This window comes from Microbacterium salitolerans (assembly GCF_019720895.1).
In the GTDB taxonomy this organism is placed as follows: Bacteria; Actinomycetota; Actinomycetes; order Actinomycetales; family Microbacteriaceae; genus Microbacterium.
Genome location: NZ_JAHKSH010000002.1, coordinates 568,410 through 626,080, shown reverse-complemented (window position 1 = coordinate 626,080; position 57,671 = coordinate 568,410). Strand labels below are relative to the sequence as shown.

General features: G+C 69.5%; 52 protein-coding genes and 1 tRNA gene (2 of these 53 cut by a window edge). 48 read left to right on the top strand and 5 right to left on the bottom strand.

Annotation, left to right across the window (positions count from 1 at the left end):
* From ruvA to KOL93_RS06145, 6 genes are all read left to right on the top strand, one after another.
* Positions 1 to 184: the final stretch of a Holliday junction branch migration protein RuvA gene (gene ruvA / locus KOL93_RS06170; protein ID WP_221584433.1), read on the top strand. 434 nt of this gene lie to the left of the window's left edge; the window shows 184 of its 618 coding nt (coding positions 435-618); its start codon lies beyond the left edge, outside the window; its stop codon occupies positions 182 to 184.
* On the top strand, positions 177 to 1,208 hold the full coding sequence (gene ruvB, locus KOL93_RS06165; RefSeq protein WP_221584432.1) for a Holliday junction branch migration DNA helicase RuvB: 1,032 nt from the start codon (positions 177 to 179) through the stop codon (positions 1,206 to 1,208). Before ruvA ends, ruvB begins: the two co-directional genes overlap by 8 nt.
* A gap of 94 nt (positions 1,209 to 1,302) precedes the next feature.
* The gene (locus KOL93_RS06160; RefSeq protein WP_221584431.1) at positions 1,303 to 1,713 is read left to right on the top strand and encodes a preprotein translocase subunit YajC; all 411 of its coding nucleotides are present in this window, start codon (positions 1,303 to 1,305) and stop codon (positions 1,711 to 1,713) included.
* Between the two features lie 68 nt (positions 1,714 to 1,781).
* Entirely contained in the window at positions 1,782 to 3,494 is a 1,713-nt protein-coding gene (secD, locus tag KOL93_RS06155; protein ID WP_221584430.1) for a protein translocase subunit SecD, read from the top strand.
* Positions 3,494 to 4,486: a protein translocase subunit SecF gene (gene secF / locus KOL93_RS06150; protein ID WP_221584429.1), complete on the top strand. Its 993-nt coding sequence runs from the start codon at positions 3,494 to 3,496 to the stop codon at positions 4,484 to 4,486. Before secD ends, secF begins: the two co-directional genes overlap by 1 nt.
* Positions 4,487 to 4,543: 57 nt before the next feature.
* The gene (locus tag KOL93_RS06145) at positions 4,544 to 6,793 is read left to right on the top strand and encodes a RelA/SpoT family protein (RefSeq protein WP_221584428.1); all 2,250 of its coding nucleotides are present in this window, start codon (positions 4,544 to 4,546) and stop codon (positions 6,791 to 6,793) included.
* Here the strand turns inward: KOL93_RS06145 and KOL93_RS06140 are convergent.
* From KOL93_RS06140 to KOL93_RS06130, 3 genes are all read right to left on the bottom strand, one after another.
* A complete protein-coding gene (locus KOL93_RS06140; protein WP_221584427.1) occupies positions 6,785 to 7,330 on the bottom strand; it encodes an SAM-dependent methyltransferase in 546 nt (181 codons plus the stop codon). The two genes, KOL93_RS06145 and KOL93_RS06140, sit on opposite strands and share 9 nt — an antisense overlap.
* A gap of 97 nt (positions 7,331 to 7,427) precedes the next feature.
* Entirely contained in the window at positions 7,428 to 8,816 is a 1,389-nt protein-coding gene (locus tag KOL93_RS06135; protein ID WP_221584426.1) for a DUF349 domain-containing protein, read from the bottom strand.
* Positions 8,817 to 8,904: 88 nt separating this feature from the next.
* Positions 8,905 to 9,210 (bottom strand): dioxygenase, encoded by a 306-nt coding sequence (locus tag KOL93_RS06130; RefSeq protein WP_221584425.1) that lies wholly within the window; start codon positions 9,208 to 9,210, stop codon positions 8,905 to 8,907.
* Positions 9,211 to 9,326: 116 nt separating this feature from the next.
* Between KOL93_RS06130 and KOL93_RS06125 the strand changes: the two genes are divergently transcribed.
* The 25 genes from KOL93_RS06125 (at position 9,327) to KOL93_RS06005 (ending at position 36,912) form a co-directional block, all read left to right on the top strand.
* Complete coding sequence (locus tag KOL93_RS06125) at positions 9,327 to 10,655, top strand: replication-associated recombination protein A (protein WP_221584424.1); 1,329 nt, start codon at positions 9,327 to 9,329, stop codon at positions 10,653 to 10,655.
* 160 nt (positions 10,656 to 10,815) lie between these two features.
* Positions 10,816 to 11,445, top strand: a complete 630-nt coding sequence (rpsD, locus tag KOL93_RS06120) for a 30S ribosomal protein S4 (protein WP_221584423.1) — start codon at positions 10,816 to 10,818, stop codon at positions 11,443 to 11,445.
* 123 nt (positions 11,446 to 11,568) lie between these two features.
* A complete protein-coding gene (locus tag KOL93_RS06115; RefSeq protein ID WP_221584422.1) occupies positions 11,569 to 11,748 on the top strand; it encodes a hypothetical protein in 180 nt (59 codons plus the stop codon).
* 86 nt (positions 11,749 to 11,834) lie between these two features.
* Positions 11,835 to 14,495 carry an alanine--tRNA ligase gene (alaS, locus tag KOL93_RS06110; protein ID WP_221584421.1) on the top strand — a complete coding sequence of 887 codons (2,661 nt, stop codon included), beginning with the start codon at positions 11,835 to 11,837 and terminating at the stop codon, positions 14,493 to 14,495.
* 4 nt (positions 14,496 to 14,499) lie between these two features.
* On the top strand, positions 14,500 to 14,970 hold the full coding sequence (gene ruvX, locus KOL93_RS06105; RefSeq protein WP_221584420.1) for a Holliday junction resolvase RuvX: 471 nt from the start codon (positions 14,500 to 14,502) through the stop codon (positions 14,968 to 14,970).
* 57 nt (positions 14,971 to 15,027) lie between these two features.
* Positions 15,028 to 16,431 (top strand): endolytic transglycosylase MltG, encoded by a 1,404-nt coding sequence (gene mltG / locus KOL93_RS06100; protein WP_221584419.1) that lies wholly within the window; start codon positions 15,028 to 15,030, stop codon positions 16,429 to 16,431.
* Complete coding sequence (locus tag KOL93_RS06095; RefSeq protein ID WP_221584418.1) at positions 16,431 to 17,285, top strand: shikimate dehydrogenase family protein; 855 nt, start codon at positions 16,431 to 16,433, stop codon at positions 17,283 to 17,285. Before mltG ends, KOL93_RS06095 begins: the two co-directional genes overlap by 1 nt.
* A gap of 50 nt (positions 17,286 to 17,335) precedes the next feature.
* On the top strand, positions 17,336 to 18,544 hold the full coding sequence (aroC, locus tag KOL93_RS06090; protein WP_221584417.1) for a chorismate synthase: 1,209 nt from the start codon (positions 17,336 to 17,338) through the stop codon (positions 18,542 to 18,544).
* Positions 18,537 to 19,100 (top strand): shikimate kinase, encoded by a 564-nt coding sequence (locus KOL93_RS06085; protein ID WP_221584416.1) that lies wholly within the window; start codon positions 18,537 to 18,539, stop codon positions 19,098 to 19,100. The genes aroC and KOL93_RS06085 overlap by 8 nt, the downstream gene beginning before the upstream one ends.
* Positions 19,093 to 20,214: a 3-dehydroquinate synthase gene (gene aroB / locus KOL93_RS06080; protein ID WP_221584415.1), complete on the top strand. Its 1,122-nt coding sequence runs from the start codon at positions 19,093 to 19,095 to the stop codon at positions 20,212 to 20,214. The genes KOL93_RS06085 and aroB overlap by 8 nt, the downstream gene beginning before the upstream one ends.
* Positions 20,215 to 20,278: 64 nt before the next feature.
* Positions 20,279 to 20,842, top strand: a complete 564-nt coding sequence (efp, locus tag KOL93_RS06075; protein WP_221584414.1) for an elongation factor P — start codon at positions 20,279 to 20,281, stop codon at positions 20,840 to 20,842.
* Between the two features lie 2 nt (positions 20,843 to 20,844).
* Entirely contained in the window at positions 20,845 to 21,255 is a 411-nt protein-coding gene (nusB, locus tag KOL93_RS06070; protein ID WP_221584413.1) for a transcription antitermination factor NusB, read from the top strand.
* Positions 21,256 to 21,315: 60 nt separating this feature from the next.
* Positions 21,316 to 21,861: a bifunctional pyr operon transcriptional regulator/uracil phosphoribosyltransferase PyrR gene (pyrR, locus tag KOL93_RS06065; RefSeq protein WP_221584412.1), complete on the top strand. Its 546-nt coding sequence runs from the start codon at positions 21,316 to 21,318 to the stop codon at positions 21,859 to 21,861.
* Positions 21,861 to 22,832, top strand: a complete 972-nt coding sequence (locus tag KOL93_RS06060) for an aspartate carbamoyltransferase catalytic subunit (protein WP_221584543.1) — start codon at positions 21,861 to 21,863, stop codon at positions 22,830 to 22,832. Before pyrR ends, KOL93_RS06060 begins: the two co-directional genes overlap by 1 nt.
* Positions 22,829 to 24,139, top strand: a complete 1,311-nt coding sequence (locus tag KOL93_RS06055; protein ID WP_221584411.1) for a dihydroorotase — start codon at positions 22,829 to 22,831, stop codon at positions 24,137 to 24,139. The genes KOL93_RS06060 and KOL93_RS06055 overlap by 4 nt, the downstream gene beginning before the upstream one ends.
* Positions 24,136 to 24,639, top strand: coding sequence for a PH-like domain-containing protein (locus KOL93_RS06050; RefSeq protein WP_221584410.1), 504 nt, complete (start codon positions 24,136 to 24,138; stop codon positions 24,637 to 24,639). The genes KOL93_RS06055 and KOL93_RS06050 overlap by 4 nt, the downstream gene beginning before the upstream one ends.
* Positions 24,636 to 25,817, top strand: coding sequence for a glutamine-hydrolyzing carbamoyl-phosphate synthase small subunit (gene carA, locus KOL93_RS06045; protein WP_221584409.1), 1,182 nt, complete (start codon positions 24,636 to 24,638; stop codon positions 25,815 to 25,817). Before KOL93_RS06050 ends, carA begins: the two co-directional genes overlap by 4 nt.
* Entirely contained in the window at positions 25,810 to 29,091 is a 3,282-nt protein-coding gene (gene carB / locus KOL93_RS06040; RefSeq protein ID WP_221584408.1) for a carbamoyl-phosphate synthase large subunit, read from the top strand. Before carA ends, carB begins: the two co-directional genes overlap by 8 nt.
* Positions 29,088 to 29,966 carry an orotidine-5'-phosphate decarboxylase gene (gene pyrF, locus KOL93_RS06035; protein ID WP_221584407.1) on the top strand — a complete coding sequence of 293 codons (879 nt, stop codon included), beginning with the start codon at positions 29,088 to 29,090 and terminating at the stop codon, positions 29,964 to 29,966. Before carB ends, pyrF begins: the two co-directional genes overlap by 4 nt.
* Positions 29,959 to 30,867, top strand: a complete 909-nt coding sequence (gmk, locus tag KOL93_RS06030; RefSeq protein ID WP_221584406.1) for a guanylate kinase — start codon at positions 29,959 to 29,961, stop codon at positions 30,865 to 30,867. The genes pyrF and gmk overlap by 8 nt, the downstream gene beginning before the upstream one ends.
* Positions 30,868 to 30,937: 70 nt before the next feature.
* Positions 30,938 to 31,195 (top strand): DNA-directed RNA polymerase subunit omega, encoded by a 258-nt coding sequence (rpoZ, locus tag KOL93_RS06025; RefSeq protein ID WP_221584405.1) that lies wholly within the window; start codon positions 30,938 to 30,940, stop codon positions 31,193 to 31,195.
* Positions 31,196 to 31,297: 102 nt separating this feature from the next.
* Complete coding sequence (gene metK / locus KOL93_RS06020; protein WP_221584404.1) at positions 31,298 to 32,488, top strand: methionine adenosyltransferase; 1,191 nt, start codon at positions 31,298 to 31,300, stop codon at positions 32,486 to 32,488.
* A gap of 8 nt (positions 32,489 to 32,496) precedes the next feature.
* On the top strand, positions 32,497 to 34,512 hold the full coding sequence (locus KOL93_RS06015) for a primosomal protein N' family DNA-binding protein (protein WP_308291552.1): 2,016 nt from the start codon (positions 32,497 to 32,499) through the stop codon (positions 34,510 to 34,512).
* A 37-nt stretch (positions 34,513 to 34,549) separates the two neighbouring features.
* Entirely contained in the window at positions 34,550 to 35,491 is a 942-nt protein-coding gene (gene fmt / locus KOL93_RS06010) for a methionyl-tRNA formyltransferase (RefSeq protein ID WP_221584403.1), read from the top strand.
* Positions 35,488 to 36,912, top strand: coding sequence for an RsmB/NOP family class I SAM-dependent RNA methyltransferase (locus tag KOL93_RS06005; protein WP_221584402.1), 1,425 nt, complete (start codon positions 35,488 to 35,490; stop codon positions 36,910 to 36,912). Before fmt ends, KOL93_RS06005 begins: the two co-directional genes overlap by 4 nt.
* Here the strand turns inward: KOL93_RS06005 and KOL93_RS06000 are convergent, their stop codons facing one another.
* Positions 36,913 to 38,505 (bottom strand): hypothetical protein, encoded by a 1,593-nt coding sequence (locus tag KOL93_RS06000; protein ID WP_260405943.1) that lies wholly within the window; start codon positions 38,503 to 38,505, stop codon positions 36,913 to 36,915.
* Positions 38,506 to 38,565: 60 nt separating this feature from the next.
* Here KOL93_RS06000 and rpe point away from each other — a divergent pair, with 60 nt between their 5' ends.
* From rpe to KOL93_RS05920, 16 genes are all read left to right on the top strand, one after another.
* Positions 38,566 to 39,240, top strand: coding sequence for a ribulose-phosphate 3-epimerase (gene rpe, locus KOL93_RS05995; protein WP_308291551.1), 675 nt, complete (start codon positions 38,566 to 38,568; stop codon positions 39,238 to 39,240).
* A 17-nt stretch (positions 39,241 to 39,257) separates the two neighbouring features.
* The gene (locus KOL93_RS05990) at positions 39,258 to 39,521 is read left to right on the top strand and encodes a phosphoribosyl-ATP diphosphatase (protein WP_221584399.1); all 264 of its coding nucleotides are present in this window, start codon (positions 39,258 to 39,260) and stop codon (positions 39,519 to 39,521) included.
* Positions 39,522 to 39,570: 49 nt separating this feature from the next.
* A complete protein-coding gene (gene hisG, locus KOL93_RS05985; protein WP_221584398.1) occupies positions 39,571 to 40,413 on the top strand; it encodes an ATP phosphoribosyltransferase in 843 nt (280 codons plus the stop codon).
* A complete protein-coding gene (hisF, locus tag KOL93_RS05980; protein WP_221584397.1) occupies positions 40,400 to 41,212 on the top strand; it encodes an imidazole glycerol phosphate synthase subunit HisF in 813 nt (270 codons plus the stop codon). Before hisG ends, hisF begins: the two co-directional genes overlap by 14 nt.
* Positions 41,209 to 41,637: a phosphoribosyl-AMP cyclohydrolase gene (gene hisI / locus KOL93_RS05975; protein ID WP_221584396.1), complete on the top strand. Its 429-nt coding sequence runs from the start codon at positions 41,209 to 41,211 to the stop codon at positions 41,635 to 41,637. Before hisF ends, hisI begins: the two co-directional genes overlap by 4 nt.
* On the top strand, positions 41,634 to 42,308 hold the full coding sequence (locus KOL93_RS05970) for a Trp biosynthesis-associated membrane protein (protein WP_221584554.1): 675 nt from the start codon (positions 41,634 to 41,636) through the stop codon (positions 42,306 to 42,308). Before hisI ends, KOL93_RS05970 begins: the two co-directional genes overlap by 4 nt.
* 55 nt (positions 42,309 to 42,363) lie before the next feature.
* Positions 42,364 to 42,594, top strand: a complete 231-nt coding sequence (locus KOL93_RS05965) for an HGxxPAAW family protein (RefSeq protein WP_221584395.1) — start codon at positions 42,364 to 42,366, stop codon at positions 42,592 to 42,594.
* A complete protein-coding gene (gene trpC / locus KOL93_RS05960; RefSeq protein ID WP_221584394.1) occupies positions 42,594 to 43,382 on the top strand; it encodes an indole-3-glycerol phosphate synthase TrpC in 789 nt (262 codons plus the stop codon). Before KOL93_RS05965 ends, trpC begins: the two co-directional genes overlap by 1 nt.
* Complete coding sequence (gene trpB, locus KOL93_RS05955) at positions 43,382 to 44,590, top strand: tryptophan synthase subunit beta (RefSeq protein WP_221584393.1); 1,209 nt, start codon at positions 43,382 to 43,384, stop codon at positions 44,588 to 44,590. Before trpC ends, trpB begins: the two co-directional genes overlap by 1 nt.
* Positions 44,587 to 45,375: a tryptophan synthase subunit alpha gene (gene trpA, locus KOL93_RS05950; RefSeq protein ID WP_221584392.1), complete on the top strand. Its 789-nt coding sequence runs from the start codon at positions 44,587 to 44,589 to the stop codon at positions 45,373 to 45,375. The genes trpB and trpA overlap by 4 nt, the downstream gene beginning before the upstream one ends.
* 46 nt (positions 45,376 to 45,421) lie before the next feature.
* A complete protein-coding gene (gene lgt, locus KOL93_RS05945) occupies positions 45,422 to 46,447 on the top strand; it encodes a prolipoprotein diacylglyceryl transferase (RefSeq protein ID WP_221584391.1) in 1,026 nt (341 codons plus the stop codon).
* A 117-nt stretch (positions 46,448 to 46,564) separates the two neighbouring features.
* Positions 46,565 to 51,139: a glutamate synthase large subunit gene (gltB, locus tag KOL93_RS05940; protein ID WP_221584390.1), complete on the top strand. Its 4,575-nt coding sequence runs from the start codon at positions 46,565 to 46,567 to the stop codon at positions 51,137 to 51,139.
* Entirely contained in the window at positions 51,132 to 52,589 is a 1,458-nt protein-coding gene (locus KOL93_RS05935) for a glutamate synthase subunit beta (RefSeq protein ID WP_221584389.1), read from the top strand. The genes gltB and KOL93_RS05935 overlap by 8 nt, the downstream gene beginning before the upstream one ends.
* A 171-nt stretch (positions 52,590 to 52,760) precedes the next feature.
* Positions 52,761 to 54,203, top strand: coding sequence for a pyruvate kinase (gene pyk, locus KOL93_RS05930; RefSeq protein WP_221584388.1), 1,443 nt, complete (start codon positions 52,761 to 52,763; stop codon positions 54,201 to 54,203).
* A 39-nt stretch (positions 54,204 to 54,242) separates the two neighbouring features.
* Positions 54,243 to 54,325: transfer RNA gene (locus tag KOL93_RS05925), tRNA-Leu, on the top strand.
* Positions 54,326 to 54,399: 74 nt separating this feature from the next.
* Positions 54,400 to 55,023: an ANTAR domain-containing response regulator gene (locus KOL93_RS05920; RefSeq protein WP_221584387.1), complete on the top strand. Its 624-nt coding sequence runs from the start codon at positions 54,400 to 54,402 to the stop codon at positions 55,021 to 55,023.
* Between the two features lie 76 nt (positions 55,024 to 55,099).
* Here KOL93_RS05920 and KOL93_RS05915 read toward each other — a convergent pair whose 3' ends face one another.
* A complete protein-coding gene (locus KOL93_RS05915) occupies positions 55,100 to 55,525 on the bottom strand; it encodes a PaaI family thioesterase (RefSeq protein ID WP_221584386.1) in 426 nt (141 codons plus the stop codon).
* Positions 55,526 to 55,583: 58 nt separating this feature from the next.
* On the opposite strand from KOL93_RS05915, the gene polA reads away from it, so the two are divergent.
* Positions 55,584 to 57,671, top strand: partial view of a DNA polymerase I gene (gene polA, locus KOL93_RS05910; protein ID WP_221584385.1) — the 5' portion only. 537 nt of this gene lie beyond the right edge of the window; the window shows 2,088 of its 2,625 coding nt (coding positions 1-2,088); its start codon is at positions 55,584 to 55,586; its stop codon lies beyond the right edge, outside the window.

Below are 57,671 nucleotides of genomic sequence, written 5' to 3'. Positions count from 1 at the left end.
GCTCGTCGTGGACCAGGTTGTGCAGGCGCTGGCGGGTCTCGGTTGGCCCGATCGCGTGGCCTCTGACACGGTCGCCCGTGTGTCCGAGACAGCCTCGGCCTCGGACCGCGACTCCGTGCAGGCGCTTCTGCGCCTGACCCTCGCCGCGCTCGGACCCGCGCAGCCGGGAGGCGCCCGTGGCTGACGAGGACGTCATCTCGGCCGAGCCGCAGGGTGACGCGGAGCTCGCCGTTGAGGGCGCGCTGCGCCCGCAGAGCCTCGACGAGTTCGTCGGGCAGCACAAGGTGCGCGGCCAGCTCCAGCTCCTGCTGGAGGCGGCGCGGATCCAGGACCGCTCGGCGGATCACATTCTCCTCGCCGGGCCGCCCGGCCTCGGGAAGACCACGCTCGCGATGATCGTCGCCCACGAGGCCGGGCGTCCGCTGCGCATGTCGAGCGGCCCCGCGATTCAGCACGCCGGCGATCTCGCGGCGCTCCTGTCGAGTCTCACGCCGGGCGAGGTGCTCTTCATCGACGAGATCCATCGCATGGCCCGATCCGCCGAGGAGATGCTCTATCTCGCGATGGAGGACTTCCGGATCGACATCATGGTGGGCAAGGGGGCGGGCGCGACGAGCATCCCCCTCGAGCTCGCGCCGTTCACCCTCGTCGGGGCGACGACACGATCGGGTCTGCTGCCGAATCCGCTGCGCGACCGCTTCGGGTTCACCGCGCACCTCGAGTATTACGAGGCGAACGAGCTCGAGGACGTGCTCGCCCGGTCGTCGTCGGTTCTCGGGGTCGGCCTCGAGCCGGACCATCGCGCGGAGATCGCTCGCCGCTCGCGCGGGACGCCCCGCATATCGAACCGGCTGCTGCGCCGTGTGCGCGACTGGACTCTCGTCCACGGAGGAGGAGAAGCGGTCACTCTCTCCGGCGTGCGTGCCGCACTGGATCTCTACGACGTCGACGCGATCGGCCTCGACCGACTGGACCGCGCTGTTCTCGATGCGCTCGTGCGTCGATTCCGCGGCGGCCCTGTGGGGCTCTCGACGCTCGCCGTCTCGGTGGGGGAAGAAGCCGACACCGTCGAAAGCGTCGTCGAGCCGTATCTCGTGCGCATCGGCTTCATGGCACGGACGCCGCGTGGTCGCATCGCGACCCCGGAGGCATACGCGCACCTCGGGATCCCTCATCCGGCGGAGTTCGGCTCCGCCGATGACCTATAATCGGTGAGATGCGCCGGGAGATCCGGCGTTTCGTCTCGTTGCGGCTCCTCATCGTCGAGCGACGTCCCCCACTACGAAAGGCTCCACCCGAACTATGGATCCGAACATCCTGCTTCTCGTCATCGCGGGCGCTCTCCTCGTCTTCATGTTCTGGAGCTCGAGCCGTCGCCGGAAGAAGATGCAGGCGGAGGAGCAGCGCCGTCAGCAGCTCCTGGTTCCGGGTGCCGCCGTCATGACGCGCGCCGGCCTCTACGGCACGCTCGTCTCGTTCGACGCCGACGACCTCACGCAGCACGCCGTGATCCAGATCGCGCCCGGCGTCGAGGTCGAGGTGCACGCGCAGACCGTCACGCTCGACCCGGAGGCCGAGCAGGAAGACGTCTACGACGAAGACGACGAGGTCGAGGACGACGTCGACGAGATCGTGGAGCCCGAGATCGCGATCGAGGGCGTCGACGAGCCGGCGGAGACTCGCCGCGACGAGGACGACACCAAGAAGGACTGAGCCGTTCGCGGTCGTCCCTCGGCCGCATCGGGTCCCATCCACCCACGACAACGAAGGCGACCTCAGCCGTGGCGACACCCTCACCCACGCGCCGTGCTTGGCGCGCTCTCATCGGCCTGTTCGCGCTCACGGCCGTTCTGTTCGGCCTGAACGCCTTCGGCGTCTACGGCCTCAAGGAGGGCACGTGGGTTCCTGAGCTCGCGCTCGACCTTCAGGGCGGCACCCAGATCGTTCTGGAGGCCGACACAGGGGGCGAGGTGCCCACTGCCGAGCAGATGGACCAGGCCGTCGAGATCATCCGTCAGCGTGTCGATGCCTCCGGCGTCGCCGAAGCGCAGGTGACGACGCAGGGGTCGTCGAACATCGTCGTCCAGATCCCGGGCAACGCCGACCAGGAGACGCGCGACCGCATCGAGGCGAGCGCGCAGATGCAGCTGCGTCCGGTGCTCGTCGCCACGGATCCCGCGACGAGCTTCGTCGGCGAAGACGACGAGGAGACGCCGTATCCGACGCCGGATCCGTCTCTCGCAGCGACGCCGACGGCGGAGCCGACCGACGGGAGCGATCTCGCGTGGGTGACGCCGAAGCTGCAGGCGGAGCTGCTCGCATACGACTGCGCCGATGAGAGCAACGACCCGGCGCACAGCCCGGCCGACGAGCCGCTCATCACATGCGACGCCAACGGCACCGCGAAGTACATCCTCGGTCCGGTCGAACTCGACGGATCCGCGATCGACGACGCCCAGGCCGTGCTCACGCAGCAGGGCGCGTGGGCCGTGCAGGTTTCCTTCGACTCGCACGGCACGGATGTCTTCGGCGACGTCAGCCAGCGCCTGTACAACCTGCAGGGCGCACAGAATCAGTTCGCGTTCGTTCTCGATGGGCAGGTGATCTCCGCCCCGACGATGAACGCCGTCATCACGAACGGCTCCCCGCAGATCTCCGGACAGGGGATCAACGAGGACTCCGCGAAGGTGCTCGCCGATCAGCTCCGCTTCGGCGCGCTGCCCATGAGCTTCGAGGTCGTCTCGAGCGAGACGATCTCGGCGACGCTCGGGTCGCAGCAGCTGCAGATCGGCCTCATCGCCGGTCTCATCGGCCTCGCGCTCGTCGCGCTGTGGGTTCTGCTCGTGAGCTATCGCTCGCTCGGCTTCGTGATCATCGCGTCGCTGGGTGTCATGGCGGTGCTGACCTATGTCCTGCTGTGCCTGCTCTCGTGGCGCATCGACTATCGCCTGTCGCTCGCCGGCGTCGCGGGTCTGATCGTGACGATCGGGTTCACGGCCGACTCGTTCATCGTCTACTTCGAGCGCATCCGCGACGAGCTCCGTGCCGGAAAGTCGGCGACGGCGGCAGTCGAGGACGGCTGGTCGCGCGCGAAGCGGACGATCTACATCGCGAAGTCGATCAACGTGCTCGCGGCCGTCGTTCTCTACGTCCTCGCGGACGCGACCGTGAAGGGCTTCGCCTTCACGCTGGGCCTCACGACGCTGCTCGACGTGCTCATCTTCGTGATGTTCACGCATCCCGTCATGCAGCTCCTCGTGCGCACGCGCTTCTTCGGCGGAGGACACCCTCTCTCGGGGCTCGACCCCGAGTCGCTCGGCGCCGTGTACCGCGGACGCGCGCGCTTCCGCGAGCCGGTTGCGACGGCCCCGCGCAACTCCCGCTCGCAGCGGGAGGCGGCGCGCCGGCAGACGATCGCGGAGCGCAAGCTCGCCGAGCAGCGCGCCGGCACCGCAGACGATATGAAGTCCACGAGCGGAGAGGGTGACGACTGATGCGCTCCATCAACGAGCTCGGAAACGATCTCTACACGGGCAAGACGTCCATTCCCTTCGTGGGACGCCGTCGACTCTGGTTCATCATCGCGATCGTGCTCGTGGTGATCTCGGCGATCGCTCCATTCGCGCGCGGGGTCGAGTTCTCGATCGAGTTCACGGGCGGATCCCAGTTCACCGTCTCGAACCCGTCGTCGACGGATCAGGCGATCGCCACAGATGCGGTCGCCGATGTCGCCCCCGAGGCGGAGTCGACCGTCACCGTCGTGGGCGGCGACGACATCCGCGTGCAGACCACGTCTCTCGAGAACGACGTCTCGCGTGAGGTCGCTGCGGCACTCGCCGACGCGTACGGCGTCTCGCCCGACGAGGTGACAGATTCGTTCATCGGTCCGACGTGGGGTCAGCAGGTGACGAACCAGTCGCTGCTCGGACTCGTGATCTTCCTCGCACTCACCTTCCTCATCCTGGCGATCTACTTCCGCACCTGGAAGATGTCGGTCGCCGCGATCATCGGACTCGTCGACGTCCTCATCGTCACGATCGGGATCTACTCGCTCGCGGGCTTCCAGATCTCACCGTCGGCGGTGATCGGCTTCCTCACGATCCTCGCGTACTCCCTGTACGACACCACCGTCGTGTTCGACAAGATCCGGGAGAACACACGCGAGGAGCACGCCGATCGCACCTTCGGCGAGGCCGTCAACCTCGCCGTCAACCAGACGCTCATCCGCTCCATCAACACGTCGGTGGTCGCGGCACTCCCCGTCGCCGCGATCCTCTTCATCGGCGTGTTCGGAATGGGTGCCGAGACGCTCAGCGACATCTCGCTGTCGATCTTCGTGGGCATCATCGTCGCGACGTACTCCACGCTGTTCGTCGCCGCGCCGCTCTACTCGTATCTGCGTGAGCGCGAACCTCAGGTGCGCCAGCGCGATGAGCGGATCCTCGAGCAGCGTGCTGCGGCAGCAGCCGACGCCGCGTCCGTCTGAGCGGGCATAGGATGAGCGCCATGATCGCGGTCTCTGCTCGCACAGGGGAGGGGCGCCGTGGCTGACACGCTCTCGACGCCGCCCTCCGGGCCGAGCCTGCGCTGGCTGGTGCCCCGCATCTTCACGCGCGCGAAGCCGAACGCCGACGTCCAGAAGTTGATCGACACCGTGCGCGGCAACCATCCGCGCGGAGATATCGCGGTCATCGAGAAGGCGTATCGCGTCGCTGACGAGAAGCACGCCGGGCAGAAGCGCCGGAGCGGTGAGCCGTACATCACGCATCCGCTCGCCGTCGCGCAGATCCTGGCAGATCTCGGCCTCGGTCCCCGCGCGATCGCCGCGGCGCTCCTGCACGACACGGTCGAGGACACGGGGTACCCGCTCGACGAGCTCACCGCCGAGTTCGGCGACGAGGTCGCGCTCCTCGTCGACGGCGTGACCAAGCTCGACAAGGTCAAATACGGCGAGAGCGCCCAGGCCGAGACGGTGCGCAAGATGATCGTCGCGATGTCGAAGGACGTGCGCGTCCTCGTCATCAAGCTCGCCGATCGCCTCCACAACGCCCGCACCTGGGGCTTCGTCCCGCCCGAGAAGGCGAAGAAGAAGGCCACGGAGACGCTCGAGATCTATGCGCCGCTGGCGCACCGGCTCGGCATCGCCGCGATCAAGAGCGAGCTCGAGGACCTCTCGTTCGCGGTGCTGTACCCCAAGATCTACAACGAGATCGACAGCCTCGTGAAGCAGCGCACACCGCAGCGCGAGCAGTACGTCCAGAAGGTGATCGACGAGGTCAATCGCGACCTCGGCGATCTGCGGATACGCGGCTCCGTGTCGGGGCGTCCCAAGCAGCTGTACTCCGTGTATCAGAAGATGGTCGTCCGCGGTCGTGAGTTCGACGACATCTACGATCTTCTCGGGATCCGCGTTATCGTGCAGTCCGTGCGCGACTGCTACGCCGTGCTCGGATCCATTCACGCACGCTGGACGCCGCTCCCCGGGCGCTTCAAGGACTACATCGCGACGCCGAAGTTCAACCTCTACCGCTCCCTGCACACGACCGTCATCGGGCCCGGGGGCCGTACGGTCGAGATCCAGATCCGCACGCAGGAGATGCACCAGCAGGCCGAGTACGGCGTTGCGGCGCACTGGATGTACAAGGAACGGATGCAGGCGACGGGCGGCCGCCCCGATGAGCGCGCATCCGGCCAGGACATGGCGTGGATTGCCCGGCTGAGCGATTGGCAGGCCGAAACCAAGGATCCCGGGGAGTTCCTCGATTCCCTGCGCTTCGAGATCGGCGCCAAGGAGGTCTACGTCTTCACGCCGAAGGGTCGCGTGATCGGGCTTCCCACAGGCGCGACGCCCGTCGACTTCGCCTTCGCTGTGCACACCGAAATCGGATATCGCACCATGGGTGCCAAGGTCAACGGCCGTCTCGTGCCGCTCGAGACGGAGCTGCACTCCGGGGACGTCGTCGAGGTGTTCACGTCGAAGAATCCGGATGCGGGTCCCAGCCAGGACTGGCTGTCCTTCGTCAAGAGCACCCGAGCTCGAAACAAGATCCGCGGCTGGTTCACGAAGGAGCGCCGCGAGGAGGCGATCGAGCAGGGCAAGGAAGGCATCGTGCGAGCGATGCGCCGTCACAACGTGCCGCTCGCGCGTCTCAAGGACGCACTGCCTGAGGTCGCGTCGGGGATGCACTACGACGACATCTCTGCGCTGTATGCGGCAGTGGGCGAGGGACATGTCTCCTCGCAGCACGTGCTCGAGAAGGTCCAGGCGTCGCTCACCGAAGCCGAACCGGCTTCGGGCCCGATCGACCTGCCTCCGACGGCGAGTCAGCGCCCGCGCGTCGGCGACTCCGGTGTGCTCGTCCGAGGCGCGCCCGACATCCTCGTGAAGCTCGCCAAGTGCTGCACACCCGTGCCCGGAGACGAGATCATCGGCTTCGTGACGCGCGGCAGCGGAGTGTCGGTGCACCGGGCCGACTGCACCAACGTCGTATCGCTCCAGCAGGATCCCGAGCGGATCATCGACGTGGAATGGGCACCGTCGACGAAGGCGGTGTTCCTCGTGCAGATCCAGGTCGAAGCGCTCGATCGCGGCGGACTGCTCAGTGACATCACGCGGATCCTCACGGAGCATCACGTCAACATCCTGTCGGCGTCGGTGCAGACGACCCGCAATCGGCTGGCTCTCAGCCGGTATGTCTTCGAGATGGGCGACACCGTGCATCTCGACCGCGTGCTCAACGCGGTGCGCCGCATCGAGGGCGTCTACGACGTGTACCGCGTCACCTCATCCTGACTGCCGAATGAGGCGTGCGAGCGTGTGCGTGAAGCGCAGCCGCCGGCCCTGTTCGAGCCATGCGAGCATGGGATCCGCGAGATCCTCGCGCGCGAGCAGCGTGCGCAGAGCTGTCGCCGCGAGCGCGTCGTCCGCATCGGCGAACGACGCGCGGGCGACGTCGTAGAACGTGCGTTCGATGGTCGCAACGGTGACGCGCGCGATCGACACGGTGTCGACCTCGGGCAGAGGCCAGTCGTGGAGGACGACTCCCGTCGCCCAGTGACGCTTCGCGGGGGTGCTCTCGAGACGCTGTGCGTGGTGAGGATCCGGTTCGGCCTGCAGCGCGCCATGGATCCATGCCGCCGTGCGCCCGACCGCCGCGAAGCCCGCCGGGATCACGGGGCGGGCGACATTCGCTCGGACCATGTCGTTGTGCGGCTGATCGACGGCCGCGTAGGCGTTCCGGCCCACGGCGACGATGTCACCGTCGAGCCGGGCGGCGCTCAGCTCGGCGACCGACAGGGGCGAGCCTTCATGCAACGCGAACGGGGGCATGCCGCGAGTATGTCGCGACATGCCCCCGTGGCGCAGATGCCTGTGGAGAGAGGGGCGTGATCGCCTGCGCCGCAGGCGGTCACGCGTGCGAAGCGACCTAGCCTCCGATGGCGCGGAGCCAGGCCGTGCGGGCGTCGATGGCCTCCTGCGCTTCGGTGGCCGCCCTGTCGTCACCCGCCGCGCGCGCCTTCTCGAGGTCGGCTTCGAATTCGACGATCGATTCGCGCAGCTGCGCGCCCATGTCGTTCGCGCGCGCCTTCGTCTCCGGGTTGTTGCGCTTCCAGTCGATCTCCTCGCGCTCCTTCAGGGCGAGTTCGATCTTGCGCATGCGGCCGTCGAGATCGCGCTCGACGTCTCGCGGGAAGATGCGCCCGACCTCGTCCCAGCGACGCTGGATCGACGTGAGCGTCGCGCGCGCCTGCTTGAGGTCTGCGATATCGGCGACCTGCTTCGCCTCCTCGAGGAGGGCGGTGCGCTCCTCGATGCGGGGAGCCGATTCGGCCTCCTCCTCGGCGTTGCGCTCGGTACGTGCCTGATAGAGGACGTCGCCCGCGGCCTTGAACCGCGCCCACAGGGCGTCGTCGGCCTTGCGACCGGCGCGGCCGGCGCGCTTCCACTCGTCGAGGAGCGCGCGATACGTCGGGATCCCGTCCTCGCCCTGCGAGACGAGAGCCTCGGCGCGCTCGATGATGCGGGTCTTGTCAGCCTTGGCGCTCTTGTGGACCTCATCGAGCTCGGCGAAGAACGCCCGACGGGCGCGTTCGACCTTCGAACGTGAGTCGCGGAAGCGCTTCCACAGGGCCTGGGCCGTCGACTTCGGCAGGCGCGGTCCGGTCTTCTGGTGCGTCTGCCACGCCGCGAACAGGTCGTTCAGCTCGGTCGTCGCCTGCTTCCACTGCACCGTCTCCGGGTCGCGTGCCGCCAACTGCTCGACCTGCTCGACGATCTTCTCGCGTTCGGCGATCGCGGCGTCGACCGCCGCGCGCTGGGCCGTGGCCTCCTGCGCACTCGCCTCAGCGAGCTCGTCGATCATGCCGGTGAGTCGCGTGGCGAGGCCTTCCAGATCACCGACCGCGGAAGCCCCGACGACGTCATCGCGCAGCTGCGTCGCCTGCTTGCGGAGGTCGGATGCCGACGCGCCGCCCGCCTGGTGTCGCTGCTCGATCGTCGCGACCTTGAACGCGAGGTCATCGAACTTGCGCACGTAGTACTGCAGGGCCTCATCGTGCGTGCCATCGGGGAACTCGCCGACGACGCGCCAGTCGTCGCCTTCCTTGACGGAGACGACGCCGTTCTCGTCGACGCGCCCCCATTCGGATGCGCCGGGAGTCGCGGGAGCGACGGACGGCACCACGGAAGGCGCCTCGGCGACGGGGGCGACCGGCGGCTTGGGGCGCTTGGCGAGGGCGGCCGGGCTGGGGACAGGACCGGGCTTCGGTGCGTCAGCGGTCTTGTCGGTCTCGGAGGGGTTGTCGGGCGTCGACACGGGAGGCTCCTCAGCGCGGGGGTCCGCGGGAAGGGGAAAGGGACGCACCCAGCCTAGTACGACGAGGAGCCGACGGGAGAGGAGTTCCTCACGGAGACGGCGCGGACGTCTCCGCTGGCGCGCTCGACGGCGTCGGGACGGTCGTGGGCGTCGATGTGGGTCCGGGCACGGGCTCCGGCGTGACTGCGGTGTCCGGGGCCTGACCGGGGCCGACCGTGTAGAACACGGCCTGGCCCACGACTGCGCCGAGCACGACGACTCCGGTGACGATCCCTGCGGCGAGGTTGTCGCGGCGGCGGCGCTTCGCGACCTTCTCGTGGAGGCGCGTGCGCGCCTCGTACACCCGTGCGCGCTCGCGCTGTTCGCGCTCCGCGCGCTGCTTGGCCGTGGCCACGGTGCCTCCTGATATAGCCGGTGGGGATCGCCCGAGAGATTACGCGTCCCGTCGCGTGCCGCAAAACCCTGCGACTGCGCAGGGGCGCCTCGGGCCGCACAGCTACCGTGGACCCGATGAACTCCTCCGGCGCGCTCTTCCAGGGTCAGACTCCGCTCGCGGTGCGGATGCGTCCCACGTCGCTCGACGAGGTGGCCGGGCAGCAGCACCTGCTCGGCGCCGGTTCTCCGATCGTCGCTCTCGCGGATCCCGAAGCCGCGAAGCCCGGCACGGTGTCCGTGATCCTGTGGGGTCCGCCGGGGACGGGGAAGACGACGCTCGCGCAGGCGATCGCGCGATCGTCCGGGCGCCGGTTCGTCGAGCTCTCGGCGGTCACCGCAGGCGTCAAGGACGTGCGGCAGGTCATGCAGGGGGCGCTCGATCAGCGGGACCTCTACGGCCAGTCGACGATCCTGTTCCTGGACGAGATCCACCGGTTCTCGAAGGCGCAGCAGGACGCGCTTCTCCCGGGCGTCGAGAACGGGTGGGTGATCCTGATCGCGGCGACGACCGAGAATCCGTCGTTCTCGGTGATCTCGCCGCTGCTGTCCCGCTCACTTCTGCTCACGCTCAAGCCGCTCACGGACGGCGACCTGGGCGCGCTCATCGACAGGGCCGTGGCTGACGCGCGCGGACTGGACGGCGCCATCGAGCTCCACGACGAGGCGCGTTCCGCCCTCATCGGCCTGTCGTCCGGAGACGCGCGGCGCGCGCTCACGGCGCTCGAGGCCGCCGCGGGAGTCGCGGTGACGGAGAACGGCGACGACGAGACGCCGATCGTCACCGCCGACCGCGTCGCGCAGGCCGTCGATCGCGCGCTCCTCAGGTACGACCGCCAGGGCGACGAGCACTACGACGTCATCAGCGCGTTCATCAAGTCGATTCGCGGCTCCGACCCGGACGCGGCCGTGCACTACCTCGCGCGCATGATCGAAGCGGGCGAGGATGCGCGGTTCATCGCCAGGCGGCTGATGGTGCATGCGGCAGAGGACATCGGACTCGCGGATCCTCGCGCTCTCCAGATCGCGGTCGCGGCGGCCGACACGGTCCAGCTCATCGGCATGCCCGAGGCGCGGATCCCGCTGGCAGAGGCGACGATCTACCTCGCGACGGCGCCGAAGTCGAATGCCGTCATCGCAGCGATCGACGGCGCGCTGGCCGACGTCAAGGCGGGGCGCATGGGCCCGGTTCCCCTGCATCTCCGCGACGCTCACTATGCGGGCGCGAAGCGCCTCGGGCATGGCAAGGGCTATCGCTACCCGCACGACGACCCGCGCGGCGTGGTCACGCAGAGCCATCTTCCCGACCCGCTGCGCGGCGTGCGGTACTACGAGCCGACCACTCATGGCGCCGAGCGGGAGCTGTCCGACCGTCTCGAGAGGATCCGCCGGATCCTCGGCGACTGACCAGGTCAGCGTACGACGCGCTCTGTTAGGATTGACCGGCTCGACGTCCGAGCACATCCCCTTCGCATGTCCCGCGGGCAGTCCGGCGTACGCCCGCGTGCGGGACGAAGGCGGAATGTACGCCCGTGAAGCCGCCAGGTGCGGCACGTGAAAGGAAATCATGGTTACGAAGGCACAGGACCGCCGCAAGGTCCGCCTGTCGCGCGCGCTCGGCGTCGCGCTGACCCCGAAGGCCGCGCGCTACCTCGAGAAGCGCCCCTACGGTCCCGGTCAGCACGGTCGCACGAAGCGCAAGCAGGACAGCGACTACGCCGTTCGTCTGCGCGAGAAGCAGCGTCTGCGCGAGCAGTACGGCATTCGCGAGAAGCAGCTTCGCATCGCGTTCAACGAGGCTCGCCGCACCGACGGCCTGACGGGTGAGAACCTCGTCGAGCTCCTCGAGATGCGTCTCGACGCGCTCGTGCTGCGTTCGGGCTTCGCCCGCACGACGGCCCAGGCGCGCCAGTTCGTCGTCCACCGTCACATCATCGTCGACGGCAAGACAGTCGACCGTCCGTCGTTCCGCGTCAAGCCGGGCCAGACCATCGAGGTCAAGGCCCGCAGCGAGGCGCTCGAGCCCTTCCAGGTTGCGGCAGCCGGCGGTCACGCCGAGGTCCTGCCCAACGTCCCGGGCTACCTCGAGGTCGAGCTCGACAAGCTCCAGGCGAAGCTCGTGCGTCGCCCGAAGCGCGCCGAGGTCCCCGTCCAGTGCGAGGTCCAGCTCGTCGTCGAGTACTACGCGGCCCGATAACACGGCCCGCATTCGTGGAAGGGGCCCGCTTCGGCGGGCCCCTTTCCCGTATCCGTCGTCCGACGGCTTCCGGGCCTAGGATGGAAAGACCGCTCGTCCGCCCGCGAACCCCACGGAGATGACATGAAGAACGTGCTGCTGTTCCTGCTCGGCGTCGTGGGAGGGTTCGTGGCCGCGCACTTCATGACCAAGGATCCGCGCGGCAACGAGCTGCTCGCCTCCATCGATGCGCGCATCAGCGATTTCACCGACACGCTCGCGGGCGCGTACCACGCCGAGGTCGCGCGCGACACGACCGACTGACGTCCGACGCGCAGACGCCTCACCTTCTCCGGCCGCGCCGCGCGCGACCGTCTCGCCACGCAACAGTCAAGGATCCATCCCCTCGCATGAAGACCGCGGAGATCGCCCAGCGCTACCTCGACTACTTCGAGAAGAACGGCCACACCATCGTCCCGTCGGCATCGCTCGTCAGCGACGACCCGTCGATCATGTTCACGATCGCGGGCATGGTGCCGTTCATCCCGCACTTCACGGGCGTCGTCCCCGCACCGCACCCGCGCATCGCGGATGTGCAGAAGTGCATCCGCACGAACGACATCGAAGAGGTCGGAAAGACGGCCCGCCACGGCACCTTCTTCCAGATGATGGGCAACTGGTCGTTCGGCGACTACTTCAAGGAGGGGGCGATCACGCACGCGTGGACGCTCCTGACAACGCCCGAAGCCGACGGCGGCCTGGGGTTCGCTCCGGAGGACCTCTGGGTCACGGTCTACGAGACCGACGACGAGGCCGCGGAGCTGTGGCAGAGGATCGCCGGCATTCCGCCCGAGCGGATTCAGCGCATGGGGCGCGAGGACAACTACTGGCACACCGGGCAGCCCGGCCCGGCCGGTCCCTGCTCCGAGATCTACTACGATCGCGGTCCGGCCTACGGCCAGGACGGCGGACCGGCAGTCGACGACAACCGCTTCCTCGAGATCTGGAATCTCGTGTTCATGCAGGAGCGCGTCGCCGACGTGCGATCCAAGGTCGATTTCGACATCGTCGGCCCGCTGCCCGAGAAGAACATCGACACGGGCTTCGGACTCGAGCGCGTCGCCTTCATCAAGCAGGGCGTCGAGAACATGTACGAGACCGATCAGGTCCGTCCCGTGCTCGACCGCGCGAGCGAGCTGAGCGGCAGGGCGTACGGCGCCGATGCCGACGATGACGTGCGCTTCCGGGTGATCGCCGACCACGTGCGCTCCTCGCTGATGCTGCTGTCCGACGGCGTCACGCCCTCGAACGAAGGGCGCGGCTACATCCTGCGACGCCTGATGCGTCGTGCGATCCGCTCGATGCGCCTGCTCGGCGTCGAGGGGCCGACGTTCCCTGAGCTGTTCGCCGCGTCGCGCGACGTCATGAAGGTGACGTACCCGCAGATCATCGAGGACTGGGACCGCATCTCGACCTACGCGTTCGCCGAGGAGGAGACCTTTCTGCGCACGCTGTCCTCCGGATCCGCGATCCTCGACGAGGCAGTGCTCGCCGCGAAGGGGACGGGCCGCGACACGCTGGCCGGCGACCGTGCGTTCCTGCTCCACGACACCTACGGATTCCCGATCGATCTCACGATGGAGATCGCGGAGGAGGCCGGCCTCGGCGTCGATCGCGACGCGTTCGACGGCCTCATGGCCGCGCAGCGGAAGCGGGCCAAGGAGGACGCCCGCAGTCGCAAGAGCCGGATCGCCGACCTGAGCGTCTACAGCGCCTTCCGTGCCCAGGGAGAGACGCTCTTCACGGGCTACGACGACCTGGCTACCGAGTCGAGCGTGCTCGGTCTGCTCGTCGACGGTCAGGCGGCGCAGAGCGCCACGGAGGGGCAGGTCGCCGAGATCATCCTCGCTCAGACCGCGCTCTACGCGGAATCGGGCGGGCAGGTCGCCGACAAGGGCACGATCGTCGGGCCCGGCTACGAGCTCGAGGTCCTCGACGTGCAGCGTCCCGTGTCCGGGCTCATCAGCCACACGGTCGAGGTGACGCGCGGCGAGGTCGGCGTGGGGCAGCCCGCGACGACCGTCGTCGACGAATCCAATCGTCGTGCGGCGCAGCAGGCGCACTCCGCCACGCATCTCGTGCACGCGGCGCTCCGCGACACGCTGGGCTCCGGCGCCACGCAGGCGGGGTCGCTCAACCGTGCCGGCTACCTGCGCTTCGATTTCACGTGGGGCCAGGCGCTCTCGGGGGAGACGAAGAGCGAGATCGAGGAGATCGCCAACAATGCCGTGCGCTCCGGGCTCGAGGTCTCCACGCGCGTGATGTCGCTCGACGAGGCGAAGGCCGCGGGCGCGATGGCGCTCTTCGGCGAGAAGTACGGCGACACCGTCCGGATGGTCGACATCGGGGGGCCGTGGTCGCGCGAGCTCTGTGGCGGCACCCACGTGTCGACCTCCTCTGAAATCGGCCTCATCTCGCTGACGGGAGAGTCGTCGGTGGGCGCCTCGAACCGTCGTGTCGAGGCTCTCGTCGGTCAGGACGCGTTCCGCGAGCTCACGGCCGAGCGCGCCCTCGTCAGCGAGCTGACGGCGTCGCTCAAGACGCCGAAGGACAAGCTGGCCGAGCGCGTGGCCGAGCTGGCGGCGAATCTGAAGTCCGCCGAGAAGCGCATCGCCCAGTATGAGGCGAAGGCGCTCCAGCAGCGCGTGCCCGAGATCGCGCGGTCCGCGACCCGGGCAGGACGTCTGCTGCTCGTTGCGGAGTCCGTCGGAGAGGTCCAGTCAGCCGATGACGTGCGCACGCTCGCGACGCAGGTGCGCGAGCGCCTCGCGCCCGAGCCGGTCGTCGTGGCCCTCGCGGGTGTCGTGAGCGGTCGCCCGATCGTTGTCGTGGCGACCACGCCGGAGGCACGGGAAGCCGGTGCCCAGGCCGGATCCTTCGTCAAGATCGCCTCGCAGACGCTCGGCGGCGGTGGCGGCGGCAAACCCGACCTCGCCCAGGGCGGCGGATCCGACGCGTCCGCCGTGCCGGCGGCGCTCGATGCCGTGCGAAGCGCGGTGGAGGCGCTGTAGCGACATGGACGCATTTCGTCGCGGTGCGCGTCTCGGAATCGACGTCGGGAAGGCGCGAGTCGGCGTCGCCCGGAGCGATCCCGATGGCATGCTCGCCGTGCCCGTCGAGACCGTGCCGCGAGACGATCGCTCGATCGCGCGCATCGCGGAGATCGCGGCGGAGTTCTCCCCGCTCGAGATCGTCGTGGGCCTTCCGCTCAACATGCGCGGCGAGGACACGCTCTCGACGACGGATGCGCGCGAGTTCGCCGCCGCTGTCCGCGAGGCGCTGCCGGATATCGGAGTGCGTCTCGTCGACGAGCGGCTCAGCACGGTCACGGCGCACACCGCACTGCGCCAGTCCGGACGATCGCAGAAGAAGTCCCGCGGCGTCGTCGACCAGGTGGCGGCGGTGGTGTTCCTCCAGCACGCCGTCGACACCGAGAAGCGAACGGGAAGAGCGCCGGGTGCGGTGCTCGGCCCGTCCGAGGAGTGAACAGACCCGATGACCCAGCCGGCTTCCCCCGACGGCAGGCCTCTGACGAGGCGTGAGATGCGCGAACGGCGCACGCAGCACCAGGCACCGGAGAGCGCCGCGACGGATCCGTCCCCCGCGGATCCGCGACCGGGCCGAGGCGAGGCATCGCCCGAGCCCCGCGAGGCGACCCCCGAGGCGGCGACGAGCTCGCACGGGACTCCCCGGGACGCGCGCGAACAACCCGCCGCCGCGCCCGCCGAGGACCCCGCTCAGCCGCCCGCGCACTCTGACCCCGCACACGACGAGCACGCGGCGCTCGGCGATCTGCTCGGGGGTGACGACGGGGATGACAGCCACCACCACACGAAGAAGCGGCGCCGGGGCCGCGGCGGGTGCCTGGTCGCGCTCCTCATCGTCGTCGCGATCCTCGGCGGGCTCTTCGCCGCCGGTGCATGGGCCGTGAACACCTACGGGCAGCGCGTCGCCGACCAGTTCGGCATCAGCCTGTTCGGCTTCGAGCCGACGCCGACCGATTACGAGCCCGGACAGGCGACGGGCGAGACCACGATCACGATCAGCGAGGGCGACACCGGCTGGGAGGTGTCGGTCGCGCTGCACGATGCGGGCGTCACTCTCACCGAGGCGGTGTTCTACGACATGCTCGTCGCAGCTCAGGTCGACCCGCAGTTCATGCCGGGGACATACGTGCTGCAGGAGAAGATGACGGCCAAGGCGGCGCTGACGGCTCTCGAGGATCCTGAGAACAAGATCGAGGACGCCGTCTCCTACCCCGAGGGGTACACCCTCGAGGACATCGTCCCGCGGATCGCAGCGGGCCTCGATGTCGGAGACGACAAGGTGCGCGCGGCGCTCGACGACCCGTCGGAGTATGGGGTCGACGCGGACACGCTCGAGGGATGGCTCTTCCCCGCGACCTACCAGTTCGAGCCCGACACGACGGCGAAGCAGGCGATCCAGGAGATGGTCGATCGCACCCGCGAGTCGCTCGACGCGGCGGGGGTGCCGAACGGCGAGGCCGAGCGGATCCTGACGATCGCGTCGATCATCCAGCGCGAAGCGCGGTATGACGACGACTTCTACAAGGTGTCCCGCGTCATCGAGAACCGCCTCGACGAGTCCGTCTCGGAGACCGGCGGCAAGCTGCAGATGGATTCAACCGCCCAGTACGGCTACGGGGAGATGCACGAGGGGCGGGCATCGAGCTCCGCGGAGGCTCTGAACGACGATAATCCCTGGAACACGTACGTGCACGCGGGGCTGCCCGTCGGGCCCATCTCGAATCCCGGTGACCTTGCGATCGACGCGGCGATGCACCCGGCGGACGGCTCCTGGCAGTTCTTCGTGACGGTGAACCTCGACACCGGCGAGACGGTGTTCAGCGACACGTACGAAGAGCACCAGGAGCACGTGGCCGAGTGGGACAAGTGGTGCACGGCCAACCCCGGGTCCGGGTGCTGATGAACTCGGGCGCGCGCCTCGAGGTCTGGGGCGACCCGATCGGACACAGTCGGTCGCCCCTTCTTCACCACGCGGCGTATCGCGCGCTGGGGCTCGACTGGGGATTCACCCGGCGAGAGGTTCCAGCGGCTCGGTTCGCTGAGCGTCTCGCGGAGTCGCGTGTCCGCGGCATCGCGGTCACCTACCCGCTCAAGGAGCACGCGTTCCGGGCGGCCGCATGGCGGGGGAGGCGCGCCCAGCTTACGGGCGTGGCGAACACGCTGTTCTTCGGCGAGCCCGGCGATCTGCCACGTCTCGAGGAGCGCGAGGGCGACGGACCGCTCGCCTTCAACACCGACGTCGGGGGCATCGCCCTGGCCCTGCGCGAGATCGGCGCCGATGCCGCGCGGTCCGTGCGCATCATCGGCGCCGGGGCGACGGCGACGTCGGCACTCGTCGCCCTGTCGGAGCTCGACGTCGACGTCGTCGAGATCGCCGCGAGAAGGCCGGAGCGCGCGGCGCACCTCATCGCTCTGGGGGACCGCGCGGGCGTCGCTGCGCACGTCGTCGCGGTCGACGATGCCTCAGCCCCCGTGGACCTGACGATCGCGACGCTTCCGGGCGGGACCGCGCTGTCGGAGCACGCGCTCGAGAGCCTGTCGCGACGCGGCGGCCTGCTGTTCGACGTGGCCTACAGCCCCTGGCCGACCCCGCTCGCGAGTGCCTGGGGCGGAGCCGCTCATCACGGCCTCCCGATGCTCCTGCACCAGGCCGTGCTCCAGGTGCGGATCTTCGTGAACGGAGACCCGTCTGCGCCGGTCGATGACGAATCCGCCGTCGTCGAGGCCATGCGCGCCGCCCTCACCACGTCCTAGCATGACGTGCGGTTCGTCGCCACCCCTCGAGTGGCCGTAGGCTGGACGGCATGCTCCGCGTGCTGACGGCCGGTGAATCGCACGGCCCCGAACTCGTCGCCATCATCGAGGGTCTTCCCTCCGGCGTCCCCGTGTCCCCGCAGGACATTCAGAACGACCTGCAGCGCCGCAAGCTCGGCTACGGCCGCGGATCGCGGATGAAGTTCGAGCAGGACGAGCTCTCGATCTCGAGCGGCATCGTCCAGGGCCTGACGATCGGCAGCCCCGTCGCGCTGCGCATCGGCAACACCGAGTGGCCGAAGTGGGCCGAGGTGATGAACGCCGAGCCGACGGAGCTCAGCGCGAAGTCCCGCGGACGAGGCGCTCCGCTCACGCGCCCGCGTCCCGGGCATGCCGATCTCGTCGGCATGCAGAAGTACGACTTCGACTCCGCGCGCCCCATCCTCGAGCGCGCGAGCGCTCGCGAGACGGCGGCACGCGTCGCGCTCGGCGCCGTCGCGCGCAGGTTCCTCGGCGAGCTCGGCATCCGTCTCGTGAGTCACACGCTCTCGATCGGCCCCGTCGCTGCGCCCGCGGGCGCGCCCGCCCCGTCGCCCGACGACGTCGACACCCTTGACGCGGATCCGCTGCGATGCTTCGATGCGGCCACGAGCGCGCGCATGGTCGATGAGGTCGACGACGCCCGCAAGGCGGGCGACACGCTGGGCGGCATCGTCGAGGTGCTGGCCTACGGACTCCCGCCGGGTCTCGGATCGCACGTGCACTGGGATCGGCGGCTCGACGGCAAGCTCGCGCAGGCGCTCATGAGCATCCAGGCGATCAAGGGCGTCGAGGTCGGCGACGGCTTCGAGACGACGCGCCGCCGCGGATCCGCGGCCCATGACGAGCTGTATCCGTCGGAGGACGGCGTGGTCCGGGGATCCGATCGTGCGGGCGGCACCGAAGGCGGGATGTCGACTGGAACCGTTCTGCGTGTGCGCGCGGGAATGAAGCCCATCGCCACGGTGCCCCATGCGCTGGAGACGATCGACGTGTCGACGGGGGAGAAGGCGACCGCCCACCACCAGCGCTCCGACGTGTGCGCGGTGCCCGCTGCGGGCGTCGTCGCCGAGGCGATGGTCGCGATCACGCTCGCCGACGTCCTCCTCGAGAAGTTCGGGGGCGACTCGATCAGCGAGACCCGGCGCAATGTCGACGCCTACCTCGCGGCGATTCCGGAGACGCTCCGCAGCGCCGCGCTGTCCGCACGGCATGACTGACGAGCGCGCCGTCGTCTTCATCGGCCCGATGGGGGCCGGGAAGTCGAGCATCGGCCGTCGCGTCGCGAAGCGTCTCGGCACGACGTTCTCCGACACGGACGCGATGATCGTGAAGGACCACGGCCGCATTGCGGACATCTTCACGGATCGCGGCGAGGAGGAGTTCCGCCGCATCGAGCGCGACACCGTCCGGTCGGCTCTCGCCGCCGGCGGCGTCGTCGCCCTCGGCGGCGGTGCTGTGCTCTCTCCCGACACGCAGGCGGCCCTCGCACGGCACCTCGTCGTGTATCTGACGGTGTCCGAGCGCACGGTCGCGTCGCGGATCCGCGGGGCCAGGCGGCCGCTGCTGAACCAGGGCGACGCGATCGAGGAATGGAAGCGCATCGCGAGCGAGCGCCGTCACCTGTACGACCGCCTGGCCGACATCGCATTCGACACCTCGCGCGGGCCGCTGCGGGACGTCGTCGATGCGGCCGCCCAGTGGGCGGAGGAACGACTCGGCGCACGGGAGCACGATACGGCACGAGATCAGGAGAGCGAGAGCATCGATGACTGACCAGACGGTGATCCACGTCGACGGCACACCCGGATACGACGTCACGGTGGGGCGCGGCGCGCGTCACGCGTTGCGCGCCGCACTTCCGGCGGCCGCAAAGAAGGTGCTCATCGTGCACCAGCCCTCGCTCGGCCGCATCGTGAACGAGGTGCGCGAGGAGCTGCTCGAGTCGGGCGACCTCGAAGTGCTGCTGGCCGAGATCCCCGACGCCGAAGCCGCGAAGCGCATCGAAGTCGCGAGCTTCCTCTGGGGCATCCTCGGGCAGGCCGACTTCACGCGCAGCGATGCGATCGTCGGATTCGGAGGGGGAGCCGCGACGGACGTCGCCGGCTTCGCCGCCGCCACGTGGCTCCGGGGCGTCGACGTCGTGCAGGTTCCGACGACCGTCCTCGGCATGGTCGACGCGGCGGTCGGAGGGAAGACGGGGGTGAACACCGCAGAGGGCAAGAACCTCGTCGGCGCCTTCTGGGCCCCGCGCGCGGTCCTGTGCGACCTCGAGCTGCTCGAGCCGCTGCCCGAGAACGAGAAGACCGCGGGCTTCGCCGAGGTGCTCAAGGCGGGATTCATCCGCTTCCCGGAGATTCTCGACATCGTCGAGAACGATCCGGCACGTGCGCTGGACGTCGCGTCGCCGGAGTTCCGGCGGTGCATCGAACTGGCCATCGAGATGAAGGCTGTCGTCGTCGGAGAGGACTTCCGCGAGGCGGGCCTGCGCGAGACGCTCAACTACGGACACACGCTCGGCCACGCGATCGAGCACGCCGAGCGCTACCAGTGGCGCCATGGAGCGGCGGTGTCGATCGGCATGATGTTCGCCGCCGAGCTGTCGCGCCTCGCCGGGCGCCTGAGCGACGAGGCCGTGGATCGGCACCGTTCGATCCTCACATCGCTCGGCCTTCCGACGACCTATCGTGCGGGAGCGTGGAACCAGCTGCTCGCGACGATGCAGCGGGACAAGAAGACCCGCGCGGGCCAGCTGCGCTTCATCGTGCTCGACGAGATCGGCAAGCCCACCGTGCTGCAGGCGCCCGACCAGTCGCTGCTGTTCGCCGCCTACCAGGAGATCGGGGAGGAGCAGCCGCAGGGCGGAATCGTCCAGACGGGTTCCAGGTAGAATCTCCCCTTGGGCCCTCGCGGCCCTCGCACCGCTCATATCGACGAAACGGAACTTCCCACTCATGGCATCGACCGCAGACATCCGCAATGGCGTCGTCCTCTCGATCGACGGACAGCTCTGGAGCGTCGTGGAGTTCCAGCATGTGAAGCCGGGCAAGGGCGGTGCGTTCGTGCGCACCAAGCTCAAGAACGTCGTCTCGGGCAAGGTCGTCGACAAGACGTTCAACGCCGGCGCCAAGGTCGACATCCAGAACGTCGACCGCAGCGACTACCAGTACCTGTACAACGACGGCGAGAGCTTCGTGTTCATGGACGTCAAGGACTACGACCAGATCAACGTGTCCGACAAGGTCGTGGGCGACGCAGCGCGGTTCCTCCTCGAGAACATGAACGTCACGATCGCGATGCACGACGGGCTGCCGCTCTACATCGAGATGCCGCCGTCGGTCGTGCTCGAGATCACCTACACCGAGCCGGGCCTGCAGGGCGACCGCTCGAACGCGGGCAACAAGCCGGCGACGGTCGAGACGGGCGCGGAGATCCAGGTCCCTCTCTTCGTCGACCAGGGCACGAAGGTCAAGGTCGACACCCGCACGGGCGACTACCTCGGCCGTGTGAACGACTGACTGTGAGCTCCCGTACCAAAGCGCGCAAGCGCGCGCTGGACATCCTGTTCTCGGCTGACGTCCGCGGCGACGCACTGGCTGTCGCCCTCGCAGCCGAGGCCAAGCGCGCCGCGAGCGAGCCCGAGCGCGAGGCCTCCTGGCTGTATGCCCGCGAGATCGTCGACGGCGTCATCGACCACGGCGACGAGATCGACGAGCAGATCACGACGCACAGCCGCGATTGGAAGCTCGATCGCATGCCCACAGTCGACCGCTCGCTTCTGCGCATCGGCACGTGGGAGCTCCTCTGGAATGACGAGGTGCCGACGGCGGTCGCGATCGATGAGGCCGTCGAGCTCGCGAAGGATCTCTCGACCGACGAGTCGGGGGCCTTCGTGCACGGCGTGCTGGCGCGCATCGCCCGCTCGAACTGAATAGACTCGTCACACCTGCACCTTTAACCCCGTCCTGTGAGGCGGAGAAGGGAGCGGCAGATGAGCACGAGAACCGTGCTGCATGAAGCCGATATCCTGCGTGCGCTCACGCGCATCGCTCACGAGATCCTCGAGTCGAACAAGGGGCCGGATGGCCTCGTCCTCCTCGGGATCCCCACGCGCGGCGTCGCGCTCGCGGAACGCCTGGCCACGCTGATCGAGCGATTCGGCGGCGCCGCCGTCCCGGTCGGACAGCTGGACGTCACGATGCATCGCGACGATCTCGCCCAGCACCCGACGCGGACGCCGCAGCCGACATCGATCCCCGACGCCGGGGTCGACGGCCGCGTGGTGGTGCTCGTCGACGACGTGCTCTTCTCGGGCCGGTCGATCCGCGCGGCGCTCGACGCCCTCGGCGACATCGGCCGCCCGTCGGCGGTGCGCCTCGCGATCCTCGTCGATCGCGGACACCGCGAGCTGCCGATCCGGCCCGATTTCGTGGGCAAGAACCTGCCGTCTGCGCGCTCCGAGCGCGTCAACGTGCGCGTCACCGAGGTGGACGGCGTCGACGAGGTCACGATCGACGCCTCGGGGAGGGACGCATGATGCGCCACCTGCTCGACACCCGGACGCTCGCACGTGAGGACGCGATCCGGATCCTCGACGTCGCCGAGGACATGGCCGAGACCCAGGGCCGCGAGGTGAAGAAGCTGCCGACGCTGCGCGGCAAGACCGTCGTGAACCTCTTCTTCGAGGACTCGACCCGCACCCGCATCTCGTTCGAAGCGGCCGCGAAGCGCCTCTCCGCCGACGTGATCAACTTCTCCGCGAAGGGCTCGAGCGTCTCGAAGGGCGAGAGCCTGCAGGACACCGCTCAGACGCTCCAGGCGATGAGCGCGGATGCCGTCGTCGTCCGCCACGGCGCATCGGGGGCACCGCGCACCCTGGCGACGAGCGGGTGGATCGATGCCGGGGTCGTCAACGCCGGAGACGGTACGCACGAGCACCCCACGCAGGCGCTGCTCGACGCGTTCACGATGCGGCGTCGTCGCTATGGCGCGGGCGCGAGCCGCGGCCGCGACCTCGCGGGCTACCGGGTCGCGATCGTGGGGGATGTCCTCCACTCGCGCGTCGCTCGGTCGAACGTCTGGCTCCTCGACGCGCTCGGCGCCGAGGTCACGCTCGTCGCGCCTCCCACTCTCGTCCCGCAGGACGTTTCACGATGGCCCGCGCGTGTCCGCTACAGCCTCGACGAGGCCGTCGCCGACGGACCCGACGCGATCATGATGCTCCGTATTCAGCTCGAGCGCATGAACGCCGCGTTCTTCCCGTCTGAGCGCGAATATGCGCGGATGTGGGGACTCGACCCCGTCCGTCTGCGTGCGCTGCCGGACGATACGATTGTGATGCATCCCGGGCCGATGAACCGCGGGCTCGAGATCTGCGCGGAAGCGGCGGATTCGCCCCGCGCGACCGTGCGCGAGCAGGTCACGAACGGCGTATCCGTGCGCATGGCGGTGCTCTACCTGCTGCTGGCGGGGGAGCGGGCAGGAACCGATCAGAAGGAGGACCGATGAGCGAGGTGCTCCTCATCCAGGGAGCCGCGATCGAGGGCGGCGAACGTGCCGACATCCTCATCGAGGACGGACGGATCTCGGAGGTCGGAGCCGGCCTCAGCAGCGCGGGCGCGCGTACGATCGACGCCGACGGGCTCGTGGCGATCCGCGGCCTCGTCGACCTGCACACACACCTGCGCGAGCCCGGCTTCGAGGCGAGCGAGACGATCGCAACCGGCACGCGTGCGGCAGCGGCAGGAGGCTTCACGGCGGTCTTCGCGATGCCGAACACGCACCCCGTGGCCGATGCCGCGGGAGTCGTCGAGCAGGAGCTCGCTCTCGGAGAGGCGGCGGGCTACGCGACCGTCCAGCCCATCGGCGCCGTCACGGTCGGCCAGAAGGGCGTCGCACTCGCGGAGCTCGGCGCGATGGCCGAGTCGCGAGCGCGTGTGCGCGTCTTCAGCGACGACGGCTTCTGCGTGTGGGATCCGCTGATCATGCGCCGCGCGCTCGAGTATGTGAAGTCCTTCGGCGGCGTGATCGCGCAGCACGCCCAGGATCCTCGTCTCACCGAGGGCGCTCAGATGAATGAGGGCGTCGTCTCGGCCGAACTCGGCCTCGCCGGCTGGCCCGCCGTGGCCGAGGAGTCGATCATCGCGCGGGATGTCCTGCTCGCCGAGCACGTCGGATCCCGTCTGCACGTCTGCCACCTCTCGACGGCGGGCAGCGTCGACATCGTCCGCTGGGCGAAGAAGCGCGGCATCGACGTCACGGCGGAGGTGACGCCGCATCATCTCCTGCTGACGGACGAGCACGCGCGCGGATACGACGCGCGCTTCAAGGTCAATCCGCCGCTGCGTCGCCAGGAGGACGTCCTGGCCGTGCGCGAGGGACTGGCCGACGGCACGATCGACATCGTCGCGACCGATCACGCACCGCACCCGGCGGAGTCGAAGAGCGCCGAGTGGGCCGCAGCAGCGCACGGCATGGTCGGGCTGGAATCCGCCGTGCGCATCGTGCACGAAACGATGGTCGACGACGGACCGTTCGGCTGGGACGACGTCGCGCGCGTGCTGTCCTCGACACCGGCGCGCATCGGCGGTCTCGACGGGCACGGCACGCCGATCGAAGCGGGGCAGCCGGCAGAGCTCACGCTCTACGACCCCTCGCCGCGCGCCGATTTCCAGACGTCCGACCTGCGAGGACGCAGCCGTAACTCGCCCTACCTCGGGCGCGAGCTCCCCGGCAGCGTGCGATGGACGATCCATCGTGGGTACCCGACCCTCGCCGACGGCGAGGTCGTCGACCTCGCTGGCGGCGGCGCATGACCCGCGAGATCGCCTCGATCATCATGCTCGCGATCGCCGTGATCGGCCTCGCGCTCATGGTGTGGGGGTGGCGTCGCCGACGACGCCGGGACGCAGATGTCGCCGTTCCGCTCGGCGAGCTCGTGGGCGAGGCGACGGCGACGTTCTCGGGCCTCTACGTCTCGACCACCCGCCACGACGCGCCTCTCGACCGCATCGCCACCCCGCCGCTCGCGTTCCGCGCAAAGGTCGACATCACGGTGACGACCGACGGCGTCGGGCTGTCCATGCCCGGGGAGACCCCCGTCTTCCTCACCGCCGGCCATCTCGTCGGCGCCGGTCGCGCCACCTGGACGATCGACCGCGTCGTCGAGCGCGACGGGCTCGTGCTCGTCGCCTGGACGGACGGAACCCAGATCCTCGACACCTATCTGCGCCTGCAAGAGTCCGATCCTGCAGCGCTCGTCGCGGCGATCGAGCAGATCGCCGCAGCAGACACACCCACAGGAGCTATCCGATGACCTCCACCTCCTCCACTCTCACCTCTCTCCTCGACCGCGACCGGGCGGTCCTCGTCCTCGAGGACGGCGCGCGCTACGAGGGGTACGCCTATGGCGCGCGCGGCACGACGCTCGGCGAGGTCGTGTTCTCGACCGGCATGACCGGCTATCAGGAGACCCTCACTGACCCCTCCTACGCGGGTCAGATCGTGCTGCAGACCGCGCCGCACATCGGCAACACGGGCGTCAACGACGAGGACCCCGAGTCCCGTCGCATCTGGGTCGCCGGCTACATCGTGCGGGACCCCTCGCGCGTCGTCTCGAACTGGCGTGCCGACGAGTCGCTCGATGCGGCCCTCGAACGCGACGAGATCGTCGGAATCTCCGGAATCGACACCCGCGCGGTGACGCGCCGGATCCGCGCGGAAGGATCCATGCGCGGCGGCGTCTTCTCCGGTGACGCGGCCGCGCTGCCGGACGACGAGCAGCTCCGCATCGTCCAGGACGCGCCCGAGATGGCCGGCCAGAACCTCTCCTCGCAGGTGTCGGTCGAGGTTGCGGCCGTCACGCCCGCGGCGGGAGAGCGTCTCGGCAACCTCGCGGTGGTCGACCTCGGCATCAAGCAGGCCACAGTCGAGAACCTCGCGCGCCGCGGCTTCGAGGTCCACGTGCTTCCGCAGTCCGTCACGGCCGAAGAGCTGCGTGCGATCGACCCTGTCGCGGTGTTCTACTCGAACGGCCCGGGAGACCCGGCCGCCAGCGCCGGTCACGTCGAACTCCTCCAGGGCGTCCTGCGCGACGGGCTGCCGTTCTTCGGCATCTGCTTCGGCAACCAGCTGCTCGGCCGCGCGCTGGGCCTCGGCACGTACAAGCTGCCGTTCGGCCACCGCGGCATCAACCAGCCCGTCCGCGACAAGCAGACCGGACGCGTCGAGATCACCGCGCACAACCATGGCTTCGCGGTCGAGGCGCCCACGGAGGGCGTGTTCGACAGCCCCGCGGGCTTCGGCCGCGTCGAGGTCAGCCATGTGGGTCTCAACGACGATGTCGTGGAGGGTCTGCGCGCCCTCGACATCCCCGCCTTCTCGGTGCAGTACCACCCCGAGGCCGCGGGTGGACCCCACGACGCCAACTACCTGTTCGACCGTTTCCGGGACCTCGTCATCGAGTCCCTCAGCAAGAAGGGCGCACATGCCTAAGCGCGACGACATCCAGTCCGTTCTCGTCATCGGATCCGGGCCGATCGTCATCGGCCAGGCGTGCGAGTTCGACTACTCCGGCACGCAGGCATGCCGCGTGCTGCGCGAGGAGGGCGTGCGCGTCATCCTCGTCAACTCGAATCCTGCGACGATCATGACGGACCCCGACTTCGCGGACGCGACCTACATCGAGCCGATCACGCCCGAGGTCATCGAATCGATCATCGTCAAGGAGAGGCCCGACGCGATCCTCCCGACGCTCGGCGGCCAGACGGCGCTGAACGCGGCGATGGCGCTTCACGAGCGCGGACTCCTCGAGAAGCACGACGTCGAGCTGATCGGCGCGAACGTCGACGCGATCCGCAAGGGCGAGGACCGACAGGTGTTCAAGGAGCTCGTGATCGAGTCGGGCGCCGACGTCGCGCGCAGCCGCATCGCCCACACGATGGACGAGGTGCTCGCGGCCGCGGACGATCTCGGCTACCCGATGGTCGTGCGCCCCTCGTTCACGATGGGCGGTCTCGGCTCCGGCTTCGCGTACAACGAGACCGAGCTGCGTCGCATGGCCGGTCAGGGCCTCGTCGAATCGACGACGACGGAGGTCCTGCTCGAGGAGTCGATCCTCGGGTGGAAGGAGTACGAGCTCGAGCTCATGCGCGATACGGCCGACAACACCGTGGTCGTCTGCTCGATCGAGAACGTCGACCCGGTCGGCGTCCACACGGGCGATTCGATCACGGTCGCGCCGTCCCTCACCCTGACCGACCGCGAATATCAGAGCCTCCGCGACATCGGCATCGACATCATCCGCGCGGTGGGCGTCGACACGGGCGGCTGCAACATCCAGTTCGCGATCAACCCCGATGACGGACGCATCATCGTCATCGAGATGAACCCGCGCGTCTCGCGTTCGTCGGCCCTCGCCTCCAAGGCGACGGGGTTCCCGATCGCGAAGCTCGCCGCGAAGCTCGCTCTCGGCTACCGCCTCGACGAGGTGCCCAACGACATCACAGGAGTGACTCCCGCGTCGTTCGAGCCCACGCTCGACTACGTCGTCGTCAAGGTCCCGCGCTTCGCGTTCGAGAAGTTCCCCGCGGCGGATCCGACCCTCACGACGACGATGAAGTCGGTCGGCGAGGCGATGGCGATCGGCCGCAACTACACGACGGCCCTGCAGAAGGCTCTCCGCTCGATCGAGAAGCGCGGATCCTCGTTCCACTGGGGCGAGCAGTCGCGCTCCGTGGCCGACCTGCTCCACTCGATGCAGACGCCGACCGACGGCCGCATCGTCGACGTGCAGCAGGCGCTCCGCCTGGGCGCGACAGCAGAGCAGGTGTTCGCCGCGACGAAGATCGACCCGTGGTTCCTCGATCAGATCGTGCTGATCAACGAGGTCGCTTCTGCCATCCACGGCGCGGACGAACTCGATGAGCGGGCCTTCCGCCTCGCGAAGGAGCACGGCTTCTCCGATGCGCAGATCGGTCAGCTGCGCGGGCTCTCCGAGCCCGAGGTGCGCGAGGCGCGCTACGCGCTCGGGATCCGTCCGGTGTTCAAGACGGTCGACACGTGTGCGGGAGAGTTCCCTGCGCTCACGCCGTACCACTACTCGTCGTACGACGCCGAGACCGAGGTCGTCCCGTCGGACCGTCGCAAGGTCGTGATCATCGGGTCCGGTCCGAACCGCATCGGCCAGGGTGTGGAGTTCGACTACTCGTGCGTCCACGCATCGTTCGCACTGAGCGACGCGGGGTTCGAGACCGTCATGGTCAACTGCAACCCCGAGACCGTGTCGACCGACTACGACACGTCCGACCGGCTGTACTTCGAGCCGCTCACTCTCGAGGACGTCCTCGAGGTCCTGCACGCCGAATCCCGCTCGGGCGAGATCGTCGGCGTGGTGTGCCAGCTCGGCGGACAGACGCCCCTCGGTCTCGCGCAGGGCATCCAGGACGCCGGATACGCCGTGCTCGGCACGAGCCCCGCGGCGATCGACCTCGCCGAGGACCGCAAGCTCTTCGGCGAGATCCTCGAACGCGGCGGCCTCGTGGCGCCGCGCAACGGGACCGCCACGAGCGAGGAGGAGGCCGTCCAGATCGCCGAGGAGATCGGCTATCCCGTGCTCGTGCGCCCGTCGTTCGTGCTGGGCGGTCGCGGCATGGAGATCGTGTACGACACCACGAGCCTGCGCGACTACTTCGCGCGGATCGAGGCCAGCGCGATCATCGGCCACGACGCGCCGCTTCTCGTCGACCGGTTCCTCGATGACGCGGTCGAGATCGACGTCGACGCGCTGTACGACGGCGAGGAGCTCTACGTCGGCGGCATCATGGAGCACCTCGAGGAGGCCGGGATTCACTCGGGTGACTCGTCGTGCGCCCTCCCGCCCATGTCGCTGGGTCGCAGCGTGATCGACCGCGTCGTGGATGCGACGCGCGCGATCGCCGAGGGCGTCGGCGTGCGTGGTCTCCTCAACGTCCAGTACGCCATGAGCGCGGGCGTCCTCTACGTCATCGAGGCGAACCCGCGCGCGAGCCGCACGGTTCCGTTCGTGTCGAAGGCGCTGGGGATCCAGCTCGCGAAGGCCGCGAGCCGGGTCATGGTGGGATCCTCGATCGCCGAGCTGCGCGCGGCCGGCATGCTGCCGGAGATCGACGGATCCCGGATCCCGCTGGACGCTCCGGTGTCCGTCAAGGAAGCCGTCCTGCCGTTCAAGCGCTTCCGCACGGCGGACGGACAGATCGTCGACTCGGTTCTCGGCCCGGAGATGCGCTCGACGGGCGAGGTTATGGGAATCGACCGCGACTTCCCGACCGCGTTCGCCAAGAGCCAGGCCGCCGCGTACGGCGGCATCCCGACGAGCGGCACGGTGTTCATCTCGGTGGCCGACAGCGACAAGCGCGATGTCATCCTGCCGGCGCACCGTCTGCAGGAGCTCGGGTTCCGTCTGCTCGCGACGAGCGGCACGGCGGAGATCCTTGCCCGCAACGGCATCCGCGTCGAGCTCGTCAACAAGTTCAGCGCGACGCAGGACACCGGCGAGGACAACGTCGTCGACCTGATCGGACGCGGCGAGGTCGACATCATCGTGAACACCCCGAGCGGGATGTCCGCGCGCGCCGACGGGTACGAGATCCGCGCGGCCGCCGTGGGGGCCGACAAGGCGCTGTTCACCACGATCGCCACGCTGGGCGCCGCCGTGAGCGCGATGGGATCGCAGCGCGCCGGCTTCGCGGTCAAGAGCCTGCAGGAGTTCCAAGCGGAGCGCGTCGCGTGACGAGCTTCGGACAGCGGGCCCGCGCCGCCATGGCGCAGCGCGGGCCCCTGTGCGTGGGAATCGATCCCCACGCCCGCCTGCTCGACGACTGGGGCCTCGGCCGCGACGCGGACGGCGTGCGCGAGTTCGGTCTGCGCGTCGTCGAGGCCGCGGCCGGACGCGCGGCCTTCGTGAAGCCTCAGGTGTCGTTCTTCGAGCGGTACGGATCCGCAGGGATCCAGGCCCTCGAGTCCGTGATGGCGGCCGCGCGCGCAGCGGGACTCCTGGTGATCGCCGACGCCAAGCGCGGCGACATCGGATCCACGATGGATGCCTACGCGTCGGCCTGGCTCACTCCGGGCGCTCCGCTGGAGGCGGACGCACTCACCGTGAGCCCCTATCTCGGCGTCGGCGCCGTGAGCGGCGCGATCGATCTCGCCTACGCCAACGGCAAGGGCATCTTCGTCCTCGCGGCGACGAGCAATCCGGAGGCGGCCGGCGCGCAGCGCGCCGTCGATGCCGAGGGGCGCACCGTCTCGCAGCGCGTGATCGACGAGGTCTCCGACATCAACAGCGCACACACCGCGGACGACGAGTGGGGGAGCGCTGGCTTCGTGATCGGCGCCACGGTCGACTGGGCGGAAGCCGGGATCCGCCCGTTCGCGCCGGTCGCGCCGATCCTCGCGCCGGGCTTCGGACATCAGGGCGCCGACGTCGCCCACCTGGGAGCTGTCTATGGATCTCTCGCGGAGGCGGTCATCGTCGCGGAGAGCCGGAGCATTCTCTCGGCTGGGCCTGTGAAGATCGCTTCTGTGATCGCAGAACACGCCCGCGTCGCGATCGACGCGGGAGCACGACGGGGGACTGACATCCAGGAGCCATATCAGGATGAGTGAATCCGTCAGGCCGCCAGAGGTCGACCGCGTCGCCGCCTCTCGGAAGGCCGTCGCCGCGCGCCGTGCCCGCGCGAGTCTCAAGCGCGACCTCTCGACCCGTGTCGTCACGCCGCAGGAGGTGCTGCGTCGCGCGACCGCTGACGCGCAGTCCGCCGCCGGCACGCTGCGCGTGCCCGAGTTCCTCACGGCGCTCCCGGCGATCGGCGAAGGCAAGCGCGACCGGATCCTCGCGGAACTGCAGATCTCGCCGGTCAAGCGACTGGGCGGGCTTGGGTCGCGTCAGCGCGATGCGCTGTCGGCGTGGCTCGAGCGGCGGTCGCCCGATCCGAGGCCGCGCCCGGGCCGGAGCAGCCTCATCGTGCTCGCCGGGCCGACCGCCGTCGGAAAGGGCACCGTCGCCGCGTATATCCGCGACAACCACCCGGACGTGCTGCTGTCCATCTCCGCCACGACGCGTGCGCCGCGTGAGGGCGAGATCGACGGACGCCACTACTTCTTCGTCGACGACGCCGAGTTCGATCGCATGATCGCGGACGGCGATCTGCTCGAGTGGGCCACCGTGCACGGCACGCATCGCTACGGCACCCCGCGCGGGCCGATCGATCGAGCCCTGGCGCAGGGGCGCTCGGTCCTGCTCGAGATCGACATGCAGGGCGCCTTCCAGGTGCGCGAGTCCGAGCCGCGCGCGACGCTCGTATTCCTTCTTCCGCCCAGCTGGGACGAGCTGGTGAACCGTCTCGTCGGACGCGGCACGGAGTCCGAGGAGGAGCGCACCAGGCGACTGCGCACGGCGCGCACCGAACTCGCCGCCCAGGGCGAGTTCGACTTCCGCATCGTGAACGAGGATGTCGCCGAAGCGGCGGAGCAGGTCGTAGACTTGATGCAGGCGTCCGCGCGCTGAGGCATTCTCGCGCGCGCAGAATCGGGCAGGGGAGAGGATCTCTTCCGGCCCTCGACCAGGAGGTTGGCACATGGCCACGGAGAACAAGGGCATCATCGACCCGCCCATCGACGAGCTGCTCGACCGCGTCGACTCGAAGTACCAGCTCGTGATCTACAGCTCCAAGCGGGCGCGTCAGATCAACGACTACTACACCGATCTGCAGGAGGGCTCGCTGTTCGACAACGTCGGCCCGCTCGTCGACTCGGCGGTCGAGGACAAGCCGCTGTCGATCTCCCTGCGTGAGATCCATCAGGACAAGCTGCGTCTGCGCCCCGTGGGGGAGTGACCCGCCGAAGCGCGCTCTGAGGACCCCCGCCATTCCGATGTCGGGGGTCCTCGGCATCCTGTCCCGCACCCCCTTCCGCCACGATTTTTCCGAGGTCCTGCCATGAGCCTGCGCCTGTTCACGTCCGAGTCGGTCACAGAAGGTCACCCCGACAAGATCTGCGACCAGATCAGCGACAGCGTCCTCGACGCGCTGCTGACTCAGGACCCGGACGCACGCGTCGCGGTCGAGACGCTCGTCACGACGGGCCTCGTGCACGTCGCGGGCGAGATCAAGACGTCGGGCTACGCCGATGTCTCGTCGATCGTGCGCGACGTCATCCGGCGCATCGGGTACACGTCGAGCGACATGGGATTCGATGCCGACTCGTGCGGCGTCACGGTGTCGGTGGGCGAGCAGTCGCAGGAGATCGGCGACGGCGTCACGACGAGCGCCGAGCACCGATCGGGCGACGACGGCGATGCGCTCGACCAGCAGGGCGCGGGCGATCAGGGAATCATGTTCGGCTACGCGACGAACGAGACGCCCGAGCTCATGCCGATGGCGATCTGGACGGCGCACCGCATGGCCGAGCGGCTCACGAAGGTCCGGAAGTCAGGCGAGCTCGCCTTCCTGCGTCCCGACGGCAAGACGCAGGTCACGCTCGGCTATGAGGGGCAGACTCCGCGCACGGTCGAGACCGTGGTCCTCTCGACGCAGCACAGCCCCGACATCTCCCAGGACGATCTCGCCGAGGCGGTGGAGCGGCTCGTGATCCGCCCCGTGCTCGAGCAGACGGGGCTCGACACGTCGGGCGTGGTCCTGCACATCAATCCGTCCGGCAGCTTCGAGCTCGGAGGGCCGAAGGCCGATGCGGGGCTCACCGGCCGCAAGATCATCATCGACACCTACGGCGGCGCCGCGCGGCACGGCGGCGGCGCGTTCAGCGGCAAGGATCCCTCCAAGGTCGACCGCTCGGCGGCCTACGCGATGCGATGGGTCGCGAAGAACGCGGTCGCCGCGGGACTCGCTGAGCGGCTCGAGGTGCAGATCGCGTATGCGATCGGCAAGGCCGAGCCGGTGGGTCTCTACGTGGAGACCTTCGGCACGGGCGCGGTGAGCGACGAGGTGATCACCACGGCGATCCGCGACGTGTTCGATCTGCGTCCGGCCGCGATCATCCGCGACCTCGACCTGCTGCGCCCCATCTACGCGCAGACGGCCGCCTACGGCCACTTCGGACGCGAGCTCTCCGACTTCACGTGGGAGCGCACCGACCGCGCGCAGCAGCTGCGAGCCGCCGCCGGGCTCTGACCTCGCCCGTGGCCAGCGACTCCGAGATCCCGGGCGGTCCGCGCGACGTCGCGCGGATCCTCGTCGATTCCCCGCTGCCGCAGCTCGACCGGCTGTTCGACTACGCCGTTCCGCCCGAGCTCGCGCGCGAGGTGAGCCAGGGTGTGCGCGTCAAGGTGCCGCTGCGCACGGCGGGGCGGGTGCTCGAAGGGTTCGTCATCGAGCTCGACGAGGAGGACGACGCAGACCGGCCGCTCTCCGAGATCGAGAGCGTCGTGTCGGAGGCCGTGGTGCTGCCCGACCGGCTCTTCCGGGTCGCGCGCGCCGTCGCCGACCGGGCGGCCGGATCCGCGGTCGATGTCCTGCGCCTCGCGATGCCGCGGCGCATGGTGCGCGCGGAGAAGGCGTGGCTGGCGGGGCCCCCTGCGGACGCTCCGGTCATCGCCTCGGACGCGCGCGCGAGCGTGAGCGCCTGCCTCGATCGGCACCCCGAGCTGACAGATGCACTCGCACAGGGAGCCCGTGTCGCCGTCGACGCGCCTCCCGGAGTCTCGAACGGGCTTCCCGAGTGGACGATGACGCTGGCGGCCGCCGCGACCCACACGCTCGCGCACGGGGCGTCGGCGATCGTCGCGGTTCCCGACCATCGTGACCTCGACCTCCTCGATGCGCGCCTGCGCACACTCGTCCCCGACGCGGCGATCGTCCGCCACGACGCGCAGCAGTCGGGCCCGGAGCGATACGCGAACTTCCTCCGCACGCTCGAGGACGCGCCCTGCATCGTGATCGGCAACCGGTCAGCCGTCTACGCGCCCGTGTCGCAACCGGGACTGATCGCGCTCTGGGACGACGGCGACTCCCTCTTCGAGGAGCCGCTCTCGCCGTATGTGCACGCCCGCGATGCGGCGCTTGTGCGTCAGAGCCTCGACGGCGGCGCGCTGATGTTCTGCGGGTACACGCGCACGACCGACGTCGAGCGGCTCGTCGGCATCGGCTTCGTCCGCGACATCCCGGCGCGTCGTCGCGCGTCTCCGCGCGTCGTGCTCGGCGCACCGCAGGACTCGCCGCAGACGGGGCGGATCCCCTCGGCCGCGTTCCGATCGGTGCGCGAAGCCATCGACTCGGGTCCCGTGCTCGTGCAGGTCGCGCGGCCCGGGTATGCGCCGTCGCTCGTCTGCGCCGAGTGCCGTTCGCCGGCGCGATGCCTGCCGTGCGGCGGCCCGCTGTTCGCCCCCGCGCGTGGGGCGACGCCGACATGCGGCTGGTGCGGACGGGGCGCGATGCGGTGGGTGTGCGCGCACTGCGAGTCCACACGGGTGCGGCTCGCCTCGTCGGGGTCCGAGCGCACGGCCGACGAACTCGGGCGCGCATTCCCCGGCGTGCGCGTCATCGTGGCCGACGGCGCGCACCCGGTGCAGGAGGTCGACGACATGCCGTCGCTCGTCGTCGCGACGCGGGGGGCCGAGCCGCTCGCCCCCGGCGGGTACCGAGCGGTGCTCCTGCTCGACGGCGACCGCATGCTCCAGGCGCCGGACCTCCGCATCGGCGAGGCCTGCCTCCGCTGGTGGTCGAACGCCGCCGCGCTGGCGGCTCCGGGCGCGACCGTGCACCTCGTCGGCGTGACAGGGCCCGTCGCCCGCGCTCTCGCCACGTGGTCGCAGCCGGCGTACGCGCGCGCCGAGCTCGCGGAACGCGCGCCGCTGCACATGCCGCCCGTCGCCCGCGTCGCCCGTGTCGACGGCGACACGCCGCAGGTCGAAGAAGCGCTTCGGAAGCTCCGCGACGATGTTCCCGAGCTCGCGTCGGATGCCGTCCTCGGCCCCGTTCCCCTCGAGGACGTCTCGGGGCGCCGCCGGTCGCGGGCCCTCGTGCGCTTCGACTACGCACGCGGATCCGCCGTCGCGGCAAGCCTGCGGGCGTCCGTCGTGCAGGCGGCGATGAAGGCTCGATCGCGGAAGCCTCGGCAGAAATCCGCATCAGGCCGCTCACGGGCGCCGGCGAATACACTCGCTGTGCGGCTCGACGTCGTCGATCCCGAACTCTAGACGCAGATCCGCTGCCGAGAAAGGACGCCTCCTCGTCATGCCGCACACTCGCGCACCTCTCCGCGTCGTCTTCGCGGGCACTCCGGACGTCGCCGCCCCCTCGCTCCGGGCGCTGCACGCATCGGGCGTCGACGTCGTGGGCGTCGTCACCCGCCCCGACGCACCGCTCGGGCGCAAGCGGGTCGTCACGCCGTCGCCCGTCGCGCAGGCCGCCGAGGCGCTGGGCATCCCCGTCATCCGGGCCGCGCGCCTCGACGCGGACGCGACCAGGGAGATCCTCGCCCTGGAGCCCGATCTCGGCGTCATCGTGGCCTACGGAGGTCTCGTCCGCGAGCCGCTGCTGTCGGCGCCTCGCCACGGCTGGATCAACCTGCACTTCTCGCTGCTCCCGAAGTGGCGGGGGGCGGCTCCCGTCCAGCACGCCCTCATCGCGGGCGATGCCCAGACGGGGGCGACGGTGTTCCAGCTCGTGGAAGAGCTCGACGCCGGCGAGATCCTCGCGGAGCATGCGTACGGCCCTGCAGAGGACGAGACGGCCGGCGACGTCCTTCACGAGCTGTCGCTCATCGGCGCCGAGCTGGTCCGCACCACCGTCGGGCGCATCGCCGACGGCACGGCGCAGGCGCGGCCGCAGGTGGGCGCCGCGACTCTCGCGCCGAAGCTGTCGCTCGACGATGCGCGTCTGGACTGGAGCCGGCCGGCGAGCGAGGTCCTCGCGCGGTTCCGCGGCGTCACCCCCGAGCCCGGCGCGCACACGACGCTCGGCGGCGACCGCTTCAAGATCCTGCGCGCGAGACGTGCCCCCGAGGAAACGGGGCCGCTCGCCGCGGGAGAGGTCGCGACCGCGACCCGCGGAGTCCTCGTGGGCACGGCGACGGACCCGATCCTCGTCGAGCGCGTGCAGCCGTCCGGCAAGGGGCAGATGGCGGCGGATGACTGGCATCGCGGCCTGCGCGACAAGGCGGTGCTCGGATCATGAGCGACGACAGGCGCCCTCCTCGGCACCCGCGACGCGGCGGCGGCGAACGGCGTCCGACGCGCGTCCAGCCCGCGCGCGAGGTGGCCTTCACCGTTCTGCGTGCCGTGGCGGAGTCCGACGCGTATGCGAACCTCCTGCTCCCACGCGAGATCGAGCGCAGCTCCCTGTCGTCCGCCGATGCCGGGCTGGCGACCGAGCTCGCGTACGGCACGCTGCGCCGCCAGGGCACGTACGACGCGATCATCCAGCTGGCCGCGGGGCGCGACGTCGACGACATCGACGGACCCGTTCTCGATGCCCTGCGCCTCGGTGCGCATCAGCTGCTGTCGACGCGGGTCGCATCGCACGCCGCCGTGAACGAGTCGGTCGCGCTCGCGGAGCGTGCGAGCGGTCGCGGCGGCGCCGGCTTCGCGAACGCGGTGCTGCGCCGGATCTCGCGTGACACGCCCGAGGAATGGCATGAGCGGATCGTGTCCGGGGCGCGCAGCGACGACGAGGCGCTCGGGGCGACGAGCTCTCATCCCGTGTGGGTGCTGCGCGCCCTCCGGCGCGCGCTGAAGGCGGAGGGGCGCGACGGCGAGCTCGCTGCGCTTCTCGATGCCGACAACGCGTCGCCGACGGTGACGATGGCGGCGCTCCCGGAGCTCGCGACACCGCGCGATCCGCGCACGCCGTACTCGCCCGTCGGCTTCCGCGCCGCGTCGGGGGATCCCGAACCGATCATCCGCGCGTCCGGCGGCACCCTGCGCGTGCAGGACGAAGGCTCTCAGCTCGTCGCGCTCGCGCTGTCGCGTTTCGAGCCCGTGCGCGCGGGGGAGCGATGGCTCGACCTGTGCGCGGGGCCGGGCGGCAAGACGGCCCTGCTCGCGGCCGAGGCGCACGTATCCGGAGCGTCACTGGAGGCGAACGAGCTGATCGAGGCGCGCGCGGGTCTCGTGCGCCAGGCTCTCTCAGGCGTGCCGGGGGATGTCCCCGTGCACGTGGGAGACGGTCGCACATTCGGCGACCGCCATCCAGGAGAGTTCGACAGGATCCTCGTCGACGCACCGTGCACCGGTCTCGGCGCGCTGCGCCGCCGCCCCGAAGCGCGCTGGCGCAAGCGACCAGAGGACGTGGCCGAGCTGACCTCGCTGCAGGTGGATCTGCTCGAGCACGCCATCGACGCGCTCGCCCCGGGCGGCGTGGCGGCCTACGTCACGTGCTCGCCGCACCTCGCCGAGACGAGCGGCGTCGTGCGCGAGGTCGTCGAGCGGCAGGGCGACCGCATCGAGCTGCTCGACGCGCCTGCCGCGCTGCAGCGGGTGTCGCGCGCCCCCCTCGATCTGGGCGCGCGCGAGGACGGGCTGCCGGTGGCGCAGCTGTGGCCGCACCGCCACGGCACCGACGCGATGTTCCTCGCGCTCATCCGCCGCGTGGCGTGATCAGTCGTCGTCCCAGTCGACCGTGACCTCGCCGGCGTCGTCGAACTCGGCGACGGGGTAGCCGGTGTACTCCCGGCCGCCGGCGCATGAGGATCCGTCGGCGCACGTCGCATCGGCGTCGATCTCGACGTACATCCACGACATGGCGCGCATCGGGTTCTCGTAGTCGATCCGCGCGTCGAGCTCCTCATCCGCGAACGGCGTCGCGAGAGTTCGCGTGACCGTTCCCGGCTCGATCTCGTCGGCGGTGAACGCCGATTCCCCGTCCGGGACGCACGGCGCGGCGGCAGCGGTCGAGGCGAGACAGTCCGTCAGGGAGGCCTCCACGGCGTCGGAGAAGAGCTCTCGGCCGCGTGGCGAGAGCGTGGGCTCCAGGTAGGCGTCGTCCGCCACGGGAACGGTGAGGAGCGTGACGCCGTCCTCTGTCTCCGCGATCCCCTCCATGGGGGTGAAGCCGAGGTGCGGGGCGGAGGTCGTCATCTCGTACACGCCGGGGAACATCGGCACGGAGACGTCGAGCGGCACCTCCTCGCCGGCGATCCGCAGGTCGATGCCGCCGAGGGAGGTCTCGTCGGGGTGGATCGCGGTCGCGTGCGCGGAGACTCCCCAGCCGATCTCCCCGTCGTACGTCTCCGACATCTCGAGCGTGGTCGCGACGGTCTCGTCGCCGGCCGTGTAGGAGATGTCGACGGTTCCGCGCCAGGAGTACTCGTCATCGAGCTCCGCGCCGGTGGCGACCGCGTCGGTCATCGGGTTCTTCGCGTGCGCCGCGGAGAGCACACCGTCGGTGAGCAGACCGTAGTCCGCGTACTCATCAGGCTCGTCGACGTCCACGTCCATGAGGTCGACTGCGGCGCCGGCATCGCCGGCCACGATCGCGTCGAGATACTGCTGGGCGGCGTCCTCCATCGCGCGCTCGGCCTCCTCGCGCTCAGATTCGCTGATCTCCTCCGGCTCGCCGTCGCCGCCGGACGAGAAGATGCCGATGCCGATCGGGACGGCCACCGCGGCGAGGAAGACGAACGCGAAGATGCCGCTCTTCGAGTTCTTCTTCGAGGATCCGCCGGCCGGACGCTTCCGCTTCTGGATGCTGTTCGGCGCGGACCCGATGGGGCGTGCGGCGCGCATGGGCGGGGGCGCGACGCTCGCCTCCGCGCTAACGGAGTCCGACACGTCGGCTGCCGTGGGCTCCACGACGGCCGCGGCGGGCTCCGTATTCGGAGCGGGGAGCGGGGGAGCGGGGGCGGTCTCCGACGGCGCCGCGACAGGGACGCGATCCGGCTTGTACTCCTCCGCCTGCCAGGGGAACCGCGGCGACTCGGCGGCAGAGGCAGGCGCGTCGGCCGTGGGGACGGAATCGCCGGAGCCGGTGAGGTCGTCCACGGCGTCGGCGGCGTCCGCGCCCGATTCATCGAGCGGAGCGGGGAGGGGTTCGTCCGCGTCATGCTCGGTCGGCGCCGCCGGGACAGGGGTCTCGTCAGCCGTCTCCGTGCCGGGGCCCTCCGCGGCTTCGTCCCGCTGCCACGGCATCCGCTTGTCCCAGCGGAAGGCGTCGTCGGCCTGTCCGCCCTTCTGCCACGGGAACTCGCCCATGTGTCCTCCCCCTTGCGTCAGCGATCCAGGATATCCACGCGCCGCGCCCATAATGGACGCGTGAGACTTCCCGACGCGCCGCGCATCAACCCGAGCATCCTGTCCGCCGACTTCGTCAACATGCAGCGCGACCTGGAGCGGATCTCCGGCGCCGATCTCGTGCACGTCGACGTCATGGACAATCACTTCGTGCCGAATCTCACCTTCGGACCGCAGATGGTCGAGCGCGTGCAGGCGACGAGCCCGATCCCGCTCGACGTGCACCTCATGATCAGCGACCCCGACAGGTGGGCGCCCGAGTACGCCGAGATCGGCGCAGCCTCGGTGACCTTCCACGTCGAGGCCGCGCGGGATCCCATCGCCCTCGCCCGGCGGATCCGCGACATCGGCGCGCGCGCCGGGGTCGCCGCGAAGCCCGGCACGTCCGTGGAGCCGCTGCTCGACCACCTCGGCGAGTTCGACCAGGTGCTCGTGATGACGGTCGAGCCGGGCTTCGGTGGTCAGAGCTTCATGCCCGAGACGATGCCGAAGCTCGTGGAGCTGCGCGAGGCGGCCGCGAGGACGGGTGCGGACGTCTGGCTGCAAGTCGACGGCGGCATCGGACCGGACACGATCGGGCAGGCCGCCGAGGCCGGAGCGGATACCTTCGTCGCGGGATCCGCCGTGTTCGGCGCGGACGATATCGATGGGCGCATCGCCCAGCTGAGAGCTCTCGCACGCGCGCACCGTCACTGAGCCGATAGCCTGTGTGGGTGAAATCCTTCGAGGACCTGTTCGCCGAGCTGAGCGACAAGGCCCAGTCCCGCCCTGAGGGCTCCGGCACCGTCGCGGAGCTGGACGCGGGTGTGCACTTCATCGGCAAGAAGATCGTGGAAGAGGCCGCCGAGGTCTGGATGGCGTCGGAGTACGAGTCCGACGCCGAGGCCGCGGAAGAGATGTCTCAGCTCATCTATCACCTCCAGGTGATGATGATCGCCAAGGGCCTCACGCTCGAGGACGTCTACCGACATCTCTGATCAGCGCTCGTTCACCCGCCGTTCGCCCGATCAGGAAAGATTCTCTCCCGTGCTCCGCATCGCCATTCCCAACAAGGGTTCGCTGTCCGAGACCGCCGTGCAGATGCTGGCAGAGGCCGGCTACGCCACGCGCCGCGACTCGAAGACCCTCCACCTCATCGACGACGCCAACGGCGTCGAGTTCTTCTACCTCCGTCCGCGCGACATCGCCACCTACGTCGCACGCGGTGCGCTCGATGTCGGCCTCACCGGTCGCGACCTGCTGCGCGACGTCCGCATGCCCGACGCGCGCGAGATCGAGGCGCTCGGCTTCGGCGCATCGACGTTCCGCTTCGCGGCGCCTGCCGGCCGCTTCTCTGAGCTGTCCGACCTCGCCGGAAAGCGCGTCGCGACGTCGTATGCCGGACTGGTCGAGTCGTTCCTCGAGACGCACGGCGTCTCGGTCGACGTCGTCCCGCTGAACGGCGCCGTCGAGTCGGCCGTCCAGCTCGGCGTCGCCGACGCCGTCGCCGACGTGGTCTCGACGGGCACGACGCTGCGCCAGGCGGGTCTCGAGATCTTCGGGCCCGTCATGCTCGAGTCGGAGGCCGTCCTGATCCAGGGCCCGAGCGAGGTCGACGGCGTCGAGACGCTCCTCCGTCGTCTGCGCGGAGTGCTCGTCGCACGCCGATACGTCATGCTCGACTACGACCTTCCGGCCGAGCTGCTCCCGCAGGCAGCCGACATCGCGCAGGGAATGCAGTCGCCGACGGTCTCGCCGCTGCAGCGCGAGGGATGGGTCGCGGCTCGCGTCATGGTGAAGCACCGCGACGCGAACCGCATCATGGACGACCTCTACGCTCTCGGCGCGCGCGCCCTGCTCGTGACGGCGATCCACAATGCGCGACTCTGACGACGTCCTGACGCCGACGCACGCGACGGCTGCCGATCTCGGCGTCGCAACGCGGGTGATCCCGTGTCTCGATGTGTCGAACGGCAGGGTCGTGAAGGGCGTCAACTTCGAGAACCTGCGCGAGATGGGGGATCCCGTCGAGCTCGCACGCGAGTACTTCGCGCAGGGCGCCGACGAGCTCACGTTCCTCGACGTCAGCGCCACGGTCGATGGCCGCGCCACGATGTACGACGTCGTCCAGCGCACCGCGGAACAGGTGTTCATCCCGCTGACCGTCGGCGGGGGAGTCCGCTCGGTCGACGACGTCGCGCGCCTCCAGGCCGTCGGTGCCGACAAGGTGGGCGTCAACTCGGCGGCGATCGCGCGTCCCGCGCTGCTCGACGAGATCGCCGACCGCTTCGGCGCCCAGGCGCTCGTGCTGTCGCTCGACATCAAGCGGTCGGCGCGCACGCCGAGCGGCTTCGTCGTCACGACGCACGGCGGCCGCGCCGAGACCGACCTCGACGCGCTCGCATGGGCCCGCGAGGCGATCGAACGCGGCGCAGGCGAGCTGCTCGTGAACTCGATCGATGCCGACGGCACGAAGGCCGGCTTCGACCTCGAACTCGTCGCGCTGATCCGCGACCTCTCGGACGTGCCGATCATCGCCTCCGGCGGTGCGGGCGATCCGTCGCACTTCGCACCCGCCGTCCGGGCCGGTGCCGACGCGGTCCTCGCCGCGACCGTGTTCCACTCCGGGCAGATGACCATCGCGCAGGTGAAGGATGCCATGCGCGCCGAAGGGATCCTCATCCGATGAACGCTCCGAACGACCTCGATCTCGCGCTGCAGCTGTCGCGCGTGCGCTTCGACGGCGAGGGGCTGGTCCCGGCCATCGTGCAGGAGCACACCACGCGCGACGTGCTGATGCTCGCATGGATGGACGCCGAGGCGCTGCGCCGCACGCTGACGACCGGGCGCGTGACGTACTGGTCCCGCAGCCGTCGCGAGTACTGGCGCAAGGGAGACACCTCCGGACACATCCAGGAGGTCAGGGGAGCGCGCATCGACTGCGACGGCGACGTCGTCCTGCTCGATGTCGTGCAGACCGGAGCGGCATGCCACACGGGCACCGACACCTGCTTCGACGGCGACGAGCGCGACCTTCGTCCGGTGGTGGTCCCGGACGCGCGCGAAGCGCGCGCCGCCGCCGCTCCAGGGCGCGAGGAGGCGTCGGGCGCGTGACGGGATCGGAAGCGCGCTGGGCGGAGCGCCGTGGGCGCAGCACGAGCGTGCTCGCCCTGCTCGTCGGCGGGGCGATGTGCCTCATCGCCTCGACGCAGGTGTGGGCGACGACCGAGGTCGCCGAGGCCGCCGTGATGTCCGAGGGATCCGCCGCACTGCCGCTGCTCCAGCCGCTGAGCCTGGCGGCGATGGCTCTCGCCCTCGCCCTCGCCCTCACCGGGCGCATCGTCCGTCTCATCCTCGCCGGCCTGGCCGTCATCATCGGCGTGTCGCTCGTCGCCGTGATCGTCCCCGTCGCCGTGCGCGCGCCGGTGTCCGCCGTGCAGTCTGCGGTGACGGATCACACCGGCATCGCGGGCGATGAGGCCGTCGCCGACCTCGTCACGGGCATCGAGGTCACCCCGTGGCCGTGGATCTCGCTCGTCTTCGCCGCGCTCATCGCGGCCGCCGGCGTTCTCACCTTCGCGACGAGCAGCCGCTGGCGGCGCGGCGGACGCCGCTACGAGCACGCCGGAGCGCGCGCGCAGGCGGCCGCCGGCGGGGGGCCGCTCGACGCCGTGGATTCGTGGGACGACCTCTCACGCGGCGACGACCCGACCCTCGCCGCCGAACGGCAGTCCGCCGAGCCGGAGCGCATCGAGCCCCCGCACGGCGAGGGCCGCCGAGACTGACCGAGCGGATCCCCTAGACTCGTTCTGTTCCCCGCACCACTCGAGGAGTTCCCCTATGCCCAATCCCATCGGCGACCCCGGCCACGGAGACTCGCCCGCCGCCTGGACGAACATCATCATCATGCTGATCGGCCTGTCGATCGGCACGGTGGCGCTGTTCTTCTGGATGATCTGGCTCGTGTGGGTCGGCGTCGCCATCACCGTGCTCGGTCCCATCGTCGGCCTCATCATGTCCAAGCTCGGCTTCGGCGTGAACGGGCCCAAGTACCAGCCCAAGGGGCACTGATGTCGCTCCTCGCCGACCTGACCACGGGGGCGGTGGAGGACGCTGAGCGGCGGCGCTCCGAGCTCCCGCTCTCCGCTGTGGAGCGACGCGCCGAGGCGCAGCCGTCGGCGCTCGACGCCGTCGGCTTCCTCTCGAGCGACGACGCCATCCGCGTCATCGCCGAGGTGAAGCGTGCGAGCCCGTCGCGCGGCGATCTCGCGGCGATCCCCGATCCGGCGCACCAGGCCCGCCTCTACGCAGAGGGGGGCGCGGCCGCGATCAGCGTCCTCACCGAGGGGCGCCGATTCAAAGGGTCGCTCGACGACCTCACGGCCGTGAAGTGCGCGGTCGAGGTCCCGGTCCTGCGCAAGGACTTCATCGCGACGCCCTACCAGGTGGCAGAGGCGCGCGCGGCCGGAGCAGATCTCGTGCTCCTCATCGTGGCGGGACTCGAGCGTCGCGCTCTGGCCGAGCTGTTCGCGCTGATCACCGAGATGGGCATGACACCGCTGGTCGAAGCGCATTCGCGCGACGAAGTGCAGGTCGCAGCCGATCTCGGCGCGCCGATCATCGGCGTCAACGTTCGCGATCTCACCGACTTCTCCCTCGACCGCGACCTGTTCGCGCGACTGGCGCCCGAGATCCCGAACGGCACGATCCGCGTGGCGGAGTCTGCGGTCTCGGTCCCCGACGATGTCGTGCGCTATCGCCGCGACGGCGCGGACGCCGTCCTCATCGGCGAAGCGCTCGTGACCGGCGACCCCGTCGCGACGCTCACCTCCTTCATCTCTGCAACGGAAGGGATCTGATGTCTCTGCGCGAGCAGCCAGGACCGTTCTTCGGCGATTTCGGTGGGCGCTACATGCCCGAGTCGCTCATCGCCGCGATCGACGATCTCGCCGAGGCCCACCAGGCGGCCATAGCCGATCCCTCCTTCCGCTCGGAGCTCGCGGGGCTGCTCGCCGACTACGCGGGGCGCCCCTCACCGCTGACGGAGGTGCCGCGCTTCGCGGCGCACGGCGGCGGTGCACGCATGTTCCTCAAGCGCGAGGATCTGAACCACACGGGCAGTCACAAGATCAACAATGTGCTGGGTCAGGCTCTGCTCACGAAGAAGCTCGGCAAGACCCGCGTGATCGCCGAGACCGGCGCGGGCCAGCACGGCGTCGCGACGGCGACGGCCGCGGCCCTGTTCGGCATGGAGTGCACGATCTACATGGGCGAGGTCGACACCGAGCGCCAGGCGCTCAACGTCGCCCGCATGCGTCTGCTCGGCGCCGAGGTGATTCCCGTGACGAATGGGTCCCGCACGCTCAAGGACGCCATCAACGAGGCGTACCGCGACTGGGTGGCGAGCGTCGAGACGACGAACTACATCTTCGGAACGGCCGCGGGCCCGCATCCGTTCCCCGCGATGGTGCGCGACTTCCAGAAGATCATCTCCGAGGAGGCGCGCGCGCAGCTTCTCGAGAAGACGGGCGCGCTGCCCGATGCCGTCGTGGCCTGCGTCGGCGGCGGATCCAATGCGATCGGCATGTTCGACGCGTTCATCGATGATGCGTCGGTCGCCCTCTACGGCGTCGAGGCGGCGGGCGACGGCGTCGACACGGATCGTCACGCGGCATCGATCGAGCGCGGCCGGCCCGGCGTGCTCCACGGCTCCCGCACATTCGTCCTGATGGATGACGACGGCCAGACGATCGAATCGCACTCGATCTCGGCGGGCCTCGACTATCCGGGCGTCGGTCCCGAGCACGCGTGGCTCGCGGCGACCGGACGCGCGACCTACGTCCCTGCCACCGATGACGAGGCGATGCAGGCGCTGCGCCTGCTCACGGAGACCGAGGGCATCATCCCCGCGATCGAGTCCGCGCACGCCCTCGCGGGAGCGCTGCGTCTCGGCCGGGAGCTCGGTCCCGAGGCGACCATCGCCATCTGCCTCTCGGGTCGCGGAGACAAGGACATGGACACGGCCGCGACCTACTTCGGCCTCTACGACGAGGGAGCGACGCCATGACGAACTCCGTCGAACGCGCGATCGATGCCGCGAGAGCCGACGGGCGCGGTGCCTTCATCGGCTACCTGCCGGCGGGCTTCCCCGATACCGCCACCTCGATCGAGGCCGCTGTCGCGATGGCCGAGAACGGCGTCGACATCATCGAGCTCGGTCCGCCGTACAGCGATCCGGTGATGGACGGGCCCGTGATCCAGGAGGCGACGAACGAGGCCCTCGTGGCGGGCTTCCGCACGGCGGATCTGTTCACCGTCGTGCGAGAGATCACCGCGCGCACGTCCGTGCCGGTTCTCGTGATGACCTACTGGAACCTCGTCGTGCAGTACGGCGTCGACCGCTACGCACGCGATCTCGCTGCCGCCGGCGGGGCGGGCCTCATCACCCCGGACATCACTCCCGATTCCGGCGCCGACTGGGTCGAGGCGTCCGAGCGCCATGATCTCGTCCGGGTGTTCCTCGCCGCCCCGACCTCCTCCGACGACCGCATCGAGCTGATCGCACGCTCGTCGACGGGATTCGTCTACACCGTGTCGACGATGGGCATCACGGGCGAGCGCGCAGAGCTCGACGCCGCGGCTCGCACCGTCGTCGGCCGACTGCGCGAGCACGGCGCGTCGCGTGCGTGCGTGGGCATCGGCATCACGACAGCCGAGCACATCGCGAGCGTCGTCGACTACGCCGACGGAGCGATCGTCGGCACGGCCCTCGTCCGCGCCCTCCGCGAGGGCGGCGTCGTCGGGCTCGTCGCCAAGACACGCGAACTCGCCGCGGGCACCCGCGGATCCTGAGCACTCCCACAGCGCACCTCACACAAGGACCTAGACTCTCCCCATCATGCTGTCTTCCGCCCTGCCTCTCCCCGCGAGCATCCCCAGTCCGCCGATCTCGTCCTTCACGTTCGGTTCGGAGTGGACGATCGGATCCTTCACCTTCGGTCCGTTCACGGTCCACTTCTACGCGCTCTGCATCCTCGCGGGGATCGTGATCGCCACGATCCTCACGCACCGGCGCCTGACGAAGCGCGGCGGCGAGCCGTGGGTCGTCATCGATGTCGCGCTGCCCGCCGTCATCCTGGCGCTCGTCGGCGCGCGCGCCTTCCACGTCCTGACGCATTGGAGCTTCTACTTCGAAGCCGGGCGCGAGTGGTGGAACCCCATGGTCGAGAACGCCGTCTGGAACATCTGGGATGGCGGGATCGCGATCTTCGGCGCACTGCTGGGCGGCGCCCTCGGTGCCTGGATCGGCTGCCGCTGGACAGGGATCCGCTTCACCTCCTTCGCGGATGCACTCGCTCCGGGACTGCTGCTGGCGCAGGCGATCGGCCGATTCGGTAACTGGTTCAACCAGGAGCTGTTCGGACTCCCGACAGATCTTCCCTGGGGTCTCGAGATCGACGCGGACAATGCCGCGATCCCCATCGGGCTCCCGGCCGGCACGCTCTTCCACCCGACGTTCCTGTACGAGGTGCTGTGGAACGGAATCGGTGTCCTCGTACTCCTCTGGCTCGGCCGCCTCATCTCCATGCAGTGGGGGCGCCTGTTCGCGGTCTACCTCATCTGGTACGGCGCAGGACGCATCGTCTGGGAATCGATCCGCATCGATCCGAGCGAGGTCTTCCTCGGCCTGCGCACCAATGTCTGGGCGGCCATCTTCGCCGTCGTGGTGGGCATCGTCGTGCTGATCGTCCAGCGTCGGCACCAGGGCGCAGAGCCTTCCGTGTACCGCCCCGGACGTCAAGGGGATTCCCAGAATGCGGTAGCATCGGGTGACAGCCCCGACGACTTCGTCGACACCAGCGAACCGCCGTCGTCGGAAGTCAGCCCCTCGGCCGCCGCATCAGGCGCAGCAGTCGCGAAGTGAGTCGCTGAGCGTCTCGGAGCAGAACTCCCACCCCTTCGCACCCGACACCCCCACCCACGGTTGCCGGCGGGCTGACGTCGTCCCCACAGAGCACGAGACACGAGGACGGAATCGCTTATGGCATCCAGCCTGCGTCCCAGCGCGCCCGGCGCGCTTCCCCCCCAGCAGGGCATGTACAACCCGGCGTTCGAGAAGGATGCGTGCGGCCTCGCGATGGTCGCCACGCTGCGCGGTGAACCCGGGCACGACATCGTCGATCTCGCCCTCGAGGCGCTCCGCAATCTGGAGCACCGCGGAGCGATCGGATCCGACGCCGGCACGGGTGACGGCGCAGGCATCCTGACGCAGATGCCCGATGCTTTCCTTCGGCAGGTCGTCGACTTCGAGCTGCCGCCGGTGGGGGAGTACGCCGCGGGCATGGCCTTCCTGCCGACCGACGACGACGCCCGTGCCGAGCAGAAGCGCGAGATCGAGCGCATCGCCGGGTCCGAGAACCTCCACGTCCTCGGGTGGCGCGACGTCCCCGTCGTCCCCGACGAGCTCGGACGTCTCGCCCGCGACGCGCAGCCCGCGATCGAGCAGCTGTTCATCGCGAGCGCACAGGCCGGGCATCAGGAGCCGCTGTCGGGCATCGCGCTCGATCGCCGCGCCTATCGCCTGCGCAAGCGCGCGCAGCACGAGCTCGACGCCTACTTCGTCTCGCTCTCCAGCCGCACGCTCGGCTACAAGGGCATGGTCACGACGCTCCAGCTCGAGCCGTTCTACCTCGACCTCCAGGACGAGCGCTTCGTCACAGAGCTCGCCGTGGTCCATTCGCGGTACTCGACCAACACGTTCCCGTCGTGGCCGCTCGCGCAGCCGCTGCGCATGCTCGCGCACAACGGCGAGATCAACACGGTCGGCGGAAACCGCAACTGGATGCGGGCGCGTCAGTCGCAGCTCGAGAGCGAGCTGCTCGGCGACATCGAGCCGCTGCTCCCGATCTGCTCGGATCATGAGAGCGACTCGGCGTCCTTCGACGAGGTGCTCGAGCTCCTCACCCTCGGCGGTCGCTCGCTCCCGCACGCGATGCTCATGATGGTGCCGGAGGCTCACGAGAAGAAGACGAGCCTGGATCCGGATCTCAAGGCGTTCTACGACTACCACGCGGGTCAGATGGAGCCGTGGGACGGCCCGGCCGCCCTGCTCGCGACGGATGGCTCGCTCGTCTGCGCCACGCTCGACCGCAACGGTCTGCGCCCGGGTCGGTGGACGGTCACGACCGACGGCCTCGTCGTCATCGGATCCGAGACCGGAGTCCTCGACTTCGCTCCCGAGCGCATCGCTCAGCGCGGGCGTCTGCAGCCCGGCACGATGTTCGTCGTCGACACGGCTGAGGGGCGCATCCGCTCCGACGCCGAGGTCAAGGGCATCCTCGCCGCAAAGGAGCCGTGGCGTGAGTGGCTCGACAAGGGCACGGTGCGACTCGCCGACCTGCCTGAGCGCGAGCACCTCGTGCACCCGATCGCCTCGATCCGTCGCCGGCAGCGCACGTTCGGCTACACCGAGGAGGAGCTCAAGATCCTCCTCGGCCCGATGGGCAGGACGGGCACGGAGCCCCTCGGCGCGATGGGATCCGATACGCCGATTGCGGTGCTGAGCGAGCGCTCGCGCCTGCTGTTCGACTACTTCGTGCAGCAGTTCGCGCAGGTCACGAACCCGCCGCTCGATTCGATCCGCGAAGAGGTCGTCACGAGCCTGCGGCTGAGTCTCGGCCCCGAGGGCAACCTCCTCACGTGGGGTCCGACGCACGCGCGCGGAGTCGGCCTCGACTTCCCGGTGATCGACAACGATGAGCTGGCGAAGATCCAGCACATCGACAGCGCGCTTCCCGGGCGCACGTCCGTCACGGTGCCGGCTCTCTACCGCGTCTCCGCGGGAGCGGCGGGCATGGAGAAGCGCCTCCAGCGCATGTGCGCCGAGGTCGATCGCGCCATCGAGGACGGCGCCGAGTTCATCGTGATCAGCGATCGCGATTCGAACCAGGACCTGGCGCCGATCCCGTCGCTTCTCGCCGTGTCGGCCGTGCACCACCACCTGATCCGCAACGCGACCCGCATGAAGGTCGGGCTCGTCGTCGAGGCGGGCGACGTACGCGAGGTGCATCACGTCGCCGTCCTGCTCGGATACGGTGCGACCGCGGTCAACCCGTATCTCGCGATGGAAACCGTCGAGCACCTGGTGCGCAGCGGCTCCGTCACGGGTGTGAGCCCCGAGAAGGCCGTCAAGAACCTCATCTACGCGCTCGGCAAGGGCGTGCTGAAGATCATGTCGAAGATCGGCATCTCGAGCGTGTCGTCGTACGCCGGCGCGCAGGTGTTCGAGGCGGTCGGCCTGTCCAGCGATCTCATCGCGAAGTACTTCACGGGAACCGAGACGAAGATCGAGGGCGTCGGTCTGAAGGCGATCGCGCGCGAGACGGCCGAGCGCCACGCCTTCGCGTACCCCGAGGACCGTGCGCCGCGGGTGCACGAGCGACTGTGGACCGGCGGCGAGTACCAGTGGCGTCGCGACGGCTCGCCGCACCTCTTCAATCCTGAGACGGTGTTCCGCCTGCAGCACTCGACCCGCACCCGGCGCTACGACGTCTTCCGTCAGTACACGAAGCTCGTCGACGACCAGGCCGCCGAGCTGAAGACCCTCCGGGGTCTCTTCGACTTCCGTGCGGGTGATCGCCGACCGGTGCCGCTCGATGAGGTCGAGCCGGTCTCGTCGATCGTGAAGCGCTTCTCGACGGGCGCGATGAGCTATGGATCCATCTCTCGCGAGGCGCATGAGACACTCGCGATCGCCATGAACAGGCTCGGTGCGCGCTCGAACACCGGTGAAGGCGGCGAGGACGTCGACCGTCTGCTCGACCCGGAGCGCCGCAGCGCGATCAAGCAGGTCGCGTCGGGCCGCTTCGGCGTCACGAGCATGTACCTGACGCACTCCGACGACATCCAGATCAAGCTCGCACAGGGCGCCAAGCCCGGCGAGGGCGGTCAGCTGCCGCCGGGCAAGGTCTACCCGTGGGTCGCGCGGACGCGCCACTCGACGCCGGGCGTCGGTCTCATCTCGCCGCCGCCGCACCACGACATCTACTCGATCGAGGATCTCAAGCAGCTGATCTTCGACCTGAAGCGCGCGAATCCCTCCGCGCGCATCCACACGAAGCTCGTGAGCCAGTCGGGCATCGGCGCTGTCGCGGCCGGCGTCGCGAAGGCGCTGAGCGATGTCATCCTCGTCTCCGGCCACGACGGCGGCACGGGCGCGAGCCCGCTGAACTCGCTCAAGCACGCGGGGACCCCGTGGGAGCTCGGCCTCGCCGAGACGCAGCAGACGCTCATGCTCAATGGCATGCGCGACCGCGTCGTCGTGCAGGTCGACGGCCAGATGAAGACCGGCCGTGACGTCGTGATCGCCGCGCTCCTGGGCGCGGAGGAGTACGGCTTCGCGACGGCGCCGCTGGTCGTCGAGGGCTGCATCATGATGCGCGTGTGCCACCTCGACACGTGCCCCGTGGGCGTGGCGACGCAGAACCCGGTGCTGCGCGAGCGCTTCACGGGCAAGGCGGAGCACGTCGTGAACTTCATGGAGTTCATCGCGCAGGAGGTGCGCGAGTACCTCGCCGAGCTCGGCTTCCGTTCCCTCGACGAGGCGATCGGCCATGTCGATGCGCTCGACCTCAACCGTGCGATCGCGCACTGGAAGGCCGACGGACTCGATCTCTCGCCGATCCTGCACGGCCCGGCCTTCGATGCGTCGGAGCCGCGTGCGCACGCCCGAGAGCAGGATCATGAGCTCGCCGAGCACTTCGACGTGCAGCTCATCGCGCGGGCACAGGATGTCATCGCTTCCGGCGGCGACGTCGCGATCGACCTCCCGGTCCGCAACACCGCGCGCGCCGTGGGCACGATGCTGGGGCACGAGGTCACGAAGGCGCACGGCGAGCACGGCCTGCCCGCCGGTGCGATCACGGTGAACCTGACGGGTTCGGCCGGGCAGTCGTTCGGCGCGTTCCTCCCGGGCGGCATCACGCTGCGCCTCGAGGGCGACTCGAACGACTACGTCGGCAAGGGCCTCTCCGGGGGTCAGATCATCGTGCGGCCTCCGCGCAGCGCGACCTTCGACGCGTCGAAGAACGTCATCGCCGGCAACGTCATCGGCTACGGCGCGACGCAGGGGTCCCTGTTCCTCCGCGGCGTCGTGGGCGAGCGCTTCCTCGTCCGCAACTCGGGTGCCGTCGCCGTCGTCGAAGGCGTGGGCGACCACGCGCTCGAGTACATGACCGGCGGGCTCGCTGTGATCCTCGGCGAGACCGGACGCAATCTGGGTGCGGGCATGTCGGGCGGCACGGCGTACGTGTACCGTCTCGACAGCGAGAAGGTGAACACGCAGGCCCTGGCCTCGGGCGAGCTGACGCTCGGCGAGCTGGGTTCCGGCGACGTCGAGATCCTCCGCGACATGCTCGAGCGACACATCGGCGAGACCGAATCCGAGCTGGCGAAGAGCCTGCTCGACGACTTTGACAACGAGGTGGCGAACTTCGTGCGGGTGCTTCCGCGTGATTACGCCGCCGTGCAGAAGACGCGCCAGGACGCCGCCGATGAGGGGCTCGACCCCGACGGCGACGTCGTCTGGAACCGGATCCTGGAGGTGACCGGTGGCTGATCCCAAGGGCTTTCTGAAGGTGACGGAGCGAGAGCTCCCCGCACGCCGGCCGGTGCCCGTGCGCATCATGGACTGGAAAGAGGTGTACGAGCCCGGCGATAAGGCGGTGCTCACACGTCAGGCGGGCCGCTGCATGGACTGCGGTGTGCCGTTCTGCCAACAGGGCTGCCCGCTCGGCAACCTGATCCCCGAGTGGAACGACCTCACCTGGAAGGGCGAGGGTCGCGCCGCGATCGACCGCCTGCACGCGACGAACAACTTCCCGGAGTTCACGGGACGCCTCTGCCCCGCACCGTGCGAGAGCTCGTGCGTCCTCGGGATCAACCAGCCGGCCGTCACGATCAAGCAGGTCGAGGTCTCGATCATCGACGAGGCGATGGTGAACGGCTGGGTCGAGCCCAAGCCTCCGACACGCCTCACCGGAAAGACGGTCGCGGTCGTCGGATCCGGACCCGCGGGACTCGCGGCGGCGCAGCAGCTCACCCGCGCCGGCCACACGGTCGCCGTGTACGAGCGAGACGATCGCATCGGCGGTCTCCTGCGATACGGGATCCCCGACTTCAAGATGGAGAAGAAGCATCTCGACGCGCGTCTGCGCCAGATGCGCGACGAGGGCACGCGATTCCGCGCCGGCGTCACGATCGGCGAGGACATCACATGGGCCGACCTCCGCGCGCGGTACGACGCGATCGTGGTGGCGACGGGGGCGACGATCCCGCGCGATCTGCCGATTCCGGGTCGCGATCTCGACGGTGTGCACTTCGCGATGGAGTACCTCGTCGAGTCGAACAGGGCCGGCGCGGGTGACCAGGTGCCGAACCAGATCTCGGCAGAGGGCAAGCACGTCGTCGTCATCGGCGGCGGCGACACCGGCGCCGACTGCATCGGAACGGCGCATCGCCACGGGGCGCTCAGCGTGACGAACCTCGCGATCGGCACGCAGCCGAGCGAGACGCGCCCCGATCACCAGCCGTGGCCGACGGATCCGACGGTGTTCGAGGTGTCGTCTGCCCACGAGGAGGGCGGGGAGCGCCAGTTCCTCGCATCGACTGTCGAGTTCCTCGGCAACGAGGCCGGCGAGGTGCGCGCGCTGCGCGTGGCCGAGACCGAGTACATCGACGGACGACGCCTCCCGAAGAGCGGGACCGAGCGCGAGATCCCGGCGGACCTCGTCCTCATCGCGATGGGCTTCACCGGCCCTGAGCGCACGCTGCTCGAGGACCAGCTGTCGACGCGCTTCACCGACCGCGGTGCCGTCGAGCGCGACGATCGCTATGAGACGGCCGACAAGGGCATCTTCGTGGCGGGCGATGCCGGCCGCGGGCAGTCGCTCATCGTGTGGGCGATCGCGGAGGGCCGTGCGGCCGCGTCGAAGGTCGACGAGCACCTCATGGGGGAGACGTTCCTCCCCGCTCCCGTGAAGCCGACGGACGTCGGCATGCACGTCTGAGAGCCCCACAGGCGGCGCACTCGCGTCGCACGGAGACCCCGAATGCGCGTAGTGTGAGAAGCGCGTTCGGGGTTTCCGGCGTCTACGGGCACGTGCGGTTCCCGACCGCCCGGCCGAGCGCATCACACCAGCCACAGGGCAGGAATGCCCAGCAGTGCGGAAGGCGATTCTGTGAGACGAGCCAAGATCGTCGCGACCCTCGGGCCGGCGACCTCGACCAAGGAGACAGTCCGGGAGCTGATTGACGCGGGACTCGATGTCGCGCGCTTCAACCTCAGCCACGGTGACTACTCCGTTCACGACAACAACTTCGAGAACGTGCGCAGCGCGGCCGCCGAGGCGGGCCGCCCGGTCGCGATCCTCGCGGACCTGCAGGGGCCGAAGATCCGGCTCGGCACGTTCGCCGACGGGCCGCACCACCTCGCGCCCGGCGACATCTTCAAGATCACGATGGAAGACGTCGAGGGCACGAAGGAGCTCGTCGGCACGACGTTCAAGGGGCTCGCTCAGGACGTCGCCCCCGGCGACTTCCTCCTCATCGACGACGGCAAGGTCCGCGTCGAGGTCGTCGAGACCGACGGCGTGACGGTGACGACGAAGGTGATCGTCGGCGGTCCGGTGAGCAACAACAAGGGCATCAACCTGCCCGGCGTCGCCGTCAACGTCCCCGCGCTCAGCGAGAAGGACGAGTCGGATCTGCGCTGGGCGCTGCGGAAGGGCGCCGACATCATCGCGCTCTCGTTCGTGCGCAGCGCGAAGGACGTCCAGCGCGCTCACGTCATCATGGCCGAAGAGGGCCGTCGCGTCCCGATCATCGCCAAGATCGAGAAGCCGCAGGCGGTCGACGTCCTCGAGGAGATCGTCGAGGCGTTCGACGGCATCATGGTCGCCCGTGGCGACCTGGGTGTCGAGCTCCCGCTGGAAGCGGTCCCGATCGTGCAGAAGCGCGCGGTCTCGCTGGCCCGCCGTCTCGCGAAGCCCGTCATCGTCGCCACGCAGATGCTCGAGTCGATGATCCAGAACCCCGTGCCGACGCGCGCGGAGACGAGCGACGTCGCGAACGCAGTCCTCGACGGGGCCGACGCGGTCATGCTCTCGGGTGAGACCAGCGTGGGTGCGTACCCGGTCGTCACGGTGCAGACCATGGCGCGGATCGTGGAGTCGACGGAGGAGCACGGCCTCGATCGCATCGAGTCGCTGACGACGCGTCCGCGCACCCAGGGCGGCGCGATCACTCTCGCCGCGGTCGACGTGGCCGACTTCGTCGACGCGAAGTATCTCTGCATCTTCACGCAGACCGGCGACTCGGCGCGCCGGATGTCGCGTCTGCGTTCGTCGCGCCCGATGATCGCGTTCACGATCGAAGAGGAGACGCAGCGTCGCATGCAGCTCACGTGGGGCATCCGCTCCGCGATCGTCGACCTCGTCGAGCACACCGACCGCATGTTCCTGCAGGTCGACGACTACCTGCTCTCCAACGACCTCGCGCGCGTCGGCGACAAGGTGATCGTCATCTCCGGATCCCCTCCCGGAATCGCAGGATCCACGAACGATCTGCGAGTGCACCGCGTCGGCGACGCGATGCACGGCGCGGCTCCGGCCTACCAGAAGTAGGCAGGCGACGGGCGGCGATCCGCGAGGGTCGTCGTCCGGGCCGGTGTGGCGGAATGGCAGACGCGGCGCACTCAAAATGCGCTGTCCGCGAGGACGTGTGGGTTCGAGTCCCACCACCGGCACGGAACGGCAGAAGGATGCGAAGCGCCAGCGCGCCGGTTCGCATGACGGCGAACGGCCAGGCGCGCGTCATAGGATGGATCACGTGAGCGAAGAGCAGAACGAGAACGCAGCCGGAGCGCCGCGTCGCGTGGTGGTCGCAGAAGACGAGTCGCTGATCCGTATGGACATCGTCGAGATCCTGCGGGACAACGGATACGACGTGGTCGGCGAGGCCGGAGACGGCGAGACGGCGGTGCAGCTCGCGACCGAGCTGCGGCCTGATCTGGTCGTCATGGATGTGAAGATGCCCCAGCTGGACGGCATCTCGGCGGCCGAGAGGCTGACGCGCGACCATGTGGCCCCCGTGGTGCTGCTCACCGCGTTCAGCCAGAAGGAGCTCGTCGAGCGTGCGACCGAGGCGGGCGCGCTCGCGTACGTCGTGAAGCCGTTCACCCCGAACGACCTGCTCCCGGCGATCGAGATCGCGTTGGCGCGCTACGAGCAGATCATCACGCTCGAGGCCGAGGTCGCCGACATGGTCGAGCGCTTCGAGACCCGCAAGCTCGTCGATCGCGCCAAGGGTCTCCTCAACGAGAAGATGGGCCTCAGCGAGCCCGAGGCGTTCCGCTGGATCCAGAAGGCCTCGATGGATCGACGCCTCACGATGCAGGACGTCGCGAAGGCCATCATTGAGCAGCTCTCGCCGAAGGGCGAGTGACCCGCACTCCGATACGAGAGGCGCGCCTCGGCTTTCTGCCGGGGCGCGCCTCTCGTCGTCTCGGCAGACGGATCCGTCAGGGGAGATCCTTGATGAGGTTCGTAATGCGCACGGTCGAGCAGCGCCGACCGCTCGCGTCGGTGACGACGATCTCATGCACAGCCACAGAGCGGCCGAGATGGATGGCCGTGCACGTGCCGGTGACGATCCCGGATGTCGCCGACGCCGTGTGCGTTGCGTTGATGTCGAGGCCGACAGCGAGACGACCAGGCCCCGCGTGGAAGTTGGCCGCCATGGAGCCGAGGGACTCGCCGAGCACGACGTAGGCACCGCCATGCAGCAGGCCGACGGGCTGCGTGTTGCCCTCGACCGGCATCGTCGCGACGGCGCGATCGGAAGCGAACTCGAGGAACTCGATCCCCATGCGCTCGGCGAGAGCTCCGAGACCGCGATCTGCCACCCACTGGAGTCCGTCGGGGATCGTCTGCGCATCAGCGGTCATCGGCTGGTCCTTCGGGGGTCGTGCATCGAATGTCGGGGGTCCCGCATACCCTGGAGGGGTGACGGACCCCACGAAGCCTACTCTGCTCATCGTCGACGGCCATTCGCTCGCCTTCCGCGCCTTCTTCGCGCTGCCGGTCGACACCTTCCAGAACAGGGAGGGCCAGCACACCAACGGGATCCATGGGTTCCTGTCGATGTTCATCAACCTTCTGAAGAACGAGAAGCCGACGCACGTCGCCGTGGCGTTCGACGTCTCGGACAAGACGTTCCGCAAGGAGGTGTACCCCGACTACAAGGAGGGGCGCCAGGAGACGCCGTCTGAGTTCAAGGGCCAGATCCCGCTCCTCAAGGAGTGCCTCGCGGCCATGAACGTGACGGTGCTGGAGAAGGACGGCTTCGAAGCCGACGACATCCTCGCGACCCTCGCGCGCCGCGGCTCCGAGGGGGGCTACGACGTGCTCGTCTGCTCGGGTGACCGCGACTCGATTCAGCTCGTCAACGAACGCGTCACGCTGCTGTATCCGTCGGTGCAGGGAGTGTCGAAGCTCAAGCGCTACGACCCGCCCGCCGTCGAGGAGCGCTACGGTGTCCCGCCCGAGCAGTACCCGGATGTCGCGGCGCTCGTCGGCGAGAAGGCCGACAACCTCCCCGGTGTGCCGAAGGTCGGAGAGAAGACCGCCGTCAAGTGGCTGACGCAGTTCGGTTCGCTCGACGCGATCCTCGAGGGTGCCGAGTCGATCAAGGGCGTCGTGGGGCAGAATCTGCGGGACCACGTCGAGGACGTCCGCCGCAATCGCCGGCTCAATCGTCTGCTCGACGACATGGACATCCCGGTTGAGCTCGACGCACTCGAGATCGTCGCCGCGAACGATCAGGCGGTCCGCGACATCTTCTCGAAGCTCGAGTTCCGATCGCTTCTCGCGCGCGTTCTCGAGGCGATGGGAGGCGACGCCGATGTGCCGGCGGAACCGCAGCTGGAGGCCCCCGCGGTCGAAGAGCTCGATGCCTCCGCGCTGGGGGCGTGGTTCACCGACCCCGACCGTCCCGTGGGCGTCACGGTGCTCATGGCCGCGGGGCTCCCGACGCGCCTCGGCCTGGCGACGGCGGACGCGGCGGTCGAGGCCGATTGGTCGGATGACGTCCGCGACGCCGTCGCCGGGTGGTTCGCATCGCCGTCGCCGAAGGTGATGTGCGACGCGAAGACGCAGGTCAAGGCGCTTCGGCGCGCGGGTGTCGAGGTGCGAGGACTGCGGTACGACGCCCTGATCGCCGGATGGATTGCGCGGCCGGCGTTCCCCGACAAGACGCTCGGTCACCTGGTCGATCGCTACCTGGGCGAACGACTCCCCGAAGCCGATCCGAACCAGCTCGTGCCAGAGCAGGATGGCGCGACGCCGGGTCAGCTCAGCTGGTACGCCCTGCGCGCCGCGGACGCGGTGGTGGCAGAGCTCCCCGAGCGCGCCCGCGCGGTCCTCGACGAGATCGAGATGCCGACCCTCATCGCGCTGGCAGACATGGAGGTCGCGGGGGTCGCGGTGTCGCACGAGAAGCTCTCCGGCTTCTCCTCGGAGCTCGGCGAGCGCATCGCGTCGATCGCCGAACAGGCATACGCCGAGATCGGCCACGAGGTGAACCTCGGGTCGCCGAAGCAGCTGCAGCAGGTTCTGTTCGAAGAGCTCGACCTGCCGAAGACGCGAAAGACGAAGACGGGCTACACGACCGACGCGAACGCCCTCGCCGACCTGCAGGTCAAGACCGGCCACCCCTTCCTCGCGCAGCTGCTGACGCACCGTGAGGCATCGAAGCTCAAGCAGATCATCGACGGCCTCGACCAGGCGATCGACGACACCGGGCGCATCCACACCACCTACGTGCAGACCGGCAGCCAGACGGGGCGCCTGTCGAGCACCGACCCGAATCTGCAGAACATTCCGGTTCGCACCGAGGAATCGCGCCGCATCCGCGCGGCGTTCGAGGTCGGCGCCGGCTATGAGACGCTTCTGACAGCCGACTACTCGCAGATCGAGATGCGCATCATGGCGCATCTGTCGGGCGACCCCGGCCTCGTCGAGGCATTCAATGCCGGCGAGGACCTGCACAGATTCGTCGGCGCGCAGGTGTTCGGCGTCGCTCCCGAAGACGTC

Excerpts from the sequence above, each read along its gene's own strand:
- KOL93_RS06160 (WP_221584431.1), top strand. The coding sequence starts at position 1,303 with ATGGATCCGAACATCCTGCTTCTCGTCATCGCGGGCGCTCTCCTCGTC.
- secF (WP_221584429.1), top strand. The coding sequence starts at position 3,494 with ATGCGCTCCATCAACGAGCTCGGAAACGATCTCTACACGGGCAAGACG.
- KOL93_RS06140 (WP_221584427.1), bottom strand. The coding sequence starts at position 7,330 with ATGCCCCCGTTCGCGTTGCATGAAGGCTCGCCCCTGTCGGTCGCCGAG.
- KOL93_RS06125 (WP_221584424.1), top strand. The coding sequence starts at position 9,327 with ATGAACTCCTCCGGCGCGCTCTTCCAGGGTCAGACTCCGCTCGCGGTG.
- rpsD (WP_221584423.1), top strand. The coding sequence starts at position 10,816 with ATGGTTACGAAGGCACAGGACCGCCGCAAGGTCCGCCTGTCGCGCGCG.
- KOL93_RS06115 (WP_221584422.1), top strand. The coding sequence starts at position 11,569 with ATGAAGAACGTGCTGCTGTTCCTGCTCGGCGTCGTGGGAGGGTTCGTG.
- alaS (WP_221584421.1), top strand. The coding sequence starts at position 11,835 with ATGAAGACCGCGGAGATCGCCCAGCGCTACCTCGACTACTTCGAGAAG.
- ruvX (WP_221584420.1), top strand. The coding sequence starts at position 14,500 with ATGGACGCATTTCGTCGCGGTGCGCGTCTCGGAATCGACGTCGGGAAG.
- mltG (WP_221584419.1), top strand. The coding sequence starts at position 15,028 with ATGCGCGAACGGCGCACGCAGCACCAGGCACCGGAGAGCGCCGCGACG.
- KOL93_RS06095 (WP_221584418.1), top strand. The coding sequence starts at position 16,431 with ATGAACTCGGGCGCGCGCCTCGAGGTCTGGGGCGACCCGATCGGACAC.
- aroC (WP_221584417.1), top strand. The coding sequence starts at position 17,336 with ATGCTCCGCGTGCTGACGGCCGGTGAATCGCACGGCCCCGAACTCGTC.
- KOL93_RS06085 (WP_221584416.1), top strand. The coding sequence starts at position 18,537 with ATGACTGACGAGCGCGCCGTCGTCTTCATCGGCCCGATGGGGGCCGGG.
- aroB (WP_221584415.1), top strand. The coding sequence starts at position 19,093 with ATGACTGACCAGACGGTGATCCACGTCGACGGCACACCCGGATACGAC.
- efp (WP_221584414.1), top strand. The coding sequence starts at position 20,279 with ATGGCATCGACCGCAGACATCCGCAATGGCGTCGTCCTCTCGATCGAC.
- pyrR (WP_221584412.1), top strand. The coding sequence starts at position 21,316 with ATGAGCACGAGAACCGTGCTGCATGAAGCCGATATCCTGCGTGCGCTC.
- KOL93_RS06060 (WP_221584543.1), top strand. The coding sequence starts at position 21,861 with ATGCGCCACCTGCTCGACACCCGGACGCTCGCACGTGAGGACGCGATC.
- KOL93_RS06055 (WP_221584411.1), top strand. The coding sequence starts at position 22,829 with ATGAGCGAGGTGCTCCTCATCCAGGGAGCCGCGATCGAGGGCGGCGAA.
- KOL93_RS06050 (WP_221584410.1), top strand. The coding sequence starts at position 24,136 with ATGACCCGCGAGATCGCCTCGATCATCATGCTCGCGATCGCCGTGATC.
- carA (WP_221584409.1), top strand. The coding sequence starts at position 24,636 with ATGACCTCCACCTCCTCCACTCTCACCTCTCTCCTCGACCGCGACCGG.
- carB (WP_221584408.1), top strand. The coding sequence starts at position 25,810 with ATGCCTAAGCGCGACGACATCCAGTCCGTTCTCGTCATCGGATCCGGG.
- gmk (WP_221584406.1), top strand. The coding sequence starts at position 29,959 with ATGAGTGAATCCGTCAGGCCGCCAGAGGTCGACCGCGTCGCCGCCTCT.
- rpoZ (WP_221584405.1), top strand. The coding sequence starts at position 30,938 with ATGGCCACGGAGAACAAGGGCATCATCGACCCGCCCATCGACGAGCTG.
- metK (WP_221584404.1), top strand. The coding sequence starts at position 31,298 with ATGAGCCTGCGCCTGTTCACGTCCGAGTCGGTCACAGAAGGTCACCCC.
- fmt (WP_221584403.1), top strand. The coding sequence starts at position 34,550 with ATGCCGCACACTCGCGCACCTCTCCGCGTCGTCTTCGCGGGCACTCCG.
- KOL93_RS06005 (WP_221584402.1), top strand. The coding sequence starts at position 35,488 with ATGAGCGACGACAGGCGCCCTCCTCGGCACCCGCGACGCGGCGGCGGC.
- KOL93_RS06000 (WP_260405943.1), bottom strand. The coding sequence starts at position 38,505 with ATGGGCGAGTTCCCGTGGCAGAAGGGCGGACAGGCCGACGACGCCTTC.
- hisF (WP_221584397.1), top strand. The coding sequence starts at position 40,400 with ATGCGCGACTCTGACGACGTCCTGACGCCGACGCACGCGACGGCTGCC.
- hisI (WP_221584396.1), top strand. The coding sequence starts at position 41,209 with ATGAACGCTCCGAACGACCTCGATCTCGCGCTGCAGCTGTCGCGCGTG.
- KOL93_RS05965 (WP_221584395.1), top strand. The coding sequence starts at position 42,364 with ATGCCCAATCCCATCGGCGACCCCGGCCACGGAGACTCGCCCGCCGCC.
- trpC (WP_221584394.1), top strand. The coding sequence starts at position 42,594 with ATGTCGCTCCTCGCCGACCTGACCACGGGGGCGGTGGAGGACGCTGAG.
- trpB (WP_221584393.1), top strand. The coding sequence starts at position 43,382 with ATGTCTCTGCGCGAGCAGCCAGGACCGTTCTTCGGCGATTTCGGTGGG.
- trpA (WP_221584392.1), top strand. The coding sequence starts at position 44,587 with ATGACGAACTCCGTCGAACGCGCGATCGATGCCGCGAGAGCCGACGGG.
- lgt (WP_221584391.1), top strand. The coding sequence starts at position 45,422 with ATGCTGTCTTCCGCCCTGCCTCTCCCCGCGAGCATCCCCAGTCCGCCG.
- gltB (WP_221584390.1), top strand. The coding sequence starts at position 46,565 with ATGGCATCCAGCCTGCGTCCCAGCGCGCCCGGCGCGCTTCCCCCCCAG.
- KOL93_RS05920 (WP_221584387.1), top strand. The coding sequence starts at position 54,400 with ATGGATCACGTGAGCGAAGAGCAGAACGAGAACGCAGCCGGAGCGCCG.
- KOL93_RS05915 (WP_221584386.1), bottom strand. The coding sequence starts at position 55,525 with ATGACCGCTGATGCGCAGACGATCCCCGACGGACTCCAGTGGGTGGCA.